Origin of the sequence: Rhodococcus sp. NPDC057297 (genome assembly GCF_042667435.1) — a bacterium.
In the GTDB taxonomy this organism is placed as follows: Bacteria; Actinomycetota; Actinomycetes; order Mycobacteriales; family Mycobacteriaceae; genus Rhodococcoides.
This window is the reverse complement of the sequence record NZ_JBHUZE010000005.1, coordinates 173,015-230,522: the sequence shown is the minus strand read 5'-3', so window position 1 is coordinate 230,522 and position 57,508 is coordinate 173,015. Positions and strand designations below refer to the sequence as shown.

Below are 57,508 nucleotides of genomic sequence, written 5' to 3'. Positions count from 1 at the left end.
GTGACGCCATCGCGGGGGCCGACGTCCTCATGTGCCAACTCGAGATCCCGCTGGAGACCGTCGTCGAGGGCGCCACACACGCGCACGGCAACGACACCCTCGTCGTACTCAATCCCTCTCCTGTACAGGCTCTTCCGGACGCGCTTGTCGAGGCCGTCGACGTCCTCGTCGTCAACGAAGCCGAGGCACGGGAGTTGCCCGACGTCGTCTCCCGAGTGCCGCACATCGTAACCACGCTGGGTGCGCGAGGTGCGCACTACCGCGGCCCTGATTCGGCATCGGATTTCCGCTCGCCTACGGTCGACGCGATCGACACCACAGGAGCGGGCGACGCGTTCACCGGGGCGCTCGCCGCCGAGTGGTTCGCCGGACCCGACGAAGCAATCCGGTGGGCTTGTGCCGCAGGCGCTTTCGCCGCAACGCGACGGGGAGCCGGTTCCTCGTCGGGAACACGCGCGGACATTCGGGGCGTCGGGCAGGAATGAGCGGACTCCGGGCCGTCAAGCAAGCCCGGCGAGCCCGAATCCCGCGGCACACGACGCAACCGACAGCACGAGCGTGCCGACGGCGTAGCCGAGGGCCTTCGCATGCTTCCCGGATCGAACGAGCCGGACGGTGTCGACGCTCGCGGTGCTGAAGGTGGTGTACCCGCCGCAGAATCCGGTTCCGATCACGGCTTGAAGGTCCGTCGAACCATCCTGCAGCACAACGAGCCCCGCCAGAAATCCGAGCACGAGAGAACCCGAGACGTTGATGGCGGCGATCGCCCACGGAAACCCCGATCGTGGAAATCGGTCACCGAACCAGGAATCGACGACGAACCGCGCGACGGCACCGAACGCGCCCGCGAGCGCTACGAGCACGACGATCACCGGAGGTTTCCTCGGCGATGAGCGGCTGCTCCGACGACGATGCCTGCCCAGGCGGCTGCGCCACCGAGTGCCACGGTCGAGATCCCGTAGGCCACGGCGGTGGTCCAGTGTCCGTCACGGGTCAGCAGCACCGCTTCCAAGGCAAACGTGCTGTATGTGGTGAACGCGCCGCAGAACCCCGTTCCCGCGAGCAGACGTAGTCGTTGGCGCACACCGGTATCCGGTCCACGCCTCGCCAAGTTCTCCAGCACGAGGCCGAGGACGAACGCTCCGACTATGTTGATCACGAAGGTTGCCACCGGCCACTCGGGACTACGGTGCGGCAACGCCTCCTCCACACCGACCCGGGCGAGCGTTCCCACGACGCCACCGCCGAAAACCAGCGCGAGCGCCGACATGCTCGAGTGCAGCGGCCGCGTCGACGTCGCTTCGCGCTTTTCAGGATCCCCGCTGCAATCGCGGCCTCCGCCGTCGCCCATGTCGCCTCCTCGTACCATCTTCTGCAGAAGAGTATCGGCCCTCGCCCGGTCGATCCTTGTCACACCGGTGCGGCACGATGGTGCCATGACGACCGCATCGCACACGCCGACAGACCTGCGCGCCGACGCCGAGCGCCTGCTCCGCGAGCTCGCGGGGGACGGTGCGAGCCTGCGCGAGGATCAATGGGTCGCCATCGAGGCACTCGTCGTCGGTCGACGCAGGGCACTGGTGGTCCAGCGAACCGGGTGGGGAAAGTCGGCGGTGTACTTCATCGCAGCGAAGTTGCTTCGTGAACAAGGCCTGGGCCCGACGGTCATCGTCTCTCCGTTGTTGGCACTGATGCGCAACCAGGTCGCGTCGGCGGAGCGTGCGGGAGTGAAGGCCGCGACCATCAACTCCGGAAACATGACCGAATGGGAGGACATCCACACCGACGTCGCGGCGGGCAGACTGGACGTCCTGCTCGTCAGCCCGGAGCGCCTGAACAACCCGGACTTCCGCGATCAGGTCCTGCCCTCGCTGGCCGGGGACGCCGGCCTGGTGGTCGTCGACGAGGCTCATTGCGTATCGGACTGGGGCCATGATTTCCGGCCGGACTATCGCCGCATCAGGACATTGATCTCCGAACTGAGAGAAGGAATTCCGGTTCTGGCAACCACCGCGACCGCCAACGACAGAGTGGTGTCGGACGTCGCCGCACAGTTGGGGGTCGGCGGCGGGGACACCCTCGTGCTGCGCGGAGGTCTCGAACGGGAGTCACTGCATCTGTCGGTCGTGAAGATCGAGAACTCGACCGAGCGAGCGGCGTGGCTCGCGTCGCATCTGGCGCAACTGCCCGGTTCCGGGATCATCTACACCCTGACGGTCTCCGCAGCCAAGGACCTGGCCGCGCTGCTGTCCGATCAAGGCCTGGCCGTCGCCGCGTATACCGGCCAGACCGACACCACGGAACGAGAGTCACTCGAGACCGACCTACTGAACAACGACGTCAAGGCACTTGTCGCGACCTCGGCGCTCGGGATGGGCTTCGACAAACCGGACCTCGGTTTCGTCGTCCACATGGGAGCCCCCTCTTCGCCGATCTCGTACTACCAGCAGGTCGGGCGTGCAGGCCGCGGCACCGATCGCGCCGAGGTGATCCTGCTTCCGGGTCACGAGGACAAGCAGATATGGAGCTACTTCGCCTCGGTTGCGTTTCCGCGCGAACACGTCGTCAGACAGGTCATCGAGACTCTCGATCCGGTGAAACCTCAGTCGACGCCGGCTCTCGAACCCCTGGTCGACTTGAACCGCAGTCGGTTGGAGATGGTCCTCAAAGTCCTCGACGTGGACGGCGCGGTACAGCGTGTGCGTGGAGGGTGGATCGCGACCGGCGAGCCGTGGACGTACGACGCCGAGCGCTACGAGCGGCTCGAGCAAGCACGAGACTCCGAACAACAGGCCATGGTCGACTACCAACGCACCGATGGCTGCCGCATGGATTTCCTCCGGCGCCAACTCGACGACCCGGACCTTACGGACACAACGTCGCACTGTGGCCGATGCGACAATTGCACAGGTCAGTCTTACTCTGCACAGGTCGGTCAGGACGCCGTCGATCAGACTCGCAGCAGATTGGACCGCCCGGGAATCGACCTTCCCCCACGCAAACAGTGGCCGAGCGGAATGAAGAAGCTCGGCGTCTCACTGTCGGGAAAGATCACCGACGGGCACGAGCCTGGCCGCATCCTGGGAAGACTGACGGATCTCGTCTGGGGAAACCGCCTGCGTTCGGCCCTCGACGGCCCGGACGAAGCAGCGCCGTCGTCGTTGATCGATGGATGCATCAAGGTCCTCGCATCATGGGATTGGAAGGTCCGCCCCACGGCCGTCCTGGCCCTCGAATCCGTATCTCATCCGGTTCTGGTCCGGTCCGTGGCGGGCGAGCTCGCGCGGATCGGCCGGCTCACCGACCTGGGTGTTCTCGGTCCACGTCCGGGTCATCCGGCGGTGGCGGCCGCCAACTCCGCTTTCCGGGTCGCGGGGCTCGTGGACTCCTGGGACATCCCGGACCTCGGTCAGGTCGACGGTCCGATTCTGCTGGTCGACCTCGTGACCGACACCGGATGGACGTTCACGTGCGCTGCTGACGCTCTGCGGAAGGCGGGAGCGGACGCCGTGCTCCCGTTCGCTCTCGCCACCCCCAAGTAGACACCCGGTGACAGTAAGTCCAGACTGTGGATCTCCGGCGAGCAAACGAGCCCCGAACCGTTCGCCCTCGTCCTGAATCACACATTTGTGACCAGCGTCACATTCACCCTCTAACCAGGGGAAGCAGGGTGGTTTAGAGGGCCAATTTCCCGGGGTACATGAAAAGCCATGGCCACCTTGTTACGTTTGTATTTCCTATGAAGCCCGCACAGCTGAGAGCGACCTCAATCACTGCGCCGGACGCAGTGAAGTTTCGTAGTCCAAAGATCTCCGACGGAGTCCGGCTCTGGGAGATCGCAAGAGATTCGAGGGTGCTCGATCTCAACTCGAGTTACTCGTACATCCTGTGGTGCAGAGATTTTGCTGCAACGTCCGTGGTGTCGGACGTCGACGGCAGAGCAGTTGGTTTCGTCACCGGCTACATCCGGCAGGACTCCCCCACAACGTTTTTCGTGTGGCAGGTTGCGGTCGATGCCGATCAACGAGGCAAAGGCCTCGCCGGTCGTATGTTGAACGAACTCCTCGATCGCCTGACCCCCCAGGGCATCACACACTTGGAAACGACGATCAGCCCCGACAACGAGGCATCGATCGCGCTGTTCACGGCCCTCGCTCGAACACGAGGAACCGAGATAAGAAAATCAGATCTGTTCGCGCCCAATGATTTCCCTGATAGCCACGAGGCCGAGGAGCTCTACACCGTAGGCCCCGCCGCCGTGCGCACAAACGAAAGGAACAAGCAGAACATGACCGAAAAGACCGTTGCCACAGAGAAGCCCGACGTCTTCGAGACCGTCGAGTCCGCCGTCCGTAGCTACAGCCGTCAGTGGCCCGCTGTGTTCAAGACCGCGAAGAACTCGACCCTCGTGGACGAGAACGGCCGCGAGTACCTCGACTTCTTCGGTGGCGCCGGCGCACTGAACTACGGCCACAACAACCAGATCCTCAAGGACGCCCTCGTCGAATACATCCAGAGCGACGGCATCACGCACGGTCTGGACATGTCCACCGTCGCGAAGCGTGAGTTCCTGGAGTCGTTCAAGAAGAACATCCTCGACCCTCGCGGACTCGACTACAAGGTTCAGTTCCCCGGACCCACAGGCGCCAACACCGTCGAGGCAGCTCTGAAGCTCGCCCGTAAAGTGACCGGCCGTGAGTCGATCATCAACTTCACCAACGCTTTCCACGGCATGACACTCGGCGCGTTGTCGGTCACCGGCAACTCGATGAAGCGAGCTGGCGCCGGAATTCCGCTGGTGCACACCACCCCGATGCCGTACGACAACTACTTCGGCGGCGTCACCGAGGACTTCCAGTGGTTCGAGCGCGTGCTCGACGACTCCGGTAGCGGATTCAACCGTCCGGCAGCCGTCATCGTCGAGACCATCCAGGGTGAAGGCGGCATCAACGTCGCACGTCCGGAATGGCTGCGCGCTCTCGCTGAACTGTGCTCGCGTCGCGAGATCCTACTGATCGTCGACGACGTGCAGATGGGCTGCGGCCGCACCGGTCAGTTCTTCTCCTTCGAAGAAGCAGGCATCGTTCCGGACATCGTCACGCTGTCCAAGTCCATCGGTGGCTACGGAATGCCGATGGCGCTGACCCTCTTCAAGCCGGAACTCGACGTGTGGGCACCGGGTGAGCACAACGGCACCTTCCGCGGATTCAATCCGTCGTTCGTCACCTCGAAGACGGCCATCGACACCTACTGGTCCGACGACAAGTTCGAGAAGGAAGTTCTCGCCAAGGGCGAGCACATCCAGGACAACTTCATCAAACTCTGCGCCAAGTACGACGGAGTGTCGACCCGCGGTCGCGGCATGGTCCAAGCGCTCGTCTTCGACGAACCGGAGAAGGCAGGCAAGGTCGCTGCCCTCTGCTACGACGAGGGACTGCTCGTCGAGACCGCAGGTCCGTCCGACGAGGTCGTCAAGCTGCTTCCGCCGCTGACCACCACCGTCGAGGAACTCGATCGCGGCTTGGACATCATCGCAGGCGCAACTGCCAAGGTGTGCTCCTGACCCGTGCAGGATCGAATCCTGCACATCGTCGAGTTGCACATTCGTTGAAGGGAGACAACACATGATCGTACGTACCACCGAGGAAATCACCGGAACCGATCGCGACATCTCGAGCGAGGACGGCAACTGGCGTAGCAAGCGCATCGTGCTGGGCGGCGACAAGGTCGGATTCTCGTTCCACGAGACCACCATTCAGGCCGGCACGGTGAACAACTTCCACTACGCCAACCACATCGAAGCCGTCTGGTTGATCGAGGGGGAAGGCACGTTGACCGATCGCGAGACCGGCGAAACGTACGAACTCGGTCCGGGGTCGATGTACCTGCTCAACGGCAACGAGCGCCACACCGTCGAGCCTCGCACCCAGATGCGCATGCTGTGCGTGTTCAACCCGCCCGTCGTCGGAAACGAAACCCACGACGAGAACGGTGTCTACCCTCTCGTGGAAGTTCCCGCATAAGCTTGCTCTTCATGACTCCACCCCGCTCGATTCCAGTTGCCGTCGGCCCCGAAGAGGACCGAATCACGGTTTCCGCAATCGAGCGGGGTGGAGCCGTTGTGGCTCCATTGGACAGAGCCTCGGGACTCGTGTGGACCGAGGGACCGTCGAGGTTCCCTGCGACGCTCCCCTCGAACGTCGAATGGGTGCAACTGCCGTCTGCAGGCGTCGAAGCCTGGTTCGACGCAGGAATACTCGCCGCCCATCCTTCCGTCCTGTTCACCTCCGCCGCCGGCGCCTTCGCCGCGACTGTCGCCGAACACGCGCTAGCCCTGCTGCTCGCCGGTGTGCGCGCTCTCCCTGAACACCTCGAAGCCCGCTCGTGGCAACCGGAACGGTTCATGAGCAGAGTCGGTACCCTCCGGGGGTCGACGGTCACGATCCTCGGAGCAGGCGGCATCGGCCGGGCGTTGATCCCACCGCTTACCGCGCTGGGAGCGGATGTCGTAGCCGTGAACCGTTCGGGTCGACCTGTGCCTGGTGCCGTACGCACGCTGCCCGTCGCCGCTCTCGCCGATGTGTGGCCCCTCACCGACCATGTCGTGATCGCCGCGCCGGCCACACCGGCCACCCGTCACCTCGTCGGCGAACACGAACTGGCCCGGCTGCAGAAACACTCGTGGGTGATCAACGTGGCACGGGGTTCACTCGTAGACACAGATGCCCTGATCGACGCTCTGACCGCACGCACCATCGGCGGCGCCGGCCTCGATGTCACCGACCCCGAGCCGCTGCCCGACGGTCATCCCCTGTGGACGTTGCCGAACGCGATCGTCACTCCGCACGACTCCAACCCGACAACGCTGCGTCACGCCGCATTCGCCGACCACGTCGCAGCCAACGTCGCGCGCTTCGTCGCAGGTGAAACGCTTGCCGCCCGCATCGACTCGACGCAGGGATACTGAGCGCTAACCTGGAGAACGTGGCAACGACCGTTCGCGCAGTCTCCTCGGCGAGTCAGCTCGACGACATCGTCGAGTTGCTGACCGACAAGCGGGTCGCCGTCGTATCGGGCGCGGGTATGTCCACCGATTCCGGGATTCCCGATTACCGAGGCCCGGACTCTCCGCCGCGAAACCCCATGACCTTTCAACAGTTCGTCGGCGACGACGAGTTTCGCCGTCACTACTGGGCACGCAACCACGTCGGCTGGCGGCACATGGACGCTGCCCAACCCAACCGCGGCCACCGGGCTCTCGCCGCACTGGAGCGCCGCGGAAACGTCTCCGGTGTCATCACTCAGAACGTCGACATGCTGCACACCAAGGCAGGCAGCCGCCGCGTCATCGACCTGCACGGTGTCTACGCTCGGGTCACGTGCCTGAACTGCGGACAGCTCGTGTCCAGGTACACGCTGGCACGACGCCTCGAGATGCGAAACCCGGGCTTTCTCGCCAGCGTTGCCCCGGCCGACGGCGTCGAAATCGCGCCCGACGCCGACGCTGTCATCTCCAGCACCGCCCACTTCCGCATGGTGGATTGCGAGAACTGCGGTGGTGTGCTGAAACCGGACATCGTGTACTTCGGGGAAAGCGTCCCCAAGCCTCGAGTCGCGGAAGCCTTCGACCTCGTCGACTCGGCGGACGCACTTCTCGTACTCGGATCGTCTCTCACGGTGATGTCGGGCTTGCGGTTCGTCCGCCGCGCCGCGAAAGCAGGCATCCCCATCGTCGTGGTCAACCGTGGATCCACCCGAGGCGACGAATTCGCATCGATCGTCAGCGCGGCAGGGTGCTCGGAAACTCTCTCCGGACTGCTCGACGCGCTGCCGCCAGTGCACTGACCACAACCGCAACCGGCCCCTGGCGCTCCTCACCGCGTCAATAAATTCCCGAGTCCGCTACAGCTCCACGGACACCAGGTCGTCGGCGTGAACCACTGGCCGCTGGAGTTCGGGAGCCAGGTCGGAGCTCGACTTTCCGAGCATGCCGGACAACTCGGACGCGTCGTACGCCACTACTCCCCTGGCGACGACGGATCCTTCGGGATCGCGCAGTGCAACTACGTCGCCTCCGTGGAAGTTGCCGGTGATCCCGACGATGCCGGCGGACAGCAGCGAGCGCCTGAGGTCCACGACGGCACGCACGGCACCTGCGTCGAGGTGCAGGTCGCCGTCGACGTCCGCGGCGTGCCGGACCCAGAACTTCCGTGACGACAGTCGGACCGGCCGGGCAGCGAAAGCCGTTCCGACTCCCGCATTGGTGAGAGCGTCGTTCGCGTCGGACGCAGCGGCAAGCAGGACGGGAACCCCAGCATCGGCTGCGAGTCGCGCAGCGGACAATTTGGAGGCCATTCCGCCCGTTCCGAGTGCTCCTCCAGACCCTGCAACCACTCCGTCCAGGTCTTCCGGGCTGTCGACCTCGGGGATGAGCGTCGCACCGCCTTTGCGCGGGTCGCCGTCGTACAGGCCGTCCACGTCGGACAGCAGAACCAGTGCGTCTGCTCCCGACAGGTGCGCGACGAGGGCTGCCAGACGATCGTTGTCACCGAATCGGATCTCGGCGGTGGCGACGGTGTCGTTCTCGTTCACCACGGCGACCGCTCCGAGCGAACGCAATCGGTCCAACGTACGCTGCGCGTTCCGGTGATTGGTGCGTCTGGCGATGTCCTCGGCCGTCAGCAGAACCTGTCCGACGGTACGACCGAAACGTCCGAACGACGTACCCCATGCATGCGCCAACGCGAGCTGCCCGACACTGGCCGCAGCCTGCTTGGTCGCGAGGTCTCGTGGCCGCTTGGTCAATCCGAGCGGCGCGATTCCCGCGCCGATGGCACCGGACGACACGACGATCACGTCGGTCCCGGCACGCATACGAGTCTCGACGGCTTCCGCCAACGCATCGAGACGCGTGACGTCGAGGCCGCCGACCAGGGACGTCAGCGCCGAGGATCCGATCTTGACGACGATGCGCTTGGCGCCCGCGATGGTGCCTCTCGTCGCCGATACCCTTGACGCAGAATCGGATTCAGCGCTCACATTCCCTCACTCTTCGGGGTCGAGCCCACGCCGGACTCGACGAGCATGCTTACGTTCGTCCGCGCTGATGCGCTCGACCTGATCGAGCCGTGCGTCGGTACCACGTCCGGTGCGGACGATGTCGACGCCGGCGGAAGTCTGCGGTTCCCAGTCGAACGTGACGTCACCGATGGTGACCGATGCGCCCGGCTCCGCTCCGAGTTTGATCAACGCGTCCTCGACGCCGAGGCGTGCCAACCTGTCGGCGAGGTAACCCACGGCCTCGTCGTTGCTGAACTGTGTCTGCGCAACCCACCGTTCGGGTCGGGTACCGAGCACCAGGAAACCGCCGGGCACGTCGGGATCCTTGACGACCTCGAAGCCGTCCTCGTTGCGTGCCACTGGACGGATGACTGCACGACGAGGCTCTGCGGGCGGGTGCGCCACCCGGTACTCCTCGACCATCTTGGCCAGGGCGAAGATCAAGGGCTTCAATCCTTCTCGGCTCACAGCCGAGATGGTGAACACCGGCCAACCGCGCGCCTCGAACTCGGGGGTCACCATCTCGGCGAGCTCGGCAGCCTCCGGGATGTCGGCCTTGTTGAGCACGACGATGCGTGGACGGTCGGCCAGGTCACCCAGGCTCGCGTCACCGAGCAGCGCGGGCTTGTAGGCAGCGAGTTCTGCTTCCAGCGCGTCGACGTCCGAGACCGGATCGCGACCGGGATCCAGTGTCGCGCAGTCGACCACGTGAGCGAGCACCGCTGTCCGCTCCAGGTGCCGGAGGAAGTCGAGACCGAGGCCCTTTCCCTGGCTGGCTCCGGGAATCAGGCCAGGAACGTCGGCGACGGTGTAAGTCGTGTCACCGCTGGACACGACACCCAGGTTCGGCACGAGCGTGGTGAACGGGTAGTCCGCGATCTTCGGCTTGGCGGCCGACAGCACCGACACGAGAGACGATTTGCCGGCGGAGGGAAAACCGACGAGCCCGATGTCCGCGACGGATTTGAGCTCGAGCACCAGGTCGCGCTCGACCCCTTCCTCACCGAGGAGAGCGAAGCCGGGAGCCTTACGAGCTTTGGACGACAGCGCTGCGTTACCGAGTCCGCCCCGGCCGCCGGGCGCAGCGTCGAATCGCGTGCCCTCTCCGATCATGTCGGCGAGAATGCGGCCGTCCTTGTCGAGGACGACGGTGCCGTCGGGCACCTTCAGGATCAGATCCTCGCCGTTGGCGCCCTCTCGGTTGCCACCCATGCCCTGGGTTCCGTTGCTGGCCTTGGCGTGCGAGTGGAAGTGGAAGTCGAGCAGAGTGTGCACGCTGCTGTCGACGACGAAGACGACTCCGCCTCCGCGTCCACCGTTGCCGCCGTCGGGTCCGCCGAGCGGTTTGAACTTCTCGCGATGAACCGAAGCGCAGCCGTTGCCGCCTTTACCGGCGCTGACGTGCAGCACCACGCGGTCTATGAATCGTGACATGGCTGCCTTCGATCCTTCCTCGGTCAGGTGACCGAATGTCTGTGCCCCACGAACGCGATAAGGGCGGACCGGGTGTCTTAGACCCTGGTCCGCCCTCGTCGTAGATCGTGGGGTGCGCCGTGCGGATCGCGTGCGATCCCCGGGCGCGGATGGTGCAGCGGAGACTAGGCCTCGACTGCGACCGGAACGATGTTCACGGTCTTGCGTCCACGCTTGGCGCCGAACTCGACGGCACCTGCGGACAGTGCGAACAGAGTGTCGTCGCCGCCACGGCCGACTCCGACACCGGGGTGGAAGTGCGTGCCGCGCTGACGAACCAGGATCTCGCCTGCACTGACCGTCTGGCCACCGAAACGCTTGACGCCGAGGCGCTGTGCATTCGAGTCGCGACCGTTACGGGAGCTGGATGCACCCTTCTTATGTGCCATGTTGCGTACCCTCCTCGGGTAAGAAGATCGCCGGTGCCCTGTGAGAAACCGGCTGAGAAGAACTGGTTACTTGATACCGGTGACCTTGAGGACGGTCAGCTTCTGCCTGTGTCCCTGACGCTTGTGGTATCCGGTCTTGTTCTTGAACTTGTGGATGCGGATCTTCGGGCCCTTGGTGTGCTCGACGATCTCGCCGGCGACGGAGATCTTCGCCAGCTTCTCTGCATCTGTGGTCAGGTCGGAACCGTCAACGACGAGGACCGGAGCAAGCGAGACAGCAGTGCCGGGCGCTCCCTCGATCTTCTCGACCTTGACGAGGTCACCAACAGCGACCTTGTACTGCTTTCCGCCGGTCTTGACGATCGCGTACGTTGCCATCGGAGGGCTACCCCTTGCTTCTTCGAACTTGCTCGCGCTGCCCACGGCAACACGACTGGTCTGATCTTGCTTTGTTCTTGCTTTCAAACATCCCGGCATCTATCCCGATCAATGCTCCTGCCTTCCGCGAAGGGAGCCAGGGCACAGCAGAACGGTGTCGCCGGGAGCGACTTATCAAGGTTACGGCAGACGGGCGGCCATGGTCAAACCGCCCGTCCCCTGTTCCCTATGCGTCTACGGGAGGACCCGCCGGTCGTGCAGCACTGCGGCGGCGCCGCGGCCGAGCCACCGGCAGTTCTTCCGGCACGTCCCCTGCATCCACCTGGGCGAATGCGGGAGTCGTCACTGGTTCCGGCGCAGGCTCGTCCGCAGCTTCCGTGCCGTCCGCCGTTGCCGAGATCACGAAGACAGCTCCCGCGTCCGGTCCGGTGTCGGTCGGTGCAGCAGCCTTGCGAGCCACTCGCCGTCCGCGCCTGGCCTTGACCGGAGCCTCGGACGCTGCGGGTTCGTCGGCTGCAGCCGACTCGTCGACATTAGGTTCGACGACAGCAGGTTCGACGACATTAGGTTCGACGGCAGCAGGTTCGACCACAGCAGGTTCGACGGCAGCCTGTTCAGGCGCAGCCTCTTCGGCAGCGGGACGATCCGTTGCCGCTTCGGATGACGGAGTCTCGGCATCGACGTGTGTGGGCGATTCCGCTTCGACTGCGCCTGTGTCTTCCGCTACGGCAGATGCAGTAGGCCGCGACGCCTTTCGGCGTGCACTGCGTCCACCTCGACGGGACGAGCCGGTGGGTGCCGCTTCCGTGCCGTTCGACTGGGACTCCTGCGGAGCCGCTGCATCCGACACCGCTGCACCCGACACCGCTTCATCCGACACCGCTTCATCCGACACCGCTTCATCCGACACCGATGCGTCCGACACGGCTTCATCCGACACCGTTGCGTCGTCGTTGCCCTGTACAGCGGCGACGTCCGAGGCGTCGATGACCTTGTTCTCCGTCGACGCCGATGCGTCGTGTTCCACCACGTCGGCTGGTGTGACGTCGGCGACGACTTCGTCGTGGTGCGCTGCCATTGCCAGGGCGACCGGATGGGCTCGCTTGACGGCACGCTCAGCCGTGGGTTCGGAGTGATCTGAGCCGTTGGAGTGGCCATTCCCCGTGCCGCTGCCGTTGGAACCAGCGTTGCCGTTGGCACCAGCGTTGCCGTTGGAACCGGCGTTGTCGGACTTGTCGCGTCCACGACGCTTGCGCTGCGAACCCGAGTCCCCTCGTGAGGAGCCCGAGCGTCCACCGTCGTCGGGCTTGGCCTCCACCGGGAACGGATGCACGATGATTCCGCGACCCTGGCAGTGCTCACAGGTCGTCGAGAACGCCTCGACCAGACCGGTTCCGAGCTTCTTGCGTGTCATCTGGACGAGGCCCAGCGACGTCACCTCCGACACCTGATGGCGTGTTCGGTCACGACCGAGGGCTTCGGTGAGTCGACGCAGAACGAGGTCACGGTTCTGTTCGAGCACCATGTCGATGAAGTCGACGACGATCATGCCGCCGATGTCACGCAGGCGCATCTGCCGGACGACTTCCTCGGCTGCTTCGAGGTTGTTGCGGGTGACCGTCTCTTCCAGGTTTCCGCCCGCGCCGGTGAACTTGCCGGTGTTGACGTCCACCACGGTCATCGCTTCGGTGCGATCGATCACCAGGGTGCCGCCGGACGGGAGCCACACCTTGCGATCGAGTGCCTTGGCGAGCTGCTCGTCGATTCGGTGGGCCTCGAACACGTCGGGCTGACCTGGTTCGGCGACGTGACGCTCGAGCTTGGGGAGCATGTCGGCGGCGACGGTTTCGATGTAGGTCGACGTTGTCGACCATGCCTTGTCACCTTCGATGACGAGCTTGACGAAGTCCTCGTTAAACAAGTCGCGGATGACCTTCACCAGCAGATCGGGCTCTTCGTAGAGCGTCTGCGGCTGGCTGCCCTTGCCGGACTCGGCCTTCGCCGAAGCTTCCTCGATCGATGCCCACTGCGCCTGCAGCCGCGACACGTCGCGGGCCAACTCCTCCTCGCTGACACCCTCCGCAGCCGTGCGGATGATGACGCCTGCCTCGGACGGGACGATGTCGCGGAGAATTTCCTTCAAACGCTTACGTTCGGTGTCCGGAAGCTTGCGGCTGATGCCGGTCGAACTGCCGCCGGGGACATACACGAGATAGCGACCGGCCAGCGACAGCTGCGTCGTGAGCCGGGCCCCCTTGTGCCCCACCGGGTCCTTGCTGACCTGCACCAGGACTTGATCACCCGGCTTGAGCGCCTGCTCGATCTTGCGGGAGTTGCCTCCCAGACCGGCGGCGTCCCAGTTGACCTCGCCCGCGTACAGCACACCGTTGCGACCACGGCCGATGTCGATGAACGCGGCTTCCATGCTCGGCAGCACGTTCTGAACGCGTCCGAGGTACACGTTGCCGACCATCGACGCCGACGCACTGCTGGTGACGAAGTGCTCCACGAGCACGCCGTCCTCGAGAACGGCCACCTGCGTGGTGTCGCCGTGGTCCGGGAACGACTTCTCGCGTACCACCATCACGCGGTCCACGGATTCACGACGAGCCAGGAATTCGGATTCGGTCAGGATCGGCGGACGACGACGGCCGGCGTCGCGTCCGTCGCGTCGACGCTGGCGCTTCGCTTCGAGCCTCGTCGATCCGGTGATTCCCTGAACTTCGTCCTTGTTGCGGGACTTGGTGCGCGGCTCACGCTCGTGAACGACGGTGTTGGGCGGGTCGTCCTCGGACGATGCCGTGTCCGACGACGCGTCACCGGAACTGCGGCGACGACGGCGACGACGCCTGCGGCGGCTCGAACCGTCGGCTGCATCCTGCTCGTCGTCCGAATCGTCGGAGTCGGACTCGGCCGACGCGTCGCCGCTGTCCTGTGCATCGTCGTCACCCGACTCGGCCGATACGTCGTCCCCGGACTTGGACGACGCATCGTCGCCGGACTTGGCTCCGCCACGTGACCTGCTACGCCGACGCGAGCGCCGTTCACCGGTCGGCTTCGAGTCCTCGGCGGTGTCACCCTCGGTGGATTCGTCCTCCGAATCACTGCTGCCGGTGTCACTGCTGTCGGTGTCACTGTCCGACCCCGAGGGCTCGGACGGAGCCGCGACGTCGTCGGCATCCGAGTCAGCGCCCTGATCGCCGGCACCCTGATCATCGACACCGTCCGAGCTGGAGTCGTCCGAGCTGGAGTCATCCGTGCTGCTGTCGCCGGCCTGGTCACCACGTCCACGGCCGCGACCTCGGCGTCCACGACGGCGGCGACGCGGCTGAGAGTTGTCGTCGTCGGCATATCCGTCGTCGGAACCGTCCTCCGACGAGGTGTCCACGGACGAGGTCGCATCGGACGGCGTTTCGTCGTTGCCGGTGTCTGCGGAAGCGGGCTTGCCGTCCGGCGAGTCTGTGGTCTGGGGGCGGGTGCCCTCGGACTCCTCGGTCGAGGCGTCTGCAGCTGCGGTCACTGCCTGCGTGTCCGCTGCGTTCGGGTTCGCGTCTGCTGCCGACGAGTCCGCCGCGGGGCCAGCTGCCTTCTTGCTCCGACGCCGCACACGAGGAGGTTCGGCTACGGCCTCGGGCTGGAGGAAGAGAGGTCCGGAGAAAGTCGGACGTGCCACCGGAGTCGCAGTGCCGGTTGCAGCGCTCTCGGCGGGCGCGTCAGTCGAGAACAAGGTCTGGGCGGGCTGAGGCTCTGCGACGTCCGGCTCGGCGGCCTGTTCCTCTACCGCCTCGGGAACCACAACAGCGGGCTCCACAGCAGCGGGTTCCACAGCAGCGGGTTCCACAGCAGCGGGTTCCACAGCAGCGGGTTCCACAGCAGCGGGCGCCACCGCTTCCGGTTCTGCGAACGAGGCATGGACCGTCTGGGCGACGTCGCGGCCGAGGCTCGACTGGGCGCTGCGGGCTTCGATACCGAGTTCGCCGAGCTTGGCCAGCACTTGCTTGCTGGTCACCCCGATGATCTTCGCCAGCGCGTGTACGCGCAGGCGATCCGGGAACGTCGGGGCTACCTCGGCGCCACCTTCTGCACTTCCCGTGTTCGAATTCTGTACATCTTCCGGCGGGGCTTGATCGGCCACGTATGTCTCCTCGGGCCCCCGGGCGCGTCCACCTTCGACTGCTGGGTGTGACGCGGCCACGCGAGGGCAATCCTTGTGTCCTGACGAAAGGTTTGACGTCAGTGTTGTCTTGTCACGCTCTTGGTCTCGCTCCGCGTCCGAGGCACCGCCACGATCAGTGGCCGGTGCACCGAGCACGGTGCCTGGCTGGATGGCTGTGGTGTCCTCCGGTACGAGCGCCTGATCATCAAGCGTGCCTGCGACGGCGGAGGCTTCCGCTCGGCGTCGGCAGCGATGACGGGCATCGCACGCGAAGGTGTCATCCGGTTGCTGACACGAGAACACCGATATGTCGGCGTTCGATCGTCCTGCTGGTACTGAAAAATTTCTCGAATGCTGGTGGTCGGTGAAACTGAAACTGTGAAAGCAACCTTCGCCAGTATCCCACACCGAGGGTCGCCTGCCCGCCACACCGCCGAGAATGCGTCCTCAGCGGCGTGGCGGAAGGGTGAATACGTGCTGCAACAGCGTGTGGTCAGGACAGTCCGGGGAACCAGAGTGCGATCTCGCGCTCGGCGGATTCCACCGAGTCGGAGCCGTGCACGAGGTTCTGCTGGCCGTCGAGGGCCAGGTCCGCGCGGATTGTGCCGGGAACGGCCTTGGCGACCGGGTCGGTTCCTCCGGCGATCTGGCGGAACGCCGCGATCGCGCGCGGTCCTTCGAGGACGGCGGCAACCACGGGTCCCGAGGTGATGAATTCGAGCAGGTCGGGGAAGAACGGCTTGCCTTCGTGCTCGGCATAGTGGGCGCTGGCCAGCGCGGTCGGAACGGTCTTGAGCTCGAGGGCTGCGATGCTCAATCCCTTCTTCTCGACGCGGCCGAGTATCTCTCCCACGTATCGGCGGGCTACTCCGTCGGGCTTGATCAGTACAAGGGTGCGCTCAGTCACGATCACAGACAGTAGTGGACAGCGCTCGCGCCCTCATCCCTGGCGTCGACCTTCAGCGTCGTCTTCCCGCCGACGGGCCGTCAGTCCCGTTGGCCGTACAGCATTCCGCGTTCGATTCTGCGCGTGATGTCTCGGCGCAGATAGAGCAGGTAGGCCCACACTGCTGCGAAAATCAGCCCGACAATGCCGATCGACAGGTGGATGAACACTCCGAGGATGACGAGAACCTGCAGAGCGAGGTTGATCTGCATCCCCTGCGGGCGACGCTGCATCCCGCTCGCGAGAATCATCAGGACGGCGAGTCCGACGATGTAGAGCGTCGAGAACCACGTGAGCCCGCCTCCGACCGTCGCGACCACCGGCAGTGCCAGCAGGATCACGATCATTTCGAGGATCAGGGTTCCCGCGCAGACTCCCCGGAAGCCCTTCCACGGATCGTTGGTGGGCGGTTTGAATCCACCGGTCGCCTCGGTCATACCGGTTCCTTTCCGAACAGGGTTCTGGCGGCACCTGCGGTCACGACCGAACCGGTGACGACGACGCCCGCCCCGGACACTGCCTCCCCTGGGTCGGCGACCTCTTCGGCCAGGCCGATGGCGGTTTCCAACGCGTCGGCCAGGGTCGGCGACACCACCACACGTTCGTCACCGAATTTGGCGACGGCGATGTTGGCGAGTTCTTCCACGTCCATTGCGCGAGGAGAACCGTTGTGGGTGACGACGATCTCGTCGAACACGGGCTCGAGAGCCGTCAACATCGCATCGACGTCCTTGTCGCCCATGACGCTGACGACACCCACCAGCTTGCGGAAGTCGAACTCGTCCGCCAGCGTGGCGGCGAGTGCGCGCACACCGTGCGGATTGTGCGCTGCGTCGAGGAAGACCGTCGGTGCGTTGCGCACCCGCTCGAGCCGTCCGGGGTTCACGATGGAACCGAAGGCCGCGCGGACGATCTCGACATCGAGCTGCCTGTCCGCGCCTGCCCCGAAGAACGCTTCCACTGCGGCCAGGGCGAGGGATGCGTTGTGCGCTTGGTGTTCGCCGTGCAGGGGAAGAAAGACGTCGGTGTAGACGCCTCCGAGGCCTTGCAGTTCGAGCTGTTGACCGCCGACGGCGATCCGGCGGGCGAGTACACGGAACTCCGACCCTTGACGGGCCACGGCTGCATCCGCCTCGACTGCAGCGCGCAGGACGACGTCGAGAGCCTCCGGCTTCTGTTCGGCGACGACCACGACCGTGTCCCTCGGCACCAACCGTTCCGGTGCCTTCTTGATGATGCCGGCCTTCTCCCCCGCGATTCCCGCGAGGTCGGAGCCGAGAAACTCGGTGTGGTCCAAGTCGATCGGGGTGATGACGGCGACTTCACCGTCGACGACGTTGGTCGCATCCCACCGGCCGCCCAGTCCGACTTCCACGACGGCGACCTCGACGGGTGCCTCCGCGAATGCGGCGAACGCCATCGCGGTGGTCACCTCGAACTTGCTCATCCTCGGACCACCGGCAGCCTGCGACTGCGCGTCGATCATCTCCACGAAAGGTGCGATCTCGTTGTAGGTGTCGACGTAGAGACGCGGCGAGATCGGTGCGCCGTCGATACTGATACGTTCCGTGGCCACCTGCAGGTGAGGGCTCGTCGTCCGACCGGTGCGCCGATGGAAGTGCGTCAGCAATGCGTCGATCATCCGGGTGACCGACGTCTTCCCGTTCGTCCCCGCGACGTGGATGGACGGGTACGCCTTCTGCGGCGAGCCCAGAAGGTCCATCAGCGCCGCGATCCTCGCGGTGCTCGGCTCGATCTTCGTCTCGGGCCAGCGCTTGTCGAGCTCGGCCTCGACGAGAGCCAACTCGGCGAGATCGACTGGCCCTGGGTCGCCCTGGCTCGCGGGCTGATCGAATTCGGTCACTACTCACCCGTCGTTTCGAGTCGCGCCGAGATGCGCGCGATCTCTTCGGTGGCGATCTGCTGCCGGGTACGGATCTTGTCGACGACGGCATCCGGCGCCTTGGCGAGGAACGCCTCGTTGCCCAGTTTCGCGGTGGTCTGGGCGAGTTCCTTCTCCGCGGCTGCGAGATCCTTGACCAAACGCGCCCGTTCGGCGACCAGGTCGACCGTTCCCGACGTGTCGAGCTCCACGGTGACCGTCGCCTGCGAAAGCCGGACCTCGACGGAGGCGGTCGCGCTGAAGCTCTCGTCCGGTTCGGTCAGCTTGGCCAACGACCGGGTCGCGGCCACCTGGTCGGTGATGTCGGCGTCCTCGACGCCGACGATCCTTGCCGCGACCTTCTGCGACGGCTTCAGTCCCTGGTCGCTCCGGAACCGGCGAACCTCGGTGATCAGCTTCTGCATGTCCGAGACACGCCGTGCGGCAACCGGATCGACGTCCACTCCGCTGTCGGTCGGCCACGATGCGATCACGACGGACTCGCCGCCGGTGAGCACCTTCCACAACGTCTCCGTCACGAAGGGCACGACCGGATGGAGCAGGCGCAGCACGGCGTCGAGCACGTTGCCGAGCACGCCTCGCGTCGACTCCGCATGCGCGGTGTCCGCGAACTGCACCTTCGCGATCTCGAGGTACCAGTCGCAGACCTCGTCCCACGCGAAGTGGTACAGCGCCTCGCATGCCTTGCTGAACTCGTACCGCTCGAACGCGGCGTCGACCTCGCCGCGGACCTGCTCGAGCCGATCGAGAATCCAACGGTCTGCGTCGGTGAGGTCGGTACGAGCCGGCAACTCGGCGGGCGCAGCACCGTTCATCAGTGCAAATTTCGTCGCGTTGAAGAGCTTGTTGGCGAAGTTGCGCGAGGACTGCGCATGGTCCTCGCCCACCGACAGGTCGGCCCCGGGATTGGCGCCTCGTGCAAGCGTGAAGCGCAGTGCATCCGCACCGAAGCGGTCCACCCAGTCCAGCGGGTCGATTCCGTTGCCGCGGGACTTGGACATCTTCTTGCCGAACTGGTCCCGGACGAGACCGTGCAGGAAGACGTCCTTGAACGGAACGTTGCCCGGCTCTGCGCCTGCATTCACCGACGCGTCGCCGGAGACGTAGGTGCCGAACATCATCATGCGAGCGACCCAGAAGAACAGAATGTCGTAGCCGGTGACCAGCACGCTCGTCGGATAGAACTTGGCCAGGTCGGCGGTCTCGTCCGGCCATCCCATCGTCGAGAACGGCCAGAGGCCGGACGAGAACCAGGTGTCGAGAACGTCCGGGTCCTGCACCCAGCCTTCGGGGGCGGTCTCACCCGGGCCCAGGCACACGGTCTCGCCGTCGGGGCCGTACCAGATCGGGATGCGATGACCCCACCACAGTTGACGGGAGATGCACCAGTCGTGCATGTTGTCGACCCAGGCGAACCAGCGCGGTTCCTGGCTTGCGGGGTGAATGACCGTGTCGCCGTTGCGGACTGCGTCGCCTGCCGCTTTCGCCAAGCCGTCGACCTTGACCCACCACTGCAGGGACAGGCGCGGTTCGATGGATTCACCACTGCGTTCGGAGTGTCCGACACTGTGGAGGTAGGGCCGCTTCTCGGCGACGACTCGTCCCTGCTCGGCCAATGCCTCGCGCACCTTCACCCGGGCTTCGAACCGGTCGAGACCGTCGAATTGCGTACCGGTGTCGGCGATTCGGCCGGTCTTGTCCATGATGGTCGGCATCGGCAGGTTGTGCCTCAGCCCCATCTCGAAGTCGTTGGGATCGTGTGCGGGCGTGATCTTGACCGCGCCGGTACCGAATTCGGGATCGACGTAGTCGTCGGCGATGATCGGGATGTCCCGGCCGCTGAACGGGTGCGGCAGCGTCGTGCCGACGAGGTGCTTGTACCGCTCGTCCTCCGGGTGGACGGCCACCGCGGTGTCGCCCAGCATCGTCTCGACACGAGTGGTCGCCACGATCACGTGCGGTTCGTCGTCGTTCAGCGAGCCGTACCGCAGCGACACGAGTTCACCCTCGACGTCCTCGAACTTGACCTCGATGTCGGAGATCGCCGTCTGCAGCACCGGAGACCAGTTGACGAGACGTTCTGCCCGGTAGATCAAGCCGTCGTCGTACATGCGCTTGAAGATGGTCTGCACGGCCTCGGACAGGCCGTCGTCCATCGTGAATCGTTCGCGGTTCCAGTCGACACCGTCGCCGATGCGCCGCATCTGGCCGAGGATGGTTCCGCCTGATTCGCGCTTCCAGTCCCAGACCTTGTCGACGAACAGTTCGCGACCGAACTCTTCCTTGGTCTTGCCGTCGGCCGCGAGTTGCTTCTCGACGATGGTCTGCGTGGCGATACCGGCGTGGTCCATGCCCGGCAGCCACAGCACCTCGTAGCCGAGCATCCGCTTGCGACGACTGAGCGCGTCCATCAACGTGTGATCGAGCGCGTGGCCCATGTGCAGGCTGCCGGTCACGTTCGGTGGCGGCAGAACGATCGAGTAGGCAGGCTTGTCGGTGCTCGGGTCGGCCTCGAAGTACCCCGCGTCGACCCACCCCTGATACAGCTCGGCCTCGACCTCACCCGGGTTCCAACTCTTGGGCAACGCCTCGCTCGGGTTGCTCCGCGGGCTGTCGTCTTGCCCCGCTGCGTTGTCTGGGGTCTCAGGCACTGAACTGGTCACCCGACGATTCTAGTGGTCGCGCCGGGGCGCTCCCACGCGCCCTTTCACCCCAACGTCTCGGGAAGCTCGATTCGCTCACCCAGCACGTGGTCCGCCAGGAACGCCGTGACCACCTCGTACCAGATCTTGGCGTGCTGGGGCGTGAGAACCCAGTGGTTCTCGGACGGGAAGTACAGCAGACGGTGATCGGTCCTGCCTTCGTCGTCGGCGGGCAGTCCGGACTCGCTGAGCAGTTCGTACCACAGGCGCAGCCCTTCACCGACGGGCACTCGATAGTCCTTGTCCCCGTGGATCACGAGCATCGGTGTGGAGATGTCCGCGACGAACAGGTGCGGCGAGTTCTCGACGGCCATCTCCGGGGACATCTCGCGCTGCCAGTAGTACGCGACGTCGGTGGTGGGACCGAACTGGTCGAGCGCCCACAGGCTCGCATGGGTCACGATGGCGTCGAACCTGTCGGTGTGACCGGCGATCCAGTTGGCCATGTATCCGCCGAAGGAGCCGCCCATCGCAGCGGTTCTGGTCTCGTCGATATCGGGGCGCGAGGTGGCTGCGTCCGTGATCGCCATGAGGTCGGTGAAGGGCTCCTTGCCCCATCGTCCCCAGCCTCGTTGCACGAACTCGTGGCCGTAGCCCGTCGACAGAGCCGGATCCGGAAGCAGGACCGCGTATCCCCGAGCGACGAGCAGCCACGGGTTCCACCGCCACGACCATGTGTTCCACGATCCGAGGGGTCCTCCGTGCACCCACAGCAGGAGTGGGGCCTTCTCGGTGTCGGACACGCCGTGCGGAAGTGCAACGTAACCACGGACCCGGTGGCCGTCGTCCGCGGTGGTCTCGATCTCGGTCAGAGTCCCGGGCAGGTCCGGCGCGTCCAGTCCCGTGCGCAGGCGGGTGATCTCGCCCGTCGCGACGTCGACGCGCACCGGATGCGGTGGTTCGAGATACGACGCCTCCAACGCGAACGCGACGCCGTTTGCGGCGGCATGGACGTGGGTGTAAGCGGAATCGGTGTCGGTCACCCGGCGCACTGCGCCACCCGACACCAGGAAGATCGGCGCTCGTCCGTTCTCGTCGGCGACGACGAGAAGGCCGCCACCGTCGGCGAGCCACACGGGTTCCGAGGGCCACAGGTCCCACCCGGGTGCGGATTCGGTCACGGTTCCGTCGGCGAAGGCGTACTCGTGCAACGACACTCGAGGCGCGTCCTCGGGGGTCGACAGAGACTCGCGCACGAACGCGACCCTCGTACCGTCCGGGGAGACAGCTGGCGACGACAGGTCGGCGTCACTGTCGTCGACGATGATTCGCCGCTCCCCCGTGTCGAGGTCGATACGGATCAGGACGGTGCGCGACGTCGCGAGGGCCCCGGCGATCGTCCACGTCGACACCAGAAATGTTCCGTCGGAACTGATGTCGTAGGACGCTTCCTGCAGCGCCCCGGCCGCCGCGTCGGTGAGTCGACGCACTGACGAGCCGTCCTCGGAGGCGAACAGGTGCGGCGTTGCCGGGCCCAGGTCGTGGTCCCAGTACCGCACCGGGTAACCGGAGTGCAGGACAGCGTCGATCTTGCCGTCCTTGCGCAACAACCGGATTCGATCGTCGTCGGCGTCGGTTCGAGCCGACGGGTGTACGCCGGAGACCGCCACGAACGCCGGTGCGGCCGTCGCCGTGACGACGCCGGAGAAACCGGCGCCGCGGGCAGCGACGACGTGCGCTTCACCTCCGCCGGAAGGCAGGGACCATATCGCCGACGATTCGTCGTCCTTCGACGCCCGACGAGTGAACAGGAGATCACCCGAGGCGGTGAACGCCGGTCCGCTCGCGCCGTCGTCGTTCCAGGTGAGGCGCCACGCGTCGGACTCGCCGGTCGCGTCGACCTCCCAGAGGGCACCGACGTACTTCGCCCCGGCGGAGTCGGGCCGCGAGACCGTGACCACGACGCGACGACCGTCGCGTGCGACGGCGAGATCGGTGACCCGTGGTTCGGTGACGTACCGATCCAGGTCGTCGAAGATTCCGGTCGGTCGCTGTGACACGGGCGCTCTCCTCGGTGATCGAAGTCCAGGCATGCCCGGCCGATGTTACGGACCGGGCATGCGTGAGATCACCTCGGTCCGAGCTCTTCCCTCAGCTGAGTGAGAGTCCGGGCCAGGATGCGTGAGACATGCATCTGCGAGATGCCCATCCGCTCGGCGATCTGCGTCTGCGTCATGGACCCGAAGAACCGCAGGATCACGATCTGCCGCTCACGCTCCGGCAGTTTCTCCAGCGCGGGCCGGACAGTCAGGTAACTTTCCATCTTCTCGAGCTCTGGATCGTTGGAGCCCAACGTGTCCATCAACGGAAGGCGGTCGTCGCTGACGACGGAGTCGACGGAGACGGTCTGATAGGCACTGCGCGCAAGCAGGGCCTGCGTCGCTTCCTTGACGTCGATGTCCAGTTCCGCGGCGATTTCACTCGCGGTCGGGGCTCGCCCCAGCTTCTGCGACAGCGTGCCGACGGCGCCGGAGATCATCGAGTTGAGTTCCTTCATGCGCCGTGGCACACGAACCGACCATCCCGCGTCGCGGAAATAGCGTCGAGCCTCACCCATGATCGTGGGGACGGCGAAGGAGACGAAGTCGGATCCGCGTTCGATGTCGAATCTGTCGACGGCATTGACCAAGCCCAGTCTGGCGACTTGGAGCAGATCCTCGTGCGCTTCGCCTCGACCTCCGAAACGCCGGGCTATGTGCTCGGCGAGCGGAAGGCAGCGAGTGATGATGCGGTCGCGGAGCACTTGCTTCTGAGGAGAGTCCTCCATCGCTTGCATCTGCTGGATGAGAGGTACGACTTCGCTGTAGTCGTCCGACTGACGCCGCGTAGATTTTTCGTACGGCACGGGCACTAGGAGCTACTCCTCCGCTTGACCACGTCGACTACCACCGACGAGCCACCCTCGACCGAGGACGCAGCAAGCGAGATCGAGTCGGTGAGAGTCTGAAGTACGTGCCAGCCGAAGCTGTCTCCTCGCGGGATGCGGTCGGAGTCCACCACCGAGGTCGTGGAGATTCGGATGCCGCTGTCGCTGACGAGAAACGAACACGACAGTTCCGCGCCCGGCAGCGCCCCGGAGATCAGCTCCGAACACACCTCGTCGACGACGAGCTTGATGTCGGCGATGTCGTCGAGTGTGAAGTCACCCAGTACCGCAAGTGTTTCGGCTACCGCGCGCACCACCGGAAGCTGATCGGCGTCAGCGACCACCCTCAGCTCGACCGGTGCGCCGGAATTTCGTTCCAGCTCTTCGATCTTGCCGACGCCAGTCATTCGCGCTCCCTATCCATCGTTTCGCAACAATCGCTGTCGTTTCCCTCGGGCTGAACATAGAGGCCACACAGCTCGAGTGCGCGCCGCGACCAGAGTACCCGGGGCCGTCTCGTTCAATCCTGCGAGATCCCGCAGTGAACGTGCAGTGCGTTTCGAACATGACGACGGCCGTGGATGCTGGCACGATCGAGAACGTGACCTACACAGCGCTGCTGCGCGACCTTGCCCGTGAGTGTGGAGTGTCGACCGCCTACCGAGGCTGGGACCGTGGAGAGCACGAGGTATCCGAGGACACACTTCGCAGAATCCTCGCTGCGCGCGGGATCTCGGCGTCCGACGAGGCGGAGGTCCGACAGGCGATGGCCGACGTCGACGAGTTGCCGTGGCGTCGCATGCTTCCTCCTGTCGTCGTCACCGTGGAAGGCGACGGCGACGTGACGATCGCCGTACACGTTCCACACGGTGATCCGGTGGACGTGCACCTCGAGACGGAGTTCGGAGAGCGCAGATCGCTCGACCAGCTCCAGGTGTGGGTGGAGCCCCGCGAGATCGACGGATCACTCGTCGGGCGAGCGACCTTCGAGATACCCGCCGACCTCCCACTCGGCTGGCACACCGTGGTGGCGGTCAGCGCGGCGGACGGCCGCGACCCGCGGACTGCCAGCTGCGTGGTCGTGACGACACCGCGTCGGCTGTCGCCCAACGACGCCCTTCTCGGCCGAGGCGGGAGTGGAGCCGGCGGGAACGACCCAAAAAGCGGGAGTGGAGCCGGCAGGAACGACCCAGAAACCGGGAGTGGAGCCGGCAGGAACGACCCAAAAAGCGCGAGTGGAGCCGGCAGGAACGACCCAGAAACCGCGAGTGGAGCCGGCAGGAACGACCCAGAAACCGCGAGTGGAGCCGGCAGGAACGATGCTGGGTTCACGCAGCGGCTCGGATCGATGACGCAGTTGTACTCGCTCCGATCCGATCGATCCTGGGGTGTCGGGGACTACGGCGATCTCGCCGACCTCGCGTCCATCACCGGCCGCTACCACGATTTCGATTACGTCCTGGTCAATCCGCTGCACGCGCAGAGACCGGTTCCCCCTGTCGAGGCGTCGCCCTATCTCCCCACTACTCGACGCTTCTTCGATCCGATGTACATCCGAATCGAGGACATTCCGGAGACTGCGTACCTACCTAAGGATCAGTACGCGAAGGTCAGGGAGGCCGCTCGGTCGTTCGCGAGGGCCAACAAGCGAACGGGCCGCATCGATCGCGACCCGTCGTTTCGGGCCAAACTGAAATCGGCCAAGAGAATCTTCGCGGTTCCTCGATCCGCGGCCCGGCAGGCCGAGTTCGACGCGTTCTGCGAGCGCGAAGGAAGCGGCCTCGACGACTTCGCCCTCTGGTGCGCGCTCGCGGAGAAGTACGGCCCCGAGCACGCTGTGTGGACGGACAAGGCTGCGCATCCGGGAACCTCGTTCTCGTCGGAGTTTCGCACGACTGCCGCCGAGAAGATCCTGTTCCACAAGTGGCTTCAGTGGATCTGCGATCAGCAGCTGGCACGCGCGCAGCGCACCGCGACGGCCGCGGGAATGGACATCGGGATCATGCACGACCTGGCTGTCGGCGTGCACCGTCAAGGGGCGGATGCCTGGACCTTGGGATCAGCCTTGACCACGGGAGTGACCGTCGGCGCACCGCCGGACAACTTCAATCAGCAGGGACAGAACTGGAACCAACCACCGTGGAATCCCGACGAGCTCGAAGAGCGGGCGTACGGACCGTATCGGGACATGCTGCGGACGGTGCTCCGGCACGCGGGCGGTATTCGAGTGGACCACATCCTCGGCCTGTTCCGACTGTGGTGGATCCCGGAGGAGTCGTCCAGCGCCGCGGACGGGGCGTACGTCGAGTACGACCACGAAGCGTTGATCGGAATCCTCGTGCTCGAAGCCGAGCGGGCCGGGGCCGTCGTCGTCGGCGAAGATCTCGGGGTGTTCGAGCCGCGAGTGCAGGAGTATCTGGGCAGCCGAGGACTCTTCGGCACCTCGATCCTGTGGTTCGAGAACGACGGTGAGGCCCCCATCCCGCCCGAGGAATACCGCGAACTCTGCCTGACGACGGTGACCACGCACGACCTGCCGCCGACGGTGGGATACCTACGCGGCGAACATATTGCACTCCGCTCGCGTCTCGGGTTGCTCGAACGCGAGCTGGACGCCGAGATCGAACAGGACGCCGCCGGGAGGGAAGCGGTACTCGATCTCGCGCGGACCCGAGGACTTCTTGCCACGGATGCGTCGGAGAAGGAGACGGTGGAAGCCCTCTACCGGCTGATTCGCCGCAGTCCGTCGACCCTGCTCGGAATAGCGCTCGTGGATCTCGTGGGCGAGAATCGGATTCAGAATCAACCCGGCACCGACGAAACGCAGTACCGGAATTGGCGTATCCCTCTCGCCGATCACAGGGGCAAGGCGGTCTGGGTGGACGATCTGGTCGACCACCCCAGGCTGGTGTCACTGGTTCAGGCGCTTCGCGAGTGAGGCGCATAATCGATTCATGGGACGCATAACTGCCCGCCGTCCGGTCGTCCGGATTCGCGGCTCACACGAGTCATCCCGTCCCGACACCCTCGTCGTGGAGGAACCGCTCGAGATCAGGGTGAACGGGTCCGCTCTCGCGGTGACGATGCGCACCCCTGGCCACGATGTAGAACTCGCGCACGGATTTCTGCTGACCGAAGGCGTCATCTCCGGCCGTGACGACATCGCGGTCGCCCGGTACTGCGACGGTGTCGACGACGAGGGCCAGAACACCTACAACGTCCTCGACGTCACACTTGCCGCCGGGGTCGCACCGCCCGAACCCGGGGTGGAACGCAACTTCTACACCACGTCGTCGTGCGGCGTGTGCGGCAAGGGGTCGCTCGACGCGGTCCGACTGAAGAGCCGTTTCTCCCCCGCCGGCGACGACGTCCGCGTCAAAGCATCCGTCCTGGCCACGATGCCCGGCACCTTGCGCGAGTCCCAGAAGGTGTTCGACTCCACCGGCGGACTGCACGCGGCCGGTCTGTTCGACGCGGACGGCACCATGCTCGCGCTGCGCGAGGACGTCGGCCGTCACAACGCGGTGGACAAGATCGTCGGCTGGGCTGCGTCGCAGGATCGCATCCCAGCCGGAGGCACGGTGTTGATGGTGAGCGGCCGTGCTTCGTTCGAACTTGCGCAGAAGGCGGTGATGGCGGGAATACCCGTCCTCGCCGCCGTGTCGGCGCCGTCGTCACTCGCAGTGGACCTCGCCGACGAGTCGGGTTTGACCGTTGTGGGGTTTCTGCGCGGCGAGAACATGAACCTGTACTCGCACACGCACCGCGTCACACGCTGAGGGTTGCTCCCGTCGCCGCGCGAACGTCGTCCTCGGTAATTCCGGGGGCCGTCTCGACGAGCCTCAAACCATCGGTGGTCACGTCGAGGACGGCCATGTCGGTGATGATCCGCTGAACGCATCCGACACCGGTGAGCGGCAGTGTGCAGGATTCGAGAATCTTCGGCTCACCCTTCTTGGAGACGTGCTCCATCATGACGATGACGCGGCGAGCGCCGTGCACCAGGTCCATCGCGCCGCCCATACCTTTGACCATGTGGCCGGGAATCATCCAGTTCGCGAGATCGCCTGTGGCACTGACCTGCATGGCGCCGAGGACGGCTACGTCCACCTGACCTCCCCGGATCATTCCGAAGGATTGCGACGAATCGAAGTACGACGCACCGGGGAGAACGGTGATGGTCTCCTTGCCCGCATTGATGATCTCGGGATCGAGCTCGTCCTCGGTCGGGTACGGACCGACTCCGAGAACGCCGTTCTCGGAGTGAAGGATCACCGTGATGTCGGTAGGCAGGTAGTTCGGCACGAGCGTGGGCATTCCGATACCGAGGTTGACGTATTCACCGTCGTTCAGCTCTTGCGCCACTCGCGCAGCCATCTGCTCACGTGAGAGTTTCGGGGAAGTCATGATCGCACCGTCCGCTGCTCGATTCCTACGGTTACCGGTCCGACGTGGACCACTCGTTGAACGTGGATTCCAGGAGTATGGACGTCGTCCGGGGCAATCTCTCCCGGCTCGACGAGGTGCTCGACCTGCGCGATGGTGATCCGTCCCGACGCAGCTGCCGGAGGATTGAAGTTTCGGGCGCTCGCATGGAACACGAGATTGCCGTGCCGGTCACCTTTCCACGCGTGCACCAATGCGTAGTCGGCGGCGATGCCGCGTTCCATGACGTAGGTGACGCCGTCGAACTCGCGTGTTTCCTTCGGCGGGCTCGCGACCGCGATACCGCCGCTGCCGTCGTATCGCAGCGGCAGACCGCCGTCGGCGACCTGCGTTCCGACGCCCGCGGGCGTGAAGAATGCCGGGATGCCCGCTCCCCCGGCGCGCATCCGCTCCGCCAGCGTTCCCTGCGGGGTCAGTTCGACCTCGAGTTCCCCGGCCAGATACTGACGAGCGAACTCCTTGTTGGAGCCGACGTAGGAACTGATCGTTCGACGGATACGACGTTTCTCCAGCAGGATCCCGAGACCGAAACCGTCGGTACCGCAGTTGTTGCTGACGACCTCGAGGTCGGTTGCTCCTTGCTTCAGTACGGCGTCGATCAAGATTTCCGGGACCCCGACCAGACCGAACCCCCCGACTGCAACGGAGGCTCCGTTCGGCATGTCGGCCACGGCCTCGGCGGCGCTCGCCACCACTTTGTCCATCATGCCGCCGACCATACCGAAAATTGTGCGCACTGTGAACACCTCGCCACGATGCGAACTTTTTCGGGGTATTTTGTTGTCCAGCCCTCTATCTACGGTCTAGGATCGTTCGCATAGCGACCGACAGTCCACATGGCGAACATGTGCAGCTTCGTGTGCTACACCGTCACGAACCTCTCCCGTGAGGAACATCGATGCTTCATCTACCGCCGAACCACTCGATCACCGCCGACCCAGCGGGCCCGTACCGCGACCAGACGGGCGTCAACGCGCCACGTGATTTCGCCGAGTACCGCACCACCGCGCTGCGTCACCCCAGACAACCGCTCGTCCTGCTGCCCCAGCGACTCACCGAGATCACCGGACCGGTCCTCGGAGAGGGACGGGTCACGGCCGCCGACGCCGACCTGACCCTCGCCAACGGCGGCGAAGCGCAGGGACAACGCATCATCGTGCACGGCAGAGTGCTCGACAGCGACGGAAAGGCCGTGCCCAACACTCTCGTCGAGGTCTGGCAGGCCAACGCAGGCGGAAGGTACCGTCACGCCGGCGACACCTGGCCTGCCCCGCTCGACCCCCATTTCGACGGGGTCGGTCGAGTGATGACCGACACGGCAGGCAACTACCGCTTCACCACGATCAGACCGGGCGCCTACCCATGGGGCAACCACCACAATGCATGGCGCCCGGCGCATATCCACTTCTCACTGTTCGGCCAGGCGTTCACCCAGCGTCTCGTCACGCAGATGTATTTTCCGGACGATCCGATGTTCTTCCAGGACCCGATCTTCAACTCGGCACCCGAAGACGCACGAGCACGCATGATCAGCGTGTTCGATTACGAAGCTACGCAGGACAATTGGGCACTGGGATACCGATTCGACATCGTTCTTCGTGGGCGAAATGCAACTCCGTTCGAAGGGGACCACCACGATGACTGAGCCCGTGTCCGAGAGCGGCATCCTGTCGCCTCGATACCCGGTCGCGCCGGGCAGCAACTTCACGACGGTGCCGTTCGGACAAACACCGTCTCAGACCGTCGGCCCTTACCTGCACATCGGATTGCCCTGGCCGGACGGCCCCGACGTGGTCCCGGTGGGTACCGAAGGGGCCGTGGACATCTCGGTGACCGTCGTCGACGGCCATCGCACACCGCTGGCCGACGCGATGATCGAGACGTGGCAAGCGGATGCGTCCGGTCGGTTCGATCACGCCGACGACCCACGAGGCCGTCGGTCACCGACCCCCGCGGGCTTCCGCGGGTTCGGCCGTGCCGTCGCGGACCACACCGGCACCGCAACGATCCACACCGTCAAACCCGGCGCCCTTCCAGCCGAGAACGATCTCGTCGAAGCCCCGCACATCGACATCGGCATCTTTGCTCGCGGTGTGCTCGAGCGTCTCGTCACCCGCCTCTACTTTCCCGACGAAACCGAAGCCAACGCGTCGGATCCGGTGCTCTCGCAGTTGAACGATCGCCAGGCGGCGAAACTCGTGGCAACGGCGACCCCCACCGGATACCACCTGAATGTGGTACTTCAGGACGAGGACCCGAACGGCGACGAAACCCCGTTCTTCGAGCTGTGACGAACGAAAGCGAGTCATGACCACCACGCGAGGACCGCTGTTCGATCCCACGTTCGGTGCCGCCGAGGCTGCTGCACTGGTGTCGGATCAGGCCTGGGTGACGGCGATGCTCCACACCGAGGCTGCTCTGTCACGTGCCGCAGCCGAACACGGCGTCGTCGATTCCGTCCATGCTCGACAGGTGACCGAGGTCGCGTCGGAGTTGGGTCTTCCGGGCGCGGTGGACCCCGCGGATCTCGGTGCACTGTCGGTCGCGGGCGGCAATCCGGTCATCCCGTTGGTGAAGATGCTGCGCGCGGCTGTGGCCGAGCACGGTGTTCCCGGCAGTGCAGTACACCCCGGAGCGACCAGTCAGGACATTCTCGACACGGCGCTGATGATCCTCACCAAGCGCGTCCTCGGCGTCATCCGTGTGTCCCTCGACGACGCCGTCGCTGCCGGGGCCGATCTCGCTCGCCGCCATCGCGACACGCCGACGGTGGCGAGAACGCTGGGACAGCAAGCACTTCCGACAACGTTCGGGGCCGTCGCCGCGAGCTGGACTGCGGGTCTCCTTCGTGCCGACGAAGATGTGGCACGAGTCGAGTCGTCCCTGTCGGTCCAGTTCGGCGGCGCCGCGGGCACATCGGCGGCCTTGTTCCCCTGCGGCCTGGAGGTGGCCGACTCGCTCGCCGACCAGTTGGGCCTCGCGCGGCAGACCATCCCCTGGCATACCGACCGCACTCGCATCGGCGAGATCGCGTCGACCCTCGGGGTCGTGGCGGGGGCCGTCGGCAAACCCGCGCTCGACATCACTCTTCTCGCATCCACGGAGGTCGCCGAGGTCTCCGAAGCCGCCCCTGGCGGCTCTTCTGCCATGCCGCACAAGCAGAACCCCGTCGCCGCCGTCGCCGCACGTGCGGCTGCCATACGCGTGCCTGGCCTCGTATCGACGATCCTGTCCGCGATGGCGCACGATCACCAACGTGCATCGGGCGCCTGGCATGCGGAATGGGAGACGCTGACGGACTTGCTTCGGCTGACTGCAGGCGCCGCACACCGGCTGGCAGTGAGCTTGTCCGGTCTGCGCGCGAACCCCGAAGCGATGGCCGGCAATCTCGCCCTCACCCACGGCGTGCTGTTGGCCGAACGGGTCACCACGGCACTCGGAGCGCACACCGACGACGCGAGGAGCATCGTCACTGCGGCGTGCGCTTCCGGTCTGCCGCTCGAATCCGATTCCGGCATCACTGCATTCCTCACCCCTGCCGACGTACGGGAACTTCTCGACCCGACAGGCTATCTGGGCCACGCCGGCGACATCGTCGATCGTGTGCTGGTCCGAGTCCGAGCTCGAAACGAAGGAGCATGATGACCGTCGAACTGTCCTACGACCTCGCACACGGCCCCGAGAACTGCAGCACCACCGTCGTGCTGGTCGGATCTCTCGGGTCCGATCGCTCGATGTGGGATCCGCAGATCTCGGGTCTGGTGCACGTCGCCGACGTCGTCGCCGTCGACCTCCGCGGTCACGGTTCGTCACCTACGCCACCGGGGCCCTACTCGGTACGGGAGATGGCAGAAGACGTTCTGGCCGTAATGGATTCACTCAGCCGGGACCGGGTCCATCTGGTCGGCCTCTCGCTCGGCGGGGCGATCGCGCAGTGGATTGCCGTCCACCGCCCGGCGCGAGTCGCCGGTCTAACCCTGCTCTGTACGTCCGCGCGATTCGGCGAGCCGCAGTCCTGGACAGAGCGCGCAGCAGCAGTACGCGAGAAAGGAACCGACTCGCTCGCCGACGCCGTGCTCTCGCGGTGGTTCACTCCCGAACTGATCGCACGCGACGGCGAACTCGCGGCCCGCCACAGGGAGATGATCTCGTCGACGTCCGACGAGGGATATGCCGCGTCGTGCGAAGCATTGTCGCAGTGGGACAACCGCGCAGATCTCGGACGGATCAGTGTGCCCACACTGGTGGTGGCCGGTGAGCAGGACCCGGCGACGACACCGTCGGACATGCAGATTCTTGCCGACGGTATCGCCCGCTCGGACTTTCATGTTCTTACCGACGCCGCGCATCTCGCGAACGTCGAACAAGCGGGCATCATCACCGGTTTGATCGTTCGCCACATCGCCGGCGACACGTACGACGCGGGCCGCGCGGCGGCACATCGAGCAGGAACGAGTGTGCGGCGAGCGGTACTCGGCGACGCACATGTCGACGCCAGCATCCAGCGCACAACCGCGTTCACGGCGCCGTTCCAGGACTTCATCACTCGGACCGCCTGGGGCGACGTGTGGGCCCGAGATGGCCTCGACCACCGCACCCGGCGTTTGCTGACTCTCGCGATTCTGACCGCCGTCGGCAATCAGCACGAGCTGGACATGCACATCAAGGCAGCACTGCGCGCAGGACTGGATGCTGACGAGATGGCCGAAGTCTTCCTCCACACCGCGGTGTACGCGGGGGTACCGAACAGCAATGCGGCGTTCGCGCTGGCCAACGCCGCACTGGCCGAGCACCGAGGATCGGAAGCGACATGACGCGGCCCGGTCCGAGCGAGCAGCCAGGCCCGTCACCGGATTACGTGCAGTCGCTCGCACGTGGACTCGCGGTGATCAGAGCGTTCGATGCCGAGCATCCTCGACGCACGCTGACGGACGTAGCGAAGACCACCGACCTGACCAGAGCGACAGCGCGACGTTTCCTGCTCACCCTCGTCGAACTCGGGTATGTGCGCAGCGACGGTTCCATGTTCTGGCTCACCCCCCGTGTACTCGAACTGGGATACAGCTACCTGTCTTCACTGTCGTTGCCCGACGTCGCCGGACCGCATCTCGAAGCACTCGCCGAGCAGGTCCGCGAATCGTCGTCGGTATCGATACTCGACGGCGACGACGTCGTGTACGTGGCACGTGTTCCAGTCAGCCGCATCATGACCGTCGCCATCACCATCGGGACTCGCTTCCCCGCATTCGCGACGTCGATGGGTCGCGTTCTGCTCGCCGGGCTCCCGAGGGACAAGCTCGACGCATACCTGCACCGGGTGGAGCTGAGACCGATCACCGGCCGCACCATCACCGACATCCCATCTCTACGCGCAGAACTCGATTCGGTACGCGCCCAGGGGTACTGCCTCGTCGACCAGGAGCTGGAGGAAGGCCTGCGATCCATCGCGGCCCCTGTCCGAGACCACTCCGGGGTGGTCGTGGCGGCTGCGAACGTGTCCACTCAAGCGGCCCGCCACAGCGCGGACGCCGTGCGCGAACATCTGTTGCCCGCTCTGTTGCGCGCAGCGGCTGCGATCGAAACCGATCTCTACCGCGTGCATTCACAATCGACCGACCACAAAGGAAATCGTCATGCCTGATGCCGTAATCTGCGAACCACTCCGCACCCCCATCGGCCGATTCGGCGGGGTGTTCCGCGACATCACACCCGAAGCTCTCGCGTCGACCGTCATCACCGAACTCGTCGCCCGCACCGGCATCTCGGGATCGGATGTCGACGACGTCATCCTCGGTCAGGCATCGCCCAACGGTGACGCCCCTGCGATCGGACGAGTAGCCGCGCTCGACGCGGGGCTGGGAATCGAAGTCCCCGGTCAGCAGGTCGACCGCCGGTGCGGCTCCGGACTGCAGGCCGTCCTTCAGGCATGCATGCAGGTTCAGTCCGGTGGCAACGACCTCGTCCTTGCGGGCGGCGTCGAGAGCATGAGCCAGGCCGAGTTCTACGCGACCGGGATGCGCTGGGGCGTCAAAGCAGAAGCCGTGGCGCTGTCGGATCGACTTGCACGCGCACGCGTCACCGCAGGCGGCAAGAACTTCCCGGTACCGGGAGGGATGATCGAAACAGCCGAGAATCTTCGTGCCGAGTTCTCGATCAGTCGACGCGACCAGGACGAGCTCGCCGTGCTGTCGCATCACAAGGCCGTTGCCGCACAGAAAAACGGTGTCTTCGCCGAGGAGATCGTCGGGGTCTCGGTACCGCAGCGCAAAGGTGATGCGCTGGTGGTCGACACCGACGAGCACCCCCGCGCGGACACCAGCGTCGAGACGCTGTCCGCACTACGCCCCATTCGCGGGAAGATCGACCCCGACTCGACGGTGACCGCGGGCAACGCCAGCGGGCAGAACGACGGGGCAGCGCTGGCCATCGTCACCACACCGGAGAAAGCTGCGGCACTGGGCCTGCGTCCGATAGCCAAACTTGTCAGCTGGGCCGTGGCCGGCGTGCCTCCGCGCACCATGGGCATCGGACCGGTGCCCGCAAGCGAAAAGGCACTCGGCCGCGTCGGACTCACGCTCGCCGACATGGACGTCGTCGAACTCAACGAAGCGTTCGCCGCACAAACTCTTGCGGTGCTGCGCACCTGGGGAATCGAGCCCGACGACCCCCGGCTCAACCCCAACGGTTCGGGAATCTCGCTGGGCCACCCCGTCGGCGCGACCGGCGGACGGATCCTCGCGACACTGCTGCGCGAAATGAACCGGCGACAAGCGCGGTACGGCCTCGAAACCATGTGCATCGGTGGCGGTCAAGGCCTCGCCGCGGTATTCGAACGCCTGAGCTGACCATTCTCGGACGTGAGATGCACCGTGCATCCCACGTCCGAGACCTCACCTCTGCAGCTGGGCCGCGAGCCGCACTGCCGAGTTGACCTCGCCGTAACCGTCGTACCCACCTCGGCGTTCGCACACCTCGAAAAACAAGTCCTCCCCCACCACAGGGGTGAAGAAGTGGAAGAACTCGCCACCGGAACCGTCGGCGTCGTAAAGGATTCCGTACTTCTCCAACTGAGTCAGTAGGTCCTGGTCCAGATCGAACCGGGCAGCGAGATCGAGGTAGTAGTTCGGCGATATTCGCAACGACCCGAACCCGCGGGCCGTCATCTGCTCGGCTGCGGCCAGCACATCGGCGCACGCGAATCCCACATGGCTCACGCCACCTCGCCGTGCCGCCGGGAGCGTGTCGGTGGACGACGACCGGCCGGGGACCATGTTCAGCGAGAGCCGAATCGTGCCGTTCTGGGTCGGTAGCGTCAGAGCTTGGCTACGGACGGTGCCGACGGCATCGACCACGTCCTGACCCTCGTGCGGAGTCATCCCGAACACCGATCGCAGCAACAGCATGATGCCGTCCCAACTGTCGGCCGGTACGGCGAGAGCGATGTGGTCGACGGACCCGACGATGGGCGCGGCGGGAGAATCCGGCTGTCGTGGTACGAGATCGAACGCGGACTGCCACGCCCCCGCGCTCGCGCGACTGCGAAGATCGAGTGATGCCGCGTCGGTGACGCTCATTCTGACGACGTCGTGATCGGTGCCGGCGACGCCGGGCATCGAGACCGAATCGGCGGAGACACCGAATGCTCGGGCCCGAGTCTGCCATTGGGCCGGATCGTCGCTGCGCACCCCGATCTGGGCCACGGCAGGCAGGTGGGCGGGCACACCGGGCGACGTCCAGAGGCTGTCGACGGTGGTGTCCACGGCGACGGCAAGCGGCCCCTGCGTGAACAACTGCAGGCCGTGGCGACTGTGCGCAGCGGTCATGTCGAATCCGAGGTGACGCAGGGTCCGGCCGAGTTCGCCCGCTTCGATGGGACCTGCGGCGACGCGCAAGGACACGATGTTCTCGATCGGCCCTGCTTGCGGAGCCTCGAACAGTGCCGACGAGGTCGGCGCACGGCGCTCGGCTACTTTCTCCTGCAGGTACAGCAACGATCGGTGAGCGTCGGCGGCAGTGCGGCCGGTGGCGGATTCCCGGAACACGTCGTTGAAGATCTCCAAGGACCACGGGCCGGCGTACCCGGAATCGACCACTCGGGAGCCGAATTCGGGAAGGTCGAAGTTTCCCTGCCCGGGGAAGCACCGGTGATGCCTCGACCACTGCAGCACATCCATCTTCAACCGCGGCGCGTCGGCCAGTTGCAGGAAGAAGATCTTCTCCCCCGGAATGTCGGAGATGCCGGCCGGGTCGTCACCGCGGGACAGGATGTGGAAGCTGTCCAGGCATGTGCCGAGTGCGTCGTGATCGGCGCGCCGCACGACGTCCCAGGCATGGCGGTAGGTGTTGACGTGCATTCCCCACGCCAATGCCTCGTACGCCAGCCGCATTCCGCGTTCCTGGGCGATGTCCGCGGCCCCGAGCAGTTGTTCGACGAGACGCTCGTCCTCGGTCACCGCGCCGGGCAGCGGCGACGAGCACACCAGAAGCAGATCGCACCCGAGTTGCTCCATCACGTCGAACTTGCGCTGCAGCCGAACCAGATTGCGCCGATAACGATGTTCGTCGGCACTGTCCAGGTCGCGGAACGGTTGGTACAGATCGACGCTCAGCCCGAGATCGGCTGCCTGCTTCGAGATGTCGGACGGCGAGAACGGCGACGAGATCAAGTCGGCCTCGAAGACCTCGAAGCCGTCGAATCCCGCGTCGGCGATCGCCGTCATCTTCTCTCGCAACGACCCGCTGAGAGATACCGTCGCCACGGACGTCCGCGGGGCGGTCACGACGACACCCCTGCCAGTGCCGACGCTTCCTCCAGCGAGATCAGCTCACGCATGTGCACCGACATGCGATCTGCGTCAGCGGGTCGTCCGGTGAAGATCTGGAACGCGTCAGCCGCTTGGTGTACTGCCATACCCGTGCCGGCCAGCGTTCGGCATCCACGTGCCGCAGCGGCGACGAGCAGCTCGGTCTCCGCGGGACGGTAGACGACCTCGGCCACCCAGTGGTCCGCTCGCAACAGTGCTGTATCGAATGCAATGCCGGGATGGGCGGCCATACCGACCGGCGTCGCGTGCACGATGCCGTCTGCGTCGGACAGCACACGCGGAAGGTCGGACGGCACAGCGGACACGAACGTCGTCCCGACGAACACCGACTGCATCGACGACAGCAGCGACCGCGCCCGCACCTCGTCGGCGTCGACCACAGTGACCTGACCGGCGCCTGCTTTCGCCAGCGCGTAGGCCACCGCCGCTCCCGCACCGCCTGCACCGAGCAGGACTGCGTGATCGATCGACACCCCGGCCAGCCCGAGCTGGAAGCTGCGGCCGAAGCCCGACCAATCGGTGTTGTGACCGATCTTTCTTCCACCGTCGAACACGATCGTGTTGACGGCGCCGAGACTGGCTGCGTCGTCGGACAGCTCATCGAGGTGTTCGATGACGATCTGCTTGCACGGATGGGTGATGTTGAGGCCACGGAAACCGAGGTCGGCAGCAGTGTCGACCAGACGTGCGAGATCGTTCACCGTCGCGCCCACAGCGTCCAGGTCGACAATGCGATAGACGTAGCGCAGGCCGTGCGCGGCACCCTCTCGTTCGTGCATCGCCGGTGTCAGCGACCTGCCGATGCCCGTGCCGATCAGACCGCAGATCAGTGAATCGTCCACTCCCGGACTCCCTCGATTGTGCGCGTGTTCGTAATGTACGAACTAGTGAGTTATTCGAGCGTACTACGAAAATGTCCGCTACCCCACACTTCGAGAGGGATTTTTTGCAGGGATAGAGTTTCCGATCATGACGTCCACGCGCCCGGGAAGCGACCCCGCTCCAGCAAAGACGGGTGCGGACGGCCCCAAGCGCAGGCGAAACAGCGACCTCACGCGAAGCAATATCCTCGACGTCGCAACCAGTGAATTCGCAGACAAGGGCTACGCAGGTGCCCGCGTCGACGAGATCGCCGAGCGAACCCACACGACCAAGCGCATGATCTACTACTACTTCACCGACAAAGAGCGCCTCTACCAGGCAGTACTCGAGCGGTCCTACAGCGCGATCCGCGCGCGTGAACGCGAACTCGACACCGAAGGACTCTCGCCCACCGACGCCATTCGCGCAATCGCGTCGTTGACGTTCGACCATCACGAACACAATCCGGATTTCATCCGACTGGTGTCCACCGAGAACATCCTTCGCGGCGAGCACATCCGCAAATCCGAAGCGCTGAGCAACCTGGGCAACCCCGCCGCCGAGCTGCTCGAGAGCATCCTCACGCGAGGCCAGGCCGACGGTTTTTTTCGAACCGACGTCGACGCACTCGACGTTCACATGGCCATCAGCAGTTTCTGCGTGTTCAGACTGTCCAACCGGTACACCTTCGAGGCTCTGTTCGGGCGCGACCTCACCGACCCATCCCACCGTGAGCATCTTCGGAGAATGTTGGGCGACATGATCATTGCTTTCCTGACCTCGACAGAGGTCTAGTTTCGGGCCACCAGCGTGTGTTCGTATCACGAACATGTAGGCCATACCGCATCAGGGCTTGACACGTGGCACGGGTCACGTTCACTATTTAGCGACGCCCAGTTTTAACCGTTTAGTACATTACGGTCCGATCGGGATGAACCCGGATCCGTCGACCTTGTGTACTCCCCCTTCACGCGAAGAGAGACCGAAGATGAGCGATCCCGTGACGCACCATCCCGACCCCGTCGGTGGGCGGGCCACTGCCAACCCGAAGCGCGCGGCCACCGCAGCGTGGGTAGGCAGTGCACTCGAGTACTACGACTTCTTCATCTACGGCACCGCAGCCGCCCTGGTGTTCGGTCGAGTGTTCTTTCCGAGCTCGAGTGCTGCCACCGGCACGCTGCTCGCCCTGGCGACATTCGGCGTCGGCTACCTGGCCCGCCCACTCGGCGCACTGGTCCTCGGGCACATCGGTGATCAGTACGGCCGAAAACGAGTGCTCGTCGCCACCGTCCTGCTGATGGGCGTCGCCACCCTCGGCGTCGGCCTGCTTCCCTCCTACGAGACAATCGGCATCGCGGCTCCGATCATCCTCGTCGTTCTCCGTCTGTGCCAGGGCTTCTCGGCCGGCGGTGAGCAAGCGGGCGCGAACTCCATGACGCTCGAACACAGCCCGGACAACCGACGCGCGTTCTTCACCAGCTTCACCCTCAGCGGCACCCAGGGTGGACAGATCCTCGCAACGGCCGTCTTCCTCCCCGTCGCCATGCTTCCCGAGGAGCAACTCCTGTCCTGGGGCTGGCGAATCCCGTTCTTTCTCAGCGCATTCGTCGTTCTCGCCGCATTCCTCATCCGCCGCTCGCTCGACGAGACCCCGGTGTTCGAAGAGGAGGTCGCCACTGGCGAACAGGCGAAGATGCCGCTCTCGGTTCTGCTCACCGATCACTGGCGTGCAGTACTGCGCGTCGTGTTCGCTGCCGTGATCGCCTCTGTCAGTACAATTTTCAGCGTCTACGCGCTGTCCTACGCCGTCAACACGGTAGGGCTGGAGCGCACACCGATGCTCTGGGTCGGAGTGCTCGCCAACGTCGCGGCGCTGTTCGCCCTCCCGTTCTTCGGGGCACTCTCCGACCGCATCGGACGCAAGCCCGTCTTCATCTTCGGCTCCACCGGCTGCGCGGTTCTGATGTTCGGGTACCTCTGGTCCATCTCGACCGGAAACTACCTACTGATCTTCGCGTTCGGCATCGTGATGTTCGGCATCGTCCACAGTGCCACCGGCGGCGTCTGGCCCGCGTTCTACGGCGAGATGTTCCCCGCCAAGGTCCGACTGTCCGGAACAGCGATCGGCACCCAGATAGGTTTCGCCATCGCAGGTTTCGCACCCACCATCGCCAGTGCGATCGCCGGTGACGGAATCGGAGCGTGGTTCCCGGTGGCTGTGGTGACCGCAGTGTTCTGTGCCATCAACATCACCATCGTCGCAACCTCGCGCGAAACGTTCCGAGTCCCCACCGAGAAGCTCGGACTCACCAAGAGAGAGGCAGCGGCCGTCCCGACGACGGTGTGACCTCTTATGACGAGCTTCCACCACACCTCCCCGACGGCGGCCGCGATCCGGCCGTCGTCGGACGAGTACTTCCGTCTCTACGCGGTGCAGTACGCATCGCGAACCGGCACACGCGAGCAACATTTCCACTACTGCGACGGGCGAGGACAGGAACCACACCCGACGGCGTACTACGTGTGGCTGGCTGTCTCCGCATCGCACACGATCCTCGTCGATGCCGGAATCTCGCCCGAGACCGCCGCGGGGATGGACGGCCTGGATTACCACGGTTCGCCACTGGAACTCGTTGCAGCGCTGGGCATTGCCGCCGATCGGATCGACCTGTCGATCCTCACGCACTTGCACTACGATCACACCGGAATCGTCGCGGACCTCCCCGAGGCTCGTTACGTCCTGCAGGCCGACGAGCTAGAGTACTGGACCGGCCCGTGGGCACGTCGGATCGTTCGCGAACAGTGGCTCAACTCGGAAAAGGATGTCGCACATCTGCGTTCGGTCGGCGACCGGCTGCAACTCGTCGACGGTGACGCGGAGCTCCTACCGGGCATATCCGTACACCGCGTCGGTGGTCACACGGCCGGAATGCAGGTGGTGCGCGTCAAGACAGCCGACGGATACGCAGTCGTCGCCTCGGACGCGAGTCACTTCTACGAGAACATCGAGAATGATTCACCGTTCGCGATCCTTCACGACGTACCGGGCATGTACTACGCGTTCGACCGAATCAACGAACTCGCGGATTCTCCGAGCCTGGTGGTTCCCGGACACGATCCCGAGGTGGCCGAGCGCCACGCCCTGCTCGACGCACATCCCGACGCGCACGCGTTCGTGATCGGCTGAGCCGCAGAATTCACGAGAAAGGCCCGGTCGGATTCGACCGGGCCTTTTTCGTCTGTCGCTTGTTCCGCGCTACGCGGACTTGTCGCGGCGCTCGGGACGCTCCGGCTTGCGCGGGACGATCGTCGGGAGCACGTTGTCGTTGACCGTCTCGGACGTGACAACGACCTTCGCGACATCGTCCCGGCTCGGGATGTCGAACATCACGGGGTTGAGCACCTCCTCGAGGATGGCGCGCAGGCCGCGAGCACCGGTGCCGCGCAGGATCGCCTGGTCCGCGATAGCTTCCAGCGCGTCCTTGGTGAACTCCAGCTCGACGTTGTCCATGTCGAACAAGCGGCTGTACTGCTTGACCAGCGCGTTCTTCGGCTCGGACAGGATAGTGACCAGCGATTCCTTGTCCAGGTTGGTCACCGACGCGACGACGGGGAGGCGTCCGATGAATTCCGGGATCAACCCGAACTTGATCAGATCCTCCGGCATCACCTCTGCGAAGTGATCCTGCGTGTCGATCTCGGCCTTCGAGCGGACCTCCGCACCGAAGCCGAGTCCACGCTTGCCGACACGATCGGACACGATCTTCTCCAGCCCAGCGAACGCGCCGGCCACGATGAAGAGCACGTTGGTGGTGTCGATCTGAATGAATTCCTGATGGGGGTGCTTGCGACCACCCTGAGGCGGCACACTTGCCTGCGTACCCTCGAGAATCTTCAGTAGCGCCTGCTGAACACCTTCACCGGACACGTCGCGGGTGATCGACGGGTTCTCGCTCTTGCGCGCGATCTTGTCGACCTCGTCGATGTAGATGATGCCCGTCTCGGCGCGCTTGACGTCGTAGTCGGCCGCCTGGATGAGCTTCAGCAGAATGTTCTCGACGTCCTCACCGACGTACCCGGCCTCCGTCAATGCGGTGGCGTCGGCGATCGCGAACGGGACGTTGAGCATCTTCGCGAGCGTCTGAGCCAGGTAGGTCTTGCCACACCCGGTAGGTCCGAGCATCAGGATGTTCGACTTCGCCAGTTCGACGCTCTCGCCGCGACCGTCACGAGCCTTGTCTCCGGCCTGGATGCGCTTGTAGTGGTTGTAGACGGCCACCGCCAGCGTGCGCTTGGCCGTGTCCTGCCCGATCACGTAATTCTCGAGGAAGTCACGGATCTCGGAGGGCTTGGGCAGGTCGTCGAGTTTGACCTCGCTCGACTCGGCGAGCTCCTCCTCGATGATCTCGTTGCACAGGTCGATGCACTCGTCGCAGATGTACACCCCTGGACCTGCGATGAGCTTCTTGACCTGCTTTTGGCTCTTTCCGCAGAACGAGCATTTCAGCAGATCGCCACCGTCACCGATGCGTGCCATGTTCGAGGTTCCTACTTCCTTGTCCGCGTCTGGCCGATTCGACACCCAATGGATGCCGACCCGACCGTGAGCAACTTCTCGATCGACAGCGCCTGAGCCCTGATGCGACCGTACCCGTGATCCGAAGATCAGGGCGAGTTGTTTCCGGTGATTCGTCGTTCGAATTCTCTCGGAACTCGGGAACCGACCCTCACCCCAGCGCTACCGGCCCCCGCATGCCGGGCGCCGGAAGCCGAGGTTCGCTCGACTTCCGGCCTCCGTGCCACGGTCCTGCGAAGATACCCGCTATCGCTACTTCTGTGCGGACAACTTGCGGTACTCGAACACCGTGTCGATGATTCCGTATTCCTTCGCCTGCTCGGCGGTCAGAATCTTGTCGCGGTCGGTGTCCTTGCGAATGACATCGGGATCCTTGCCCGTGTGGCGCCCGAGGGTGGTCTCCATCAAGCGACGCATGCGCTCGATCTCGGCCGCCTGGATCTCGAGGTCCGACACCTGGCCCTGGATTCCGCCGCTGGCGGGCTGGTGGATCAGGACGCGAGCGTTCGGAAGTGCTGCACGCTTGCCCGGTGTTCCCGCTGCGAGGAGCACGGCGGCTGCGGAGGCAGCCTGACCGAGGCACACTGTCGCGACGTCGGCACGCACGTACTGCATCGTGTCGTAGATCGCCATCAACGAAGTGAACGATCCACCGGGAGAGTTGATGTACATCGTGATGTCACGATCGGGGTCCAGGCCCTCGAGCACGAGCAGCTGCGCCATGATGTCGTTCGCGGATGCGTCGTCGACCTGGACGCCGAGGAAGATGATGCGCTCCTCGAACAGCTTGTTGTACGGGTTGGACTCCTTCACGCCGTAGCTGGAGTGCTCGACGAAGGACGGCAGGATGTACCGCGAGGACGGCATTTGATTGGGATCGAACAAGTTGGTCATCGTTTCTCCAAGAAGTGAGGTTTCGAGGGACGGAGTTCGAAGGGCGATCTACTCGCCGACTCCGCCTGCCTGCCGTGCGCGCGAGACGACGTGGTCCACGAAGCCGTATTCCTTCGCTGCTGCGGCCGTGAACCACCGGTCACGATCGGAGTCCTCGGTGATCTGCTCGACGGTCTGTCCGGTGTGCAGCGCGATGAGCTCCGCCATTTCGCGCTTGGTGTGGGCGAACTGCTCGGCCATGATCGCGATGTCGCTGGCGCTACCGCCGATACCGGCTGACGGCTGGTGCATCATGATCCGCGCGTGCGGGAGGGCGTACCGCTTGCCCTTGGCGCCTGCCGACAAGAGGAACTGACCCATCGATGCGGCCAGTCCCATTCCGTAGGTGGCTACGTCGCACTCGGCGAATTCCATCGTGTCGAAGATCGCCATACCTGCGGTCACCGAACCACCGGGCGAGTTGATGTAGAGCGAGATGTCGCGCGTGGGATCCTCTGCCGACAGCAGAAGGATCTGTGCGCAGAGCTTGTTCGCAATGTCATCGTCGACCTGAGTACCGAGGAAGATGATGCGATTCTGAAGCAGACGCTCGTACACCGAGTCGCTGAGATTCAGGCCGGAAGCGGCCGAAGTCATGACGGGACTCTGCTGGTGCGAAGCCGCCGGATTCTGAACAGTCACGGTACCTGCCTTTTCCATACTGATCGTTGGTTCCTGATACAGACACTAACGAAAGACGGCGGCCCCGGAGTCCCGGAACCGCCGTCGTTCGCTGTCAGCGTTACTTCTCTTGTTCACCCTCGGCAGAATCGCCTGCTGCAGGCTCTTCTGCGTCTGCGGGGCTACCGAAAAGCTCGGTCGTGTCGACCGAAGCACCGGAGGTGTCGGTGACGTTCACGCGGTCGACGACCGAGGCGAGAGCCTTGCCGCGTCGCACGTCGGCGAACACTGCACCGAGCTGGTTGGCCTGCTGGACCTGCTGAATGAACTCCTCCGGCGAGATGCCGTAGCGCTGCGCCTGGAAGATGATCCGCTCGGTGAGCTCGTCCTGACCGACCTGCGTGCCCTCGGCCTCGGCAATGGCGTCGAGCAGCAGCTGCGTGCGAACCGACTTCTCGGCCGCTTCCTTGACGTCCTTGTCGAACTCCTCGCGACTGGAGCCCTGCGACTCCAGCAGCTCGGCGAGCTTGGCCTCGTCGTGGTCGAGGCCGTGGATGGCCTCGTGCACCTGGTTGTCGACCTCGGCCTTGACGACAGCCTCGGGAGCCGGGATCTCCACGGTCTCGAGCAACGTCTCCAGGACCTTGTCGCGGATCTGACCGGCCTGCTCGACCTTCTTGACCCGCTCGACACGCGTCTTCAGGTCCGCGAGCAGCTCGTCGAGGGTGTCGAATTCGCTGGCCAACTGCGCGAACTCGTCATCGGCCTCGGGGAGCTCGCGTTCCTTGACGGAGACAACCTTGACGGTGACGACTGCTTCCTTGCCCGCGTAGTCACCGGCGACGAGGGTGGAGGTGAAGTCCTTGGACTCGTCGACCGACACGCCGACGATGGCGTCGTCGAGACCCTCGATGAGCTGACCGGAACCGACCTCGTGCGACAAGCCGTTGGCCGACGCCTCTTCCACGGTCTCGCCGTCGACGGTCGCGGACAGATCGATGGACACGAAGTCACCGGACTGGACCGGGCGATCGACACCGGTGAGGGTGCCGAAGCGCTGACGCAGGGACTGGAGCTGCTCGTCGACTGCCTCGTCGGTGATCTCGAGCGGATCGACCTCGACCGAGATGGTCGAGTAATCGGGCAGCGTGATCTCCGGACGGATGTCGACCTCGGCGGTGAACGTCAGCTCGTCACCGTCTTCGATCTTGGTGATCTCGATGTCCGGCTGGCCGATGACCTTGATCTGCTCGGCGCTGACGGCCTCGGAGTACCGGGCGGGGAGAGCGTCGTTGACGACCTGCTCGAGCACTGCGCCGCGACCGACCCGTGCTTCGAGAAGCTTGGCCGGAGCCTTGCCCGGACGGAATCCGGGGAGGCGGATCTGCTGGGCAAGTGCCTTGTAGGCGCGGTCGAAATCAGGCTTGAGCTCCTCGAAGGGCACCTCAACGTTGATACGGACTCGCGTCGGGCTGAGCTGCTCGACGGTGCTCTTCACGGGACATGCTCCTTCTGGTGGTCGTGCTGTGCTGTCGGTCCGATTCACCGTCACTCGCTGACATACCGCGACCACGTGCGACGGTGAACCAGCGGCGAAGTGAACCACTCGGCGACACCGGGCCCCTTCGAGGACCCGGTCTCATCTTTGTCGGGGTGACAGGAATTGAACCTGCGACCCTCCGCTCCCAAAGCGGATGCGCTACCAAGCTGCGCCACACCCCGTCTTACCGACGCTGTTCAAGCCGCCCGTCGATCAACTTACAGGCTCCATTGAACAGCAGACACCAGCGGTACCCGTGGGCGGGCCGACGCATCCGTCTCGACAGACTCTACATGCAGGCAATTTGTATTCTCGATCCGAGGTTATGTAGAGTTTCGAATCGCAAGCGGCGCCGATGGCGATCCCATCAACGTCGCATGCACGCCGATGTAGCTCAATGGTAGAGCCCCTGTCTTCCAAACAGGCTACGCGAGTTCGATTCTCGTCATCGGCTCCAGGAATTGCCCGCCGATCGCACTGCGATCGGCGGGCTTTTTCGTGTCTCGCTCCCCTTCGCCGGAATGTCACCGACGGGCGAGCCAGGACCGACAGCTCTACAGCCGAACGCCGTCGTACAGCGCCTCTGCCACCGACCTGTCGCCGACGACGTCGAGCACATCGAGCGGGCGCCTGCGCCACACTGCGAGCATCAGATCCTCGGCCGAACCGCGCAGAGCGACGTCGCCCTTGCGGTGCTCGTGCGTGACCGTCACCCGGTCACCGCCGAAGTCGAGGAACAGTTCCATCGCAGTGTCGTCGACGGTGTGCACATGGACGGTGCGGCCCGCGAGTTGTGGAAGTTGTTCCAGCGGAACCCTTGTCAGGAAGTCCTCGGCCCATTCGACTACTCCGTCGGCCGCACCCTCGGGGTCGAGTGGATCGGGCTCCGCTCCCCCACGGATGTGAATTCCGTTCTGCGCATCGAAGCGGTGCACGGCGATTTCGTGCAACTGGCGCCGAACCCAATAGTCGGCGGTACCCGGGCCCGCCCACGTCGGGACGGCGCGATCGAGTGGGGCGAGGCGGTAGGCGTCGAGCGCGAGGGCGGCGGACTCGCGGTAGTCGTCCACCACCCGAGGTCCGCGTTCGGGCTTCTTGACCGCGGCAAGCACATTCGCCATTCCGCCGTCGGCCGGCGCCGCCAACGCGGACCTCGCCATTCGATGGACGAACGTGACGTGCCGAATCAGTTTTTCGACGGTCCAGTCCGGCATGGTCGGGACGTCGGCGCTGACGTCGTCCAGCGACACCGCCCCCATCCTCGAGCATTCGAGTTCCAGCACTTCCAACTGACGTTCGGGGGTCATAGTCTCGATCGAAGCACGTCGGACGGTACGTTCGCGCACCGATCGGCACGCGTATCGTGAGAAGTGTCCGATTTGTCCTGAGGCGATCGGGCACGTGCCTGAAAAATTCCCACAAGGAAGCGGTAACAGTGGAAGCTCTCTTACTCGTCGTCGTCATCGCCGCAGCAGTCGTGTTCCTGGTCGTCCGCAGTCAGAAGAACGCGGCGGCGAAGTCGGCCAGCACACTGGAGGACGCCAAGGCAGATGCTCGCCAGTCCATCGAGCGGCTCGGCGGGCAGGTCTACAACCTGATCGGCAGCGACACTGCTTCCAAGCAGGCACTCGCCGACGCCTCCGAGCGCAACATCGCCGCCGGATCGCAGATCGACCAGGCCAAGACGGTCGAGCAGGCACGGCTGGCCAAGCAGACTGCGTTGGAAGGTCTCTACTACATCCGCGCGGCGCGGATCGCGATGGGCATGGACCCCGGTCCAGAAATTCAGGGCATCGACGGCCAGAAGTCCGCGGGTCAGGTCACCGAGGACCGCAAGGTCGAGTTCGAAGGCCGCAACGTCGAGGCCTCGCCCAATCCGTCGGACCGCACGCCCAACTACTACCCAGGCGGCAAGGTCGCAGGCCGTCCCGTTCCGGCCGGCTGGTACTCCGAGCCGTGGTGGCGCCCCGCCCTCGTCGCGGGCGCCTGGGGCGTCGGATCGATGTTCCTGTTCTCGGCGATGTTCTCGGGAATGGCAGGAGTCGGCTACGGCGAACAGGAGTTCGCGAGCGGAGCCGGTGACGGTTCCGAAGGCGGCGGCGCCGACAACGGCGAGTTCGGCGACTCGGGTGACGCCGGTGGTGGCGAGGAGTACGGCGGCAGCGACTCGTTCGGTGGCGATTCGTTCGGTGGGGACGGCGGCGGAATGTTCGACGGCGGGTTCGACTTCTGACGTCCGGGCTCGCTCGCCTGACCTGCTAGCTCGCCTGGCAGACAGGGCACCAGAACAGGTTTCGCGCCTGCATCACCGAATGCAGAATCTCCGCGCCACAGATTCGACACGGACGCCCCGCCCTGCGATACACGTAGGTGCGGGGCCGTTTCGGGGCGTAGCCGGAATCTCCGTGGTCGTCCACTGGTCTGATCGTGATGATCCTGCCGCGTCGAACACCGATCTTCATCAGTTCGACCAGATCGAACCAGATCGCGTCCCATTCACTTCGATCCATGTCCTTGCCCGGACGCATCGGGTTGATCTCGTGCCGGTACAGGATCTCCGCTCGGTAGACGTTGCCGACTCCGGCGAGGACCTTCTGATCCATCAGAAGGGTGCCGATCGGCGTTTTCGACCTCGAGATGCGGTCCCACGCTCGATCGGGATCGGCGTCCTTCCGGATCGGATCAGGCCCGAGTCGACTCAGCAGAGCGTCGACCTGCTGCTCCGTGTAGATTTCGCAGGCTGTAGGTCCGCGCAAGTCGGTACCGAAGTTCTCGCCCACCATCCTCAGTCGGACAGCACCGACCGGTTCGCTCATCGGCGGCGTCTGGTCGGTGAACTTTCCGTACAGACCGAGGTGGATGTGCACGATCAGATCCGACTCGTAGCGGTGAAGCAGGTGCTTGCCCCAGGCCTCGGCCTTCTCCAACACCATGCCGTCGACCAGCGCGGCCCCCGAGGCGAACCGCCCTTGCGGGCTGCTCACCTCGACGGGCGCGCCGGCAAATTTCCGCTGGTGCAGCCGCGCGAGGCGGTGCAGCGTATGCCCCTCGGGCATCGATCAGGCGCCGTCGAACTTCTGTCCGCCCGGGACGTCGGGTGCGTCGCCACTTCGCTCGTACTCCGACAGAATGTCGATACGACGCTGGTGCCGCTCCTCGCCGGAGAACGGGGTACCGAGGAAGGCGTCGACGATCGCAAGAGCCTCCGGAAGGGTGTGCATGCGTCCGCCGATACCGATCAGCTGAGCGTCGTTGTGCTCGCGCGCAAGCTTCGCGGTCTCGACGCTCCACGCGAGGGCGCACCGGGCACCGGGGACCTTGTTTGCCGCGATCTGCTCGCCGTTGCCGGAGCCGCCGAGGACGAGGCCGCGGCTGCCTGGATCGGCGACGACCCGTCGTGCCGCGTCGATGCAGAAGGCCGGGTAGTCGTCGACGGCGTCGTATTCGAAAGCGCCGCAGTCGACGGGCTCGTGCCCGGTCGCGGTGAGGTGTTCGATGATCTGGTTCTTGAATTCGAGGCCGGCATGGTCCGCACCCAGGTATACGCGCATGCATAGAGTCTGACAGGTGGGATTTCAGGGACGAAAAACGGTCGCCGGAGTCGACGGCGCCAAAGGCAAGTGGGTTGTGGCGCTGTTCGACGGCCAGGATTTGCGGATGTCCGTCGAACCCGACGTGCGGGCAGTGCTGGCCGCGACACGTTGGTGCGACGTCGTCGGGGTCGACATGCCGTTGTCGTTGCCCGAGAGTGGGTACCGGGTCAGTGAGCTCGAAGCGAAGAGTTTCCTCGGGCCGGCTCGATCGTCGATTTTTCACACGCCGGTACGCTCTGTTCTCGACACGCAGACCTACGAGGATGCGTGCGCGGTGTCCAGGCGAATCACCGGCAAGGCGATCAGCAAGCAGACCTGGTATCTGATGTCCTCGATCCGGCAGTGGCAGGACGTGTCCTTCGACCCCGAACGGGTGGTGGAAGTGCACCCGGAATGCTCGTTCCGGCACATGGCACCGGATACGTCGTTCGTGTCGAAGAAGTCCGCGCGTGGCATCGGCCAGCGTCTGAGCGCACTGTCCACGTGGCTCGATCCGGTGTCCGTACACGACGCCATGGCATTACTGCCGGTCGAGCCCGCAGCCGACGACGCGCTCGACGCCGTCGCGGCTGCATGGTCCGCGTGGCGTTTCGGCCGTGGGAAGCACCGATACTTCGGTACGTCCGACGGCGTCGATCGCATCGTCGCCTGACCCGCTGTAACCGGAAATGCAGGTCCTGACCTACATTTCCGCTCACCTGGGGTCAGTCGAACTCGGGGTCTTCGTGACGGGTGCGCTTGAGCTCGAAGAAGTGCGGGTACGACGCGAAGATCACCGAGGCGTCCCACAGCTTTCCGGCTTCCTCGCCGCGCGGGATGCGGGAGAGGACGGGCCCGAAGAACGCGACACCGTTGACGTGAATCGTCGGTGTTCCGACGTCGGGACCGACCTTGTCCATGCCCGCGTGGTGGCTGGTGCGCAGCGCTTCGTCGTGCTCCGTGCTGTCGGCTGCCTTCGCCAACTCCGCAGGCAGACCGAGTTCCGCGAGGGACTGCTCGATCACCTCGGGCAAGTTCTTGTTGCCTCCGTTGTGGATACGGGTACCGAGTGCGGTGTACAGCGGCGACAGGATTTCGTCGCCCTTCTCCAGGGCGGCGGCGATGGCGACTCGCACGGGTCCCCATGCCGTTTTCATCATCTCGGCGTACTGCTCGGGGAGGTCGCGGCCCTCGTTGAGGACTGCGAGCGACATCACGTGGAAGTTCACGTCGATATCGCGCACCTTCTGGACTTCCAGAATCCATCGCGACGTGATCCAACACCATGGGCACAGGGGGTCGAACCAGAAATCGGCGGTGTCTTTCTGTCCGCTGCCGCTCACGTGAAGCTCCTTCGTGTCGAGATACGAGTGGGTGTCGCCCGAGAACAACCAAGGATGCGGCAGAACAATTCCGCGCCGCGTCCCTACGCAAGCATGCCCGACCCGCGCCGTGATGGGATGGTGTCATCACACGATCCCTACTCGAGAAGGTGCATGACTGACGTGGTTGCTCCCAACCTGACACGCGATCAAGCTGCTGCACGGTCGACCGTGCTCGGCAATTCCACCTATTCGATCGTCCTGGACCTCACCGACGGGTCCGGCAATCCCAGCGAGAAGACGTTCCTGTCGACGACGACCATTGCGTTCGCGGCACAGGCGGGCGCATCGACTTTCGTCGACATCGTCGCCGACAGCATCAGGTCCGCCACCCTGAACGGGGTGGACATCGACGTATCGGGCTACGACGAGGAGACGGGGATAGCGCTCGACGACCTCGCCGAGGACAACGAACTCGTCGTCGTCGCAGACTGTGTCTATTCCCACACCGGCGAGGGTCTGCACCGGTTCGTCGACCCGTCCGACGGCTCGGTGTATCTCTATTCTCAGTTCGAGACGGCGGATGCCAAGCGGATGTTCGCCTGCTTCGATCAGCCGGATCTGAAGGCGACGTTCGATCTGAAGGTCACCGCTCCGGACAGCTGGAAGGTCATCTCCAACGCTGCGCATGCCGCGGAACCCGCTGCGGGAGAGCATGTTTTCGACACCACCCCGCTGATGAGCACGTATCTGGTGGCGCTGATCGCCGGCCCGTACGCGGAGTGGACGGATTCCTACACCGACGAGCACGGCACCATTCCGCTCGGGATCTACTGCCGCGCATCGCTTGCCGAGCACATGGACCACGAACGGTTGTTCACCGAGACCAAGCAGGGATTCGGTTTCTACCACGCCAACTTCGGCACCCCCTACGCGTTCGGCAAGTACGACCAGTTGTTCGTGCCCGAATTCAACGCGGGCGCGATGGAGAACGCCGGCGCGGTCACCTTCCTGGAGGACTACGTCTTTCGGTCCAAGGTCACCCGCTACTCCTACGAACGCCGCGCCGAAACGGTTCTGCACGAGATGGCGCACATGTGGTTCGGCGACCTCGTGACCATGACATGGTGGGACGACCTGTGGCTCAACGAGTCGTTCGCGACGTTCGCATCGGTCCTGTGCCAGTCCGAGGCCACCGAGTACACCAACGCATGGACCACGTTCGCCAACGTCGAGAAGTCGTGGGCCTACCGGCAGGACCAGCTGCCGTCGACGCACCCCATCGCAGCCGACATTCCCGATCTGGCCGCGGTCGAGGTCAACTTCGACGGCATCACGTACGCCAAGGGCGCGAGTGTTCTGAAGCAACTCGTCGCCTACGTCGGCAAGGAGGATTTCCTCGCCGGCTTGCGTGCGTACTTCGTAGACCATGCGTTCGGCAACGCCACGTTCAGCGACCTGCTCACCGCACTGGAGCGTTCGTCCGGTCGGGACCTGTCGGATTGGGGCAGCCAGTGGCTCCGCACGACGGGACTCAACACCCTGAGCCCTGATTTCGACGTCGACGCGGACGGCAAGTTCACCCGCTTCGCGGTGAAGCAGAGCGGCGCGGCGCCCGGCGCAGGCGAGCATCGAGTGCATCGCATCGCAGTCGGCATCTACGACGACGCGGACGGCGGAGTCGATGGCAAGCTGGTGCGTACCGAGCGCGTCGAGATCGACCTGGAGGCGTCGGACAGCACCGACGTTCCGTCACTGGTGGGTGTGTCGCGGGGCAAGCTGATCTTGGTCAACGACGACGACCTCACCTACTGCGCCGTGCGTCTCGATCCGGAGTCTCTCGACGTTCTGCTCGCCCGTATCGGCGATATCGCGGAGTCGCTCCCCCGCACCCTGGCGTGGTCCGCCGCGTGGGAGATGACGCGCCAGGCCGAGATGCGTGCTCGCGATTTCGTCGCGCTCGTCCAGCGCGGCATCGGTGCGGAGACGGAGGTCGGCGTCGTGCAGCGTCTGCTCCTCCAAGCGCAGACGGCCATCACCAGTTACGCCGAGCCGCAGTGGGCGCAGGAGCACGGTCAGCCCGAGTTCGCGGACACGCTTCTCGAGCTCGCGCGTGCCGCCGACGCAGGCTCGGACCACCAGCTGGCATTCGTCAACTCGCTGACCGGTTCGGCCTTGTCCGACAGGCATGTCGCTGTGTTGCGCGGCCTCCTGGACGGCGACGTCGACGGTCAGGGACTCGGCGGCCTCGAGGTGGATACCGACCTGCGCTGGCGTGTGGTGTCGGCGCTCGCTGCAGCAGGTGCGATCGACAGCGACAGCATCGATTCACCCGAGATCGACGCCGAGGCCTCCCGCGACAACACTGCGGCCGGCGCTCGTTCGGCAGCCGCTGCCCGTGCCGTTCGGCCGAGCAGCGAGGTCAAGGAGCGCGCATGGACGACGGTCGTCGACGACGATTCCGTCCCCAACATCACCGCGCGATCGATCATCGGCGGGTTCGCCGGCCCGGGACAGGGCGAGCTTCTCGAGCCGTACGTGTCGCGGTACTTCGACTCGATCGAGGGCGTGTGGTCGAGACGGTCCAGTGAGGTCGCGCAGACCGTCGTGGTCGGGCTGTACCCGTCCTGGTCGATCAGTGCGGACTCGGTCGCGGCTGCGGATGCTTTCCTGGAGAAGGATCTGCCGCCCGCACTGCGGCGTCTGGTGATCGAGGGACGCGCGGGAATCGTGCGCTCGCTCGCGGCCCGCGAGTTCGACGCGGCGTAAGCACCGCTCTGAAACGACAAGAAGGCGCCGCCCGGGTTTCGGGCGGCGCCTTCTTCGTGTCTGTACGGCGGCGCTACGGGCTCACGATGGCGGCGGCCATGACGCGAACCGCGCTGACCAGTCCGTCGATGAGGTTGCCGTCGCGGAACGGCCCCGTTGCGGCGGTGATGCCGAGCTGCGCCACACGGTCGGTCGCGCGGTCCGACACACGGCGTCCGGTGCGGATCTCGATGCCCTTGTGGTTCGGGTCCACTGCGATCAGCACGGAACGAATTGCGTCCGGTGTTCCGGGGAAGACGGCGTCTGCACCTGCGGCGACATCCTCACCCAGGTCTCCGAGGTAGACGTTGAAGCGAATCTGCGTGGCCCGCGTTGCCTCGGTGAGTGCGACGTCGAGGGACACGAGGTCCTGCGTGGCGAACGGAAGGTGCGCCGGGCTGGCCGTCCCGAACTCGTGAGCAGCCGACACACGTCCGCTGGACGTCAGAGCCGAGCCGTAGGGCAAGTCCTCCGCGTCGATGTCACTCTTGACCAGTTCACCACTTGCCACTTGCCGACCCTCCGATCGAATCTGCAGCGGATGCATGCGAATCGCCGTGGCCGCCACCGTGCGGTGTCACCTCGTCGGTCGCGCTCCACAGAATTGGTTCACGTGTCCATTCGTCGGTCAACCGGTACGGAGTGATGTCCAGACCCGGCTGCCTTTCCCCCACGTAGGACAACGCGCCGATGATTCCGATGATCGCAGCCGGAATCACCCCGAAGATCAGGATCGTCTCGAGAATGCTCACAGGGTGTGAGATTAGTCGACTTTTCACCCCGAAGCGACAGCGGGGCCGTCCGGATCGATTCGAGACCGACCGCTACGCCGCACCCTCACCCAGGTACGCCAACCAGGACGGATCGAGTTCCTTGTTGCTGGCGAGCAAACGCCAGTGAGGCCCCTTCGGTGGAACGAGTTGCGCTCGCAGAGTCCAGCCCAGCTCACTGAGCATTTTGTCTGCTTTGCGATGGTTGCACGACGCGCAGCACGCAACGCAGTTCTCCCACGAGTGCTCTCCCCCACGACTCCGCGGGATGACGTGGTCCACGGTTTCCGCCTTGGCACCGCAGTACGCGCACCGGAAGCGATCTCTGTGCATCAGCGCGGCCCTCGTCATCGGCACACGAGCTCGGTACGGCACTCGAACGAACGTCCTCAGACGGATCACCGAGGGCACTTGGACGGAGAAGTCAGCAGATCGAATGTAGGGACCGGAAGGATCGTCGTGGACGACATCGGCCTTGTTGCACACCAGCAATACCACTGCGCGACGCATCGGCAGCGCGGTCAAGGGCTCGAAAGTGGCGTTCAGAAGCAGCACTCGGCGCTTGACCCAGGCAGGAACCATGTTGTCGCTGGGCGACACTGTCTCGCCAGGAGAAACGACATGTAGCGGAGACGCCCCCGATATCCGTTGCCGCTGGTCTGCGGTGTCATGGACATCGATGGGCGGGAGTTGTCGGTGTCGGTGTTGCTTGTTCTTCACTTCGGTTCTCCCAAAAGCGTCGGCGTCCGCGCATGGCTTGCGCGGAACACGTGTCACAGTGGAACACGAAAACGCTGGGTCTGCACACCCCTTTTCCGGATCGTGGTGATGACCGATCGGTGAACGCACAACCAACGAGCAGGTCCGCTACCAGCACGGTGGCGAGAATCCGCTCCTTCCGTAGACTCTGCAAGTGTCTGTATTCGAATCGAACTCATCGACCTACCTGACGGGCTCGTCTCTCGACACACGTGCCTTCGAACTGACCGAAACCGGTCGAGACTGGCTGGTGGACAGACCTTTACAAGTTCTCGGCTACCTTGCGCTCGCGGTTGTCCTCCGACTCGTACTGCACAAGCTGATCGACCGTTTCACCAGTCGCAGCGGATCGTCGTCGGACAAGGCACCTGCACTTCTTCGTCCACTGCGCGAGCGTGCACCGTCGACGCTGCAGAGCTCGATCCTCTCCGAACGCCGTCGCCAACGCGCCAAGACCATCGGCTCGGTCCTCAAGTCCGGCGTGTCCGTGGTCATCCTGACGTGGTTCGTACTGTCCGTACTCGACGTGGTCGGAGTGAACGTCACCCCGTTCATCGCCTCCGCGGGCATCGTCGGAGTTGCGCTCGGTTTCGGTGCCCAGAATCTAGTCCGCGACTTCCTGTCCGGCATCTTCATGCTGCTCGAGGATCAATATGGCGTCGGCGATGTCGTCGATCTCGGTGAAGCAGTGGGCACGGTGGAAAGCGTCGGACTGCGCGTGACCACGATCCGCGACGTCAACGGCACCGTCTGGTACTGCCGCAACGGCGAGGTCCTTCGCGTCGGCAACATGAGTCAAGGTTTTGCGGTAGCAGTCCTCGACCTCCCCGTCGCGCACACTGCCAATCTCGACGAGGCCTGCGAGGTGGCCGAGAAGGCGACGCTCGACGTCGTCGAATCGGGCGCGTTCGCCGAGGACCTACTCGGGGATCCCGAGATGCTCGGCGTCAACGCCGTCAGTGCCGACACGGTCACCATCCGTATCACCGTCAAGACCAGGCCCGGGATGCAGTGGGCGGTGCAGCGACGGCTTCACCGCGAAATTCTGCAGGCCTTCGACGACGCCGGAATTCAGGCCCCGTACCCCCAAGGCCGACCGGCCGGCGCGATCGTCGACCTGGCAAAGTAGGCACCACCTGGCCGCACCCCCGACCTCGAACGACTGGAGAGAAGCACCGATGACCGAACCGCAACAGACCTTCTACGACGCGGTCGGCGGTGCGGACACGTTCTACAAGCTGACGGCCAGGTTCTACGAGGAAGTGGCGAAGGACGACGTCGTGCGACCGCTGTACCCCGAGGAAGACCTGGGGCCTGCGGAGCGCCGCATGCGAATGTTTCTCGAACAGTACTGGGGAGGACCACGCACCTACTCGGACGAACGTGGGCACCCTCGCCTCCGCATGCGGCACTCACCGTTCCACATCGGTCCGATCGAACGGGACGCATGGTTGCGGTGCATGCACAGTGCGATCGCGTCGATAGACGATTCGGTCCTCGACGCCCCGCATCGGGCGCAGTTGGTCGACTACATGGAGATGGCGGCCAACTCCATGGTCAACTCGCCGTTCTAGGAACCGACCTTCACAGACGAGGCGCGGATCCTTCGCGCTGGGCGGCCGTCGGCTGGGCGGCGCCGCTGCGTCCTAGTCCCTTTGCTCGTCGGAGTGCACCACGAACGTTGCCGGCGAACTTCAAGGCGAGCAGGAGCGAGCCGGAAAGATGCTGGCGAAGAATTGCGTGCTTGCGGACGTAGTCCTCGACGTGCCACTCGGACCAGGTGCCTGCACGGAACAGTGCCGCATCGCCCGCCACCAGCGTGCGTTCAGGATGGTCGTCGGACGAGACCGTCACCGAGCCGTCCATGATGTGGACGATCTCGTCGACCGGGAAGTACCAGCGGAAGCGACCGGCCGTGCAGTCCCACACGTTGGTGGTGGTCGTCCCGTCGATGCTGCGTGACCATTCGGCCACGCGGGCGTGGGGCTCACCCTCGATGATCCAGTCCGGATCGATCGGACTGTCCTGCAGAAGCACTTCACTCAAACGGACTGCTTCGATCGACTGCTCGGCCATGTGATTTCCTCGTGCTCCTCGTTCCGGTTCGACGGGTACGGTACCTCATCATTCGGACAAAGCGGCTGTTTTCGGGAGAGAAACCGGGGAAACGGTATGTCTTCGTGCGCGTCGCTCGCATTTTCGCCCGGGCGTGAGCCCGCATTTTTGCCGGGCGTGAGCCCGCATTTTGCCGGGCGTGAGCCCGCATTTTTGCCGGTCGTGGGCTCCCATCGTTGCGAGGTGACGAAGATCAACCCGGTCCCTGATCGAGGTCGAGCCCCCGCGTTTGGCAGACTTGACCGTTGTGACCGATCGACTCGAACCTCAGCCCGAACCGTGGTGGAAGGACGCGATCTTCTATCAGATCTACCCGCGTTCGTTCGCCGATTCCAACGGCGACGGCGTCGGTGATCTCGGCGGCGTTCGGGACAAGCTGGGTTACCTCGAACTACTCGGAATCGACGCGATCTGGCTGAGCCCGATCATGGAGTCGCCGATGGCGGATCACGGGTACGACGTATCCGATCCGAGAGCGATCGACCCC

At 64.8% G+C, this 57,508-nt stretch carries 53 protein-coding genes, 2 tRNA genes and 1 pseudogene (2 of these 56 cut by a window edge); 25 read left to right on the top strand and 31 right to left on the bottom strand.

All coding sequences use genetic code 11. The features are described from left to right. Positions 1-485: the 3' portion of a ribokinase gene (locus ACFULT_RS17370; RefSeq protein ID WP_378482005.1), read on the top strand. The gene continues 376 nt to the left of window position 1, outside the view; the window shows 485 of its 861 coding nt (coding positions 377-861); the start codon falls outside the window, past its left edge; its stop codon occupies positions 483-485. A 15-nt stretch (positions 486-500) separates the two neighbouring features. Here the strand turns inward: ACFULT_RS17370 and crcB are convergent, their stop codons facing one another. Together crcB and ACFULT_RS17360 are read right to left on the bottom strand one after the other, a co-directional pair. Beyond that, positions 501-872 carry a fluoride efflux transporter CrcB gene (crcB, locus tag ACFULT_RS17365; protein WP_094721357.1) on the bottom strand — a complete coding sequence of 124 codons (372 nt, stop codon included), beginning with the start codon at positions 870-872 and terminating at the stop codon, positions 501-503. Further along, positions 869-1,351, bottom strand: a complete 483-nt coding sequence (locus ACFULT_RS17360) for a CrcB family protein (protein WP_094721420.1) — start codon at positions 1,349-1,351, stop codon at positions 869-871. Before ACFULT_RS17360 ends, crcB begins: the two co-directional genes overlap by 4 nt. Before the next feature lie 85 nt (positions 1,352-1,436). Between ACFULT_RS17360 and ACFULT_RS17355 the strand changes: the two genes are divergently transcribed. From ACFULT_RS17355 to ACFULT_RS17330, 6 genes and pseudogenes are all read left to right on the top strand, one after another. Continuing rightward, on the top strand, positions 1,437-3,542 hold the full coding sequence (locus tag ACFULT_RS17355; RefSeq protein WP_378482004.1) for a RecQ family ATP-dependent DNA helicase: 2,106 nt from the start codon (positions 1,437-1,439) through the stop codon (positions 3,540-3,542). Between the two features lie 158 nt (positions 3,543-3,700). Then, a pseudogene (gene ectA, locus ACFULT_RS17350) lies at positions 3,701-4,240 on the top strand (diaminobutyrate acetyltransferase); the annotation flags it as partial. Positions 4,241-4,288: 48 nt separating this feature from the next. Continuing rightward, positions 4,289-5,563: a diaminobutyrate--2-oxoglutarate transaminase gene (gene ectB / locus ACFULT_RS17345; protein WP_241483775.1), complete on the top strand. Its 1,275-nt coding sequence runs from the start codon at positions 4,289-4,291 to the stop codon at positions 5,561-5,563. 61 nt (positions 5,564-5,624) lie between these two features. Then, positions 5,625-6,023 carry an ectoine synthase gene (locus tag ACFULT_RS17340; RefSeq protein WP_019664717.1) on the top strand — a complete coding sequence of 133 codons (399 nt, stop codon included), beginning with the start codon at positions 5,625-5,627 and terminating at the stop codon, positions 6,021-6,023. Positions 6,024-6,034: 11 nt separating this feature from the next. Then, complete coding sequence (locus ACFULT_RS17335; RefSeq protein ID WP_037110354.1) at positions 6,035-6,967, top strand: D-isomer specific 2-hydroxyacid dehydrogenase family protein; 933 nt, start codon at positions 6,035-6,037, stop codon at positions 6,965-6,967. Between the two features lie 17 nt (positions 6,968-6,984). Then, a complete protein-coding gene (locus tag ACFULT_RS17330; RefSeq protein ID WP_037110294.1) occupies positions 6,985-7,845 on the top strand; it encodes an NAD-dependent protein deacetylase in 861 nt (286 codons plus the stop codon). A 57-nt stretch (positions 7,846-7,902) separates the two neighbouring features. On the opposite strand, the gene proB is transcribed toward ACFULT_RS17330, so the two are convergent. The 12 genes from proB to ACFULT_RS17270 form a co-directional block, all read right to left on the bottom strand. Continuing rightward, positions 7,903-9,039: a glutamate 5-kinase gene (gene proB / locus ACFULT_RS17325; protein WP_094721355.1), complete on the bottom strand. Its 1,137-nt coding sequence runs from the start codon at positions 9,037-9,039 to the stop codon at positions 7,903-7,905. Positions 9,040-9,045: 6 nt separating this feature from the next. Then, positions 9,046-10,494 carry a GTPase ObgE gene (gene obgE, locus ACFULT_RS17320; protein ID WP_037110291.1) on the bottom strand — a complete coding sequence of 483 codons (1,449 nt, stop codon included), beginning with the start codon at positions 10,492-10,494 and terminating at the stop codon, positions 9,046-9,048. Positions 10,495-10,658: 164 nt separating this feature from the next. Then, positions 10,659-10,922, bottom strand: a complete 264-nt coding sequence (gene rpmA, locus ACFULT_RS17315) for a 50S ribosomal protein L27 (protein ID WP_019664722.1) — start codon at positions 10,920-10,922, stop codon at positions 10,659-10,661. A 66-nt stretch (positions 10,923-10,988) separates the two neighbouring features. Next, positions 10,989-11,300, bottom strand: coding sequence for a 50S ribosomal protein L21 (gene rplU / locus ACFULT_RS17310; protein WP_019664723.1), 312 nt, complete (start codon positions 11,298-11,300; stop codon positions 10,989-10,991). A 226-nt stretch (positions 11,301-11,526) separates the two neighbouring features. Beyond that, a complete protein-coding gene (locus tag ACFULT_RS17305; protein ID WP_378482003.1) occupies positions 11,527-15,435 on the bottom strand; it encodes a translation initiation factor IF-2 N-terminal domain-containing protein in 3,909 nt (1,302 codons plus the stop codon). Positions 15,436-15,949: 514 nt separating this feature from the next. Beyond that, complete coding sequence (gene ndk / locus ACFULT_RS17300; protein ID WP_037110352.1) at positions 15,950-16,363, bottom strand: nucleoside-diphosphate kinase; 414 nt, start codon at positions 16,361-16,363, stop codon at positions 15,950-15,952. A gap of 80 nt (positions 16,364-16,443) precedes the next feature. Further along, positions 16,444-16,839 carry a DUF4233 domain-containing protein gene (locus ACFULT_RS17295; RefSeq protein ID WP_378482002.1) on the bottom strand — a complete coding sequence of 132 codons (396 nt, stop codon included), beginning with the start codon at positions 16,837-16,839 and terminating at the stop codon, positions 16,444-16,446. Then, positions 16,836-18,266: a folylpolyglutamate synthase/dihydrofolate synthase family protein gene (locus ACFULT_RS17290; protein ID WP_037110285.1), complete on the bottom strand. Its 1,431-nt coding sequence runs from the start codon at positions 18,264-18,266 to the stop codon at positions 16,836-16,838. The genes ACFULT_RS17295 and ACFULT_RS17290 overlap by 4 nt, the downstream gene beginning before the upstream one ends. Continuing rightward, complete coding sequence (locus ACFULT_RS17285; protein WP_371828864.1) at positions 18,266-20,968, bottom strand: valine--tRNA ligase; 2,703 nt, start codon at positions 20,966-20,968, stop codon at positions 18,266-18,268. The genes ACFULT_RS17290 and ACFULT_RS17285 overlap by 1 nt, the downstream gene beginning before the upstream one ends. Positions 20,969-21,012: 44 nt before the next feature. Beyond that, positions 21,013-23,040, bottom strand: coding sequence for a prolyl oligopeptidase family serine peptidase (locus ACFULT_RS17280; RefSeq protein WP_378482001.1), 2,028 nt, complete (start codon positions 23,038-23,040; stop codon positions 21,013-21,015). A gap of 35 nt (positions 23,041-23,075) precedes the next feature. After that, a complete protein-coding gene (locus ACFULT_RS17275; RefSeq protein ID WP_230593920.1) occupies positions 23,076-23,783 on the bottom strand; it encodes a SigB/SigF/SigG family RNA polymerase sigma factor in 708 nt (235 codons plus the stop codon). A gap of 74 nt (positions 23,784-23,857) precedes the next feature. After that, positions 23,858-24,280 carry an anti-sigma factor gene (locus tag ACFULT_RS17270; protein WP_037110277.1) on the bottom strand — a complete coding sequence of 141 codons (423 nt, stop codon included), beginning with the start codon at positions 24,278-24,280 and terminating at the stop codon, positions 23,858-23,860. A gap of 158 nt (positions 24,281-24,438) precedes the next feature. Here ACFULT_RS17270 and malQ point away from each other — a divergent pair, with 158 nt between their 5' ends. After that, positions 24,439-26,811, top strand: coding sequence for a 4-alpha-glucanotransferase (gene malQ, locus ACFULT_RS17265; protein ID WP_378482000.1), 2,373 nt, complete (start codon positions 24,439-24,441; stop codon positions 26,809-26,811). A gap of 16 nt (positions 26,812-26,827) precedes the next feature. Next, a complete protein-coding gene (fdhD, locus tag ACFULT_RS17260) occupies positions 26,828-27,652 on the top strand; it encodes a formate dehydrogenase accessory sulfurtransferase FdhD (protein WP_037110275.1) in 825 nt (274 codons plus the stop codon). On the opposite strand, the gene ACFULT_RS17255 is transcribed toward fdhD, so the two are convergent. Both ACFULT_RS17255 and ACFULT_RS17250 read right to left on the bottom strand, forming a co-directional pair. Beyond that, on the bottom strand, positions 27,642-28,280 hold the full coding sequence (locus tag ACFULT_RS17255) for a CoA transferase subunit B (protein WP_037110274.1): 639 nt from the start codon (positions 28,278-28,280) through the stop codon (positions 27,642-27,644). The two genes, fdhD and ACFULT_RS17255, sit on opposite strands and share 11 nt — an antisense overlap. After that, the gene (locus ACFULT_RS17250; protein WP_037110348.1) at positions 28,277-29,023 is read right to left on the bottom strand and encodes a CoA transferase subunit A; all 747 of its coding nucleotides are present in this window, start codon (positions 29,021-29,023) and stop codon (positions 28,277-28,279) included. The genes ACFULT_RS17255 and ACFULT_RS17250 overlap by 4 nt, the downstream gene beginning before the upstream one ends. 194 nt (positions 29,024-29,217) lie before the next feature. Here ACFULT_RS17250 and pcaH point away from each other — a divergent pair, with 194 nt between their 5' ends. From pcaH to ACFULT_RS17220, 6 genes are read left to right on the top strand one after another with little or no spacing between them, the layout of a single operon-like run. Then, on the top strand, positions 29,218-29,964 hold the full coding sequence (gene pcaH, locus ACFULT_RS17245; RefSeq protein WP_378481999.1) for a protocatechuate 3,4-dioxygenase subunit beta: 747 nt from the start codon (positions 29,218-29,220) through the stop codon (positions 29,962-29,964). Next, positions 29,957-30,610, top strand: a complete 654-nt coding sequence (gene pcaG, locus ACFULT_RS17240) for a protocatechuate 3,4-dioxygenase subunit alpha (protein WP_037110270.1) — start codon at positions 29,957-29,959, stop codon at positions 30,608-30,610. Before pcaH ends, pcaG begins: the two co-directional genes overlap by 8 nt. Before the next feature lie 16 nt (positions 30,611-30,626). Continuing rightward, a complete protein-coding gene (gene pcaB, locus ACFULT_RS17235) occupies positions 30,627-31,961 on the top strand; it encodes a 3-carboxy-cis,cis-muconate cycloisomerase (protein ID WP_378481998.1) in 1,335 nt (444 codons plus the stop codon). After that, positions 31,961-33,133 carry a 3-oxoadipate enol-lactonase gene (pcaD, locus tag ACFULT_RS17230; protein ID WP_378481997.1) on the top strand — a complete coding sequence of 391 codons (1,173 nt, stop codon included), beginning with the start codon at positions 31,961-31,963 and terminating at the stop codon, positions 33,131-33,133. The genes pcaB and pcaD overlap by 1 nt, the downstream gene beginning before the upstream one ends. Further along, entirely contained in the window at positions 33,130-33,960 is an 831-nt protein-coding gene (locus ACFULT_RS17225; protein WP_094721346.1) for an IclR family transcriptional regulator, read from the top strand. Before pcaD ends, ACFULT_RS17225 begins: the two co-directional genes overlap by 4 nt. Next, positions 33,953-35,164 (top strand): acetyl-CoA C-acetyltransferase, encoded by a 1,212-nt coding sequence (locus ACFULT_RS17220; protein ID WP_037110259.1) that lies wholly within the window; start codon positions 33,953-33,955, stop codon positions 35,162-35,164. Before ACFULT_RS17225 ends, ACFULT_RS17220 begins: the two co-directional genes overlap by 8 nt. Before the next feature lie 45 nt (positions 35,165-35,209). Here the strand turns inward: ACFULT_RS17220 and ACFULT_RS17215 are convergent, their stop codons facing one another. Both ACFULT_RS17215 and ACFULT_RS17210 read right to left on the bottom strand, forming a co-directional pair. Beyond that, on the bottom strand, positions 35,210-37,099 hold the full coding sequence (locus ACFULT_RS17215; RefSeq protein WP_378481996.1) for a TIM barrel protein: 1,890 nt from the start codon (positions 37,097-37,099) through the stop codon (positions 35,210-35,212). Next, positions 37,096-37,986 (bottom strand): shikimate dehydrogenase, encoded by an 891-nt coding sequence (locus tag ACFULT_RS17210; protein WP_378481995.1) that lies wholly within the window; start codon positions 37,984-37,986, stop codon positions 37,096-37,098. The genes ACFULT_RS17215 and ACFULT_RS17210 overlap by 4 nt, the downstream gene beginning before the upstream one ends. Positions 37,987-38,113: 127 nt before the next feature. Here ACFULT_RS17210 and ACFULT_RS17205 point away from each other — a divergent pair, with 127 nt between their 5' ends. From ACFULT_RS17205 to ACFULT_RS17195, 3 genes are all read left to right on the top strand, one after another. Continuing rightward, positions 38,114-38,800, top strand: a complete 687-nt coding sequence (locus ACFULT_RS17205; protein WP_378481994.1) for a TetR/AcrR family transcriptional regulator — start codon at positions 38,114-38,116, stop codon at positions 38,798-38,800. A 193-nt stretch (positions 38,801-38,993) separates the two neighbouring features. Continuing rightward, positions 38,994-40,352: an MFS transporter gene (locus ACFULT_RS17200; protein WP_037110250.1), complete on the top strand. Its 1,359-nt coding sequence runs from the start codon at positions 38,994-38,996 to the stop codon at positions 40,350-40,352. 6 nt (positions 40,353-40,358) lie between these two features. Continuing rightward, positions 40,359-41,192: an N-acyl homoserine lactonase family protein gene (locus tag ACFULT_RS17195; RefSeq protein ID WP_378481993.1), complete on the top strand. Its 834-nt coding sequence runs from the start codon at positions 40,359-40,361 to the stop codon at positions 41,190-41,192. 69 nt (positions 41,193-41,261) lie between these two features. On the opposite strand, the gene clpX is transcribed toward ACFULT_RS17195, so the two are convergent. The 5 genes from clpX to ACFULT_RS17170 form a co-directional block, all read right to left on the bottom strand. Continuing rightward, positions 41,262-42,542, bottom strand: coding sequence for an ATP-dependent Clp protease ATP-binding subunit ClpX (gene clpX / locus ACFULT_RS17190; RefSeq protein WP_094721416.1), 1,281 nt, complete (start codon positions 42,540-42,542; stop codon positions 41,262-41,264). 291 nt (positions 42,543-42,833) lie between these two features. Continuing rightward, on the bottom strand, positions 42,834-43,475 hold the full coding sequence (locus tag ACFULT_RS17185) for an ATP-dependent Clp protease proteolytic subunit (RefSeq protein ID WP_037110245.1): 642 nt from the start codon (positions 43,473-43,475) through the stop codon (positions 42,834-42,836). Positions 43,476-43,523: 48 nt separating this feature from the next. Next, the gene (locus ACFULT_RS17180; RefSeq protein WP_019664750.1) at positions 43,524-44,174 is read right to left on the bottom strand and encodes an ATP-dependent Clp protease proteolytic subunit; all 651 of its coding nucleotides are present in this window, start codon (positions 44,172-44,174) and stop codon (positions 43,524-43,526) included. An 82-nt stretch (positions 44,175-44,256) separates the two neighbouring features. Continuing rightward, a complete protein-coding gene (gene tig, locus ACFULT_RS17175; RefSeq protein ID WP_037110244.1) occupies positions 44,257-45,633 on the bottom strand; it encodes a trigger factor in 1,377 nt (458 codons plus the stop codon). A 150-nt stretch (positions 45,634-45,783) separates the two neighbouring features. Continuing rightward, positions 45,784-45,857 (bottom strand) — tRNA-Pro (locus ACFULT_RS17170). A gap of 201 nt (positions 45,858-46,058) precedes the next feature. On the opposite strand from ACFULT_RS17170, the gene ACFULT_RS17165 reads away from it, so the two are divergent. After that, positions 46,059-46,132: transfer RNA gene (locus tag ACFULT_RS17165), tRNA-Gly, on the top strand. 97 nt (positions 46,133-46,229) lie between these two features. On the opposite strand, the gene ACFULT_RS17160 is transcribed toward ACFULT_RS17165, so the two are convergent. Then, positions 46,230-46,982, bottom strand: a complete 753-nt coding sequence (locus ACFULT_RS17160; RefSeq protein WP_378481992.1) for a maleylpyruvate isomerase family mycothiol-dependent enzyme — start codon at positions 46,980-46,982, stop codon at positions 46,230-46,232. Positions 46,983-47,110: 128 nt separating this feature from the next. Between ACFULT_RS17160 and ACFULT_RS17155 the strand changes: the two genes are divergently transcribed. Then, positions 47,111-47,908 (top strand): DUF1542 domain-containing protein, encoded by a 798-nt coding sequence (locus ACFULT_RS17155; protein WP_378481991.1) that lies wholly within the window; start codon positions 47,111-47,113, stop codon positions 47,906-47,908. A gap of 25 nt (positions 47,909-47,933) precedes the next feature. Here the strand turns inward: ACFULT_RS17155 and ACFULT_RS17150 are convergent, their stop codons facing one another. Both ACFULT_RS17150 and ACFULT_RS17145 read right to left on the bottom strand, forming a co-directional pair. After that, on the bottom strand, positions 47,934-48,731 hold the full coding sequence (locus tag ACFULT_RS17150; protein ID WP_378481990.1) for an Fpg/Nei family DNA glycosylase: 798 nt from the start codon (positions 48,729-48,731) through the stop codon (positions 47,934-47,936). A gap of 3 nt (positions 48,732-48,734) precedes the next feature. Continuing rightward, positions 48,735-49,226, bottom strand: coding sequence for a ribose-5-phosphate isomerase (locus ACFULT_RS17145; protein ID WP_037110235.1), 492 nt, complete (start codon positions 49,224-49,226; stop codon positions 48,735-48,737). Between the two features lie 16 nt (positions 49,227-49,242). Here ACFULT_RS17145 and ACFULT_RS17140 point away from each other — a divergent pair, with 16 nt between their 5' ends. Beyond that, the gene (locus tag ACFULT_RS17140) at positions 49,243-49,920 is read left to right on the top strand and encodes a DUF429 domain-containing protein (RefSeq protein ID WP_378481989.1); all 678 of its coding nucleotides are present in this window, start codon (positions 49,243-49,245) and stop codon (positions 49,918-49,920) included. 52 nt (positions 49,921-49,972) lie between these two features. Here ACFULT_RS17140 and ACFULT_RS17135 read toward each other — a convergent pair whose 3' ends face one another. Beyond that, positions 49,973-50,590: a DsbA family protein gene (locus ACFULT_RS17135; protein WP_378481988.1), complete on the bottom strand. Its 618-nt coding sequence runs from the start codon at positions 50,588-50,590 to the stop codon at positions 49,973-49,975. A gap of 162 nt (positions 50,591-50,752) precedes the next feature. Between ACFULT_RS17135 and pepN the strand changes: the two genes are divergently transcribed. Continuing rightward, positions 50,753-53,338, top strand: coding sequence for an aminopeptidase N (pepN, locus tag ACFULT_RS17130; protein ID WP_094653424.1), 2,586 nt, complete (start codon positions 50,753-50,755; stop codon positions 53,336-53,338). Between the two features lie 73 nt (positions 53,339-53,411). Here the strand turns inward: pepN and ACFULT_RS17125 are convergent, their stop codons facing one another. The 3 genes from ACFULT_RS17125 to ACFULT_RS17115 form a co-directional block, all read right to left on the bottom strand. Further along, complete coding sequence (locus ACFULT_RS17125) at positions 53,412-53,888, bottom strand: DUF5130 family protein (RefSeq protein ID WP_037110227.1); 477 nt, start codon at positions 53,886-53,888, stop codon at positions 53,412-53,414. Continuing rightward, positions 53,875-54,129, bottom strand: a complete 255-nt coding sequence (locus ACFULT_RS17120) for a hypothetical protein (protein ID WP_019664760.1) — start codon at positions 54,127-54,129, stop codon at positions 53,875-53,877. Before ACFULT_RS17120 ends, ACFULT_RS17125 begins: the two co-directional genes overlap by 14 nt. Before the next feature lie 72 nt (positions 54,130-54,201). Next, on the bottom strand, positions 54,202-54,729 hold the full coding sequence (locus ACFULT_RS17115) for an HNH endonuclease (protein ID WP_020111685.1): 528 nt from the start codon (positions 54,727-54,729) through the stop codon (positions 54,202-54,204). A gap of 331 nt (positions 54,730-55,060) precedes the next feature. Between ACFULT_RS17115 and ACFULT_RS17110 the strand changes: the two genes are divergently transcribed. Both ACFULT_RS17110 and ACFULT_RS17105 read left to right on the top strand, forming a co-directional pair. Then, complete coding sequence (locus ACFULT_RS17110) at positions 55,061-56,035, top strand: mechanosensitive ion channel family protein (protein ID WP_037110225.1); 975 nt, start codon at positions 55,061-55,063, stop codon at positions 56,033-56,035. A 49-nt stretch (positions 56,036-56,084) separates the two neighbouring features. Further along, positions 56,085-56,480, top strand: coding sequence for a globin (locus ACFULT_RS17105; protein WP_094721337.1), 396 nt, complete (start codon positions 56,085-56,087; stop codon positions 56,478-56,480). Between the two features lie 10 nt (positions 56,481-56,490). Here the strand turns inward: ACFULT_RS17105 and ACFULT_RS17100 are convergent, their stop codons facing one another. Further along, complete coding sequence (locus tag ACFULT_RS17100; RefSeq protein WP_037110220.1) at positions 56,491-56,982, bottom strand: cupin domain-containing protein; 492 nt, start codon at positions 56,980-56,982, stop codon at positions 56,491-56,493. A 286-nt stretch (positions 56,983-57,268) separates the two neighbouring features. Between ACFULT_RS17100 and ACFULT_RS17095 the strand changes: the two genes are divergently transcribed. Next, a protein-coding gene (locus tag ACFULT_RS17095) for an alpha-amylase family glycosyl hydrolase (protein WP_037110217.1) crosses the window boundary here: on the top strand, positions 57,269-57,508 show its beginning. The gene runs 1,344 nt beyond the window's last position; the window shows 240 of its 1,584 coding nt (coding positions 1-240); the start codon lies at positions 57,269-57,271; its stop codon lies beyond the right edge, outside the window.

What these genes read in the sequence shown, in the direction of transcription:
- pcaD (WP_378481997.1), top strand. Translation starts at nt 31,961, where the DNA reads ATGACCGTCGAACTGTCCTACGACCTCGCACACGGCCCCGAGAACTGC.
- ACFULT_RS17205 (WP_378481994.1), top strand. Translation starts at nt 38,114, where the DNA reads ATGACGTCCACGCGCCCGGGAAGCGACCCCGCTCCAGCAAAGACGGGT.
- ACFULT_RS17105 (WP_094721337.1), top strand. Translation starts at nt 56,085, where the DNA reads ATGACCGAACCGCAACAGACCTTCTACGACGCGGTCGGCGGTGCGGAC.
- ACFULT_RS17280 (WP_378482001.1), bottom strand. Translation starts at nt 23,040, where the DNA reads ATGCCTGGACTTCGATCACCGAGGAGAGCGCCCGTGTCACAGCGACCG.
- ACFULT_RS17295 (WP_378482002.1), bottom strand. Translation starts at nt 16,839, where the DNA reads ATGACCGAGGCGACCGGTGGATTCAAACCGCCCACCAACGATCCGTGG.
- obgE (WP_037110291.1), bottom strand. Translation starts at nt 10,494, where the DNA reads ATGTCACGATTCATAGACCGCGTGGTGCTGCACGTCAGCGCCGGTAAA.
- ACFULT_RS17275 (WP_230593920.1), bottom strand. Translation starts at nt 23,783, where the DNA reads ATGCAAGCGATGGAGGACTCTCCTCAGAAGCAAGTGCTCCGCGACCGC.
- ectB (WP_241483775.1), top strand. Translation starts at nt 4,289, where the DNA reads ATGACCGAAAAGACCGTTGCCACAGAGAAGCCCGACGTCTTCGAGACC.
- ACFULT_RS17360 (WP_094721420.1), bottom strand. Translation starts at nt 1,351, where the DNA reads ATGGGCGACGGCGGAGGCCGCGATTGCAGCGGGGATCCTGAAAAGCGC.
- pcaH (WP_378481999.1), top strand. Translation starts at nt 29,218, where the DNA reads ATGCTTCATCTACCGCCGAACCACTCGATCACCGCCGACCCAGCGGGC.
- ACFULT_RS17100 (WP_037110220.1), bottom strand. Translation starts at nt 56,982, where the DNA reads ATGGCCGAGCAGTCGATCGAAGCAGTCCGTTTGAGTGAAGTGCTTCTG.
- ACFULT_RS17195 (WP_378481993.1), top strand. Translation starts at nt 40,359, where the DNA reads ATGACGAGCTTCCACCACACCTCCCCGACGGCGGCCGCGATCCGGCCG.
- ACFULT_RS17355 (WP_378482004.1), top strand. Translation starts at nt 1,437, where the DNA reads ATGACGACCGCATCGCACACGCCGACAGACCTGCGCGCCGACGCCGAG.
- clpX (WP_094721416.1), bottom strand. Translation starts at nt 42,542, where the DNA reads ATGGCACGCATCGGTGACGGTGGCGATCTGCTGAAATGCTCGTTCTGC.
- pcaG (WP_037110270.1), top strand. Translation starts at nt 29,957, where the DNA reads ATGACTGAGCCCGTGTCCGAGAGCGGCATCCTGTCGCCTCGATACCCG.
- ACFULT_RS17340 (WP_019664717.1), top strand. Translation starts at nt 5,625, where the DNA reads ATGATCGTACGTACCACCGAGGAAATCACCGGAACCGATCGCGACATC.
- ACFULT_RS17185 (WP_037110245.1), bottom strand. Translation starts at nt 43,475, where the DNA reads ATGACCAACTTGTTCGATCCCAATCAAATGCCGTCCTCGCGGTACATC.
- fdhD (WP_037110275.1), top strand. Translation starts at nt 26,828, where the DNA reads ATGGGACGCATAACTGCCCGCCGTCCGGTCGTCCGGATTCGCGGCTCA.
- ACFULT_RS17250 (WP_037110348.1), bottom strand. Translation starts at nt 29,023, where the DNA reads ATGGACAAAGTGGTGGCGAGCGCCGCCGAGGCCGTGGCCGACATGCCG.
- ACFULT_RS17335 (WP_037110354.1), top strand. Translation starts at nt 6,035, where the DNA reads ATGACTCCACCCCGCTCGATTCCAGTTGCCGTCGGCCCCGAAGAGGAC.
- ACFULT_RS17115 (WP_020111685.1), bottom strand. Translation starts at nt 54,729, where the DNA reads ATGGTTCCTGCCTGGGTCAAGCGCCGAGTGCTGCTTCTGAACGCCACT.
- rpmA (WP_019664722.1), bottom strand. Translation starts at nt 10,922, where the DNA reads ATGGCACATAAGAAGGGTGCATCCAGCTCCCGTAACGGTCGCGACTCG.
- ACFULT_RS17225 (WP_094721346.1), top strand. Translation starts at nt 33,130, where the DNA reads ATGACGCGGCCCGGTCCGAGCGAGCAGCCAGGCCCGTCACCGGATTAC.
- pcaB (WP_378481998.1), top strand. Translation starts at nt 30,627, where the DNA reads ATGACCACCACGCGAGGACCGCTGTTCGATCCCACGTTCGGTGCCGCC.
- ACFULT_RS17270 (WP_037110277.1), bottom strand. Translation starts at nt 24,280, where the DNA reads ATGACTGGCGTCGGCAAGATCGAAGAGCTGGAACGAAATTCCGGCGCA.
- ACFULT_RS17180 (WP_019664750.1), bottom strand. Translation starts at nt 44,174, where the DNA reads ATGGAAAAGGCAGGTACCGTGACTGTTCAGAATCCGGCGGCTTCGCAC.
- ACFULT_RS17220 (WP_037110259.1), top strand. Translation starts at nt 33,953, where the DNA reads ATGCCTGATGCCGTAATCTGCGAACCACTCCGCACCCCCATCGGCCGA.
- ACFULT_RS17200 (WP_037110250.1), top strand. Translation starts at nt 38,994, where the DNA reads ATGAGCGATCCCGTGACGCACCATCCCGACCCCGTCGGTGGGCGGGCC.
- ACFULT_RS17150 (WP_378481990.1), bottom strand. Translation starts at nt 48,731, where the DNA reads ATGCCCGAGGGGCATACGCTGCACCGCCTCGCGCGGCTGCACCAGCGG.
- malQ (WP_378482000.1), top strand. Translation starts at nt 24,439, where the DNA reads ATGACGACGGCCGTGGATGCTGGCACGATCGAGAACGTGACCTACACA.
- rplU (WP_019664723.1), bottom strand. Translation starts at nt 11,300, where the DNA reads ATGGCAACGTACGCGATCGTCAAGACCGGCGGAAAGCAGTACAAGGTC.
- ACFULT_RS17160 (WP_378481992.1), bottom strand. Translation starts at nt 46,982, where the DNA reads ATGACCCCCGAACGTCAGTTGGAAGTGCTGGAACTCGAATGCTCGAGG.
- ACFULT_RS17145 (WP_037110235.1), bottom strand. Translation starts at nt 49,226, where the DNA reads ATGCGCGTATACCTGGGTGCGGACCATGCCGGCCTCGAATTCAAGAAC.
- ACFULT_RS17255 (WP_037110274.1), bottom strand. Translation starts at nt 28,280, where the DNA reads ATGACTTCCCCGAAACTCTCACGTGAGCAGATGGCTGCGCGAGTGGCG.